We start from the raw sequence: 57,251 nt of genomic DNA on the forward strand, positions 1-57,251 counted from the left end.
TGTCGATCTGCTCGTTCTGGGTGCGCGCCACGTCGCCGCCCTGGGCGAGCAGGGATTGCTGAAACTGGGAGAGCGTGGAGAGGGTGTCCTGGCGCAGGGCACTGTTGACACGGTTGAGCTCGTCGCGCAGGGAACGGTCCAGGCGGTCGCTGGACTGCTGGATGAGCGGCATGATGACCCCAGCAACGGGCTCCTGCTCGGTGGGGGACTCCTGGGAGGCGATGCGGCGCCACAGGAGAACCAGAACAATCAGGATCAGGGCCAGCAGGCCAGTCAGCAGAGCTTCAACAAGGGTCATGGCTGGGATTCTCTCAGCCTTGAGGTAGAGAAGGCGTCAGCGTGTGGCAGGAGGGGTTTGGCTGTGCACGGGAAAGCGCCGAGCCCTGCCACCGTTTAATGAGCCCCGAGTCAAGACCAGGGCCGTCGACAGACCACCGGTCTGTGCCATCGAAGGCCTTCGGACGAGGGCCCGCTTACTTGACCAGAACCTCTGGATTCAATGCCGTGGGCGGCGTACCACCCGTGAGCACGGCAATCAGGTTGTCCACGGCGAGGTTGCTCATGGCTCGGCGCGTGGCCACGGTGGCGCTGGCAATGTGAGGCGTCAGTACGACGTTGGTGCATTCCAGCAGCGCCGGATGAACCACCGGCTCGCCTTCGAAGACGTCCAGGCCCGCAGCAGCAATGGTGCCGGCCTGGAGGGCGTGTGCGAGCGCGGCGTCATCCACCACCCCACCGCGCGCAATGTTGGTGAGTGTGGCCGTGGGCTTCATCATCGCCAGCTCGCGCTCACCGATGAGGTGGTGCGCAGACGGGCTGTAGGGCACCACGATGACCAGGTGGTCGGCACGCTGGAGCAACTCGTCCTTCTCCACCCATTGCGCCCCCAGCGGCGCTTCCTGGTCGGCCGGCAGCCGGCTGCGGTTGTGATAGATCACCGGCATGCCAAAACCCAGGTGCCCCCGGCGCGCAATGGCCGCGCCAATACGCCCCATGCCCAGCACCCCCAAGGTGGCGCCATGCACATCCGCCCCGGCAAACATGGTGACGGACCAGTGCTTCCATTCCCCCCGGCGCAGGAAATGCTCGCTCTCGGTGATGCGGCGGGCCGTGGCCATCATCAGCGCAAAGCCGAAGTCGGCCGTGGTCTCGGTCAGCACGTCCGGTGCATTGCTCACCAGCACACCCCGGGCCGTGCAGGCCGGCACGTCAATGTTGTTGTAGCCCACGGCCATGGTGCAGACCGCACGCAGGTCCGGGCAGGCCTCCAGCAGCGTGGTGTCCACCTTGCTGCTGCCACTGATGTAGACACCGGCCTTGCCCTGCAGCCGGCGGATCAGCTCGTCCTGCGGCCAGGGCTGATCCGTGTCGTTGGTCTCGACATCAAAATGTGGGCGCAGCCGGTCGACGATGTCGCTAAAGGTCTTGCAGGCCACCAGCACCTTGGGTTTGCTCATCTCAGAATCTCCTCGGAACGGTCACTGACTGCCCCAGGACGGGCTGAGCACACGGGGGTGGTCGGCGATCGTCGGGCACGGGAACGCAACACATGTTCGGCCCATTCTCAACCAGGCCGGCACGACCATCCGGCGCCGGGGGCGCGCTCATTCGAGGAAGCGCACAAAGCCGCCGATCGGCTCCCGTTCGGTGACCAGGGTGTTTTCCACCGCTTCGGGGTCCGCATATCCCAGGGCCATGCCGCAAACCAGCATCTGCTGCGGTGCCAGCTGGAGTTCTTCGCCAATCAGACGATGAAACTGGGTGAAGGCCGCCTGCGGACAGGTGTGCAGGCCATGTGCCCGCGCCGCCACCATGACGTTCTGGATGAACATGCCGTAATCCAGCCAACTGCCCTGTTGCATGACGCGGTCGATGGTGAACATCAGGCCCACAGGCGCATCGAAGAAGCTGTAGTTGCGGCCATGCTGTTCATGCATGCGCAGCTTGTCACCCTTGGTGATCCCCAGCAGGCCGTACAGGTCCCACCCCACCTTGCGCCGGCGGTCGATGTAGGGCGAAACCCATTCGCGCGGGTAGTAGGCGTACTCCTCGGTATGAGTGGCGAGTTCCTCCGGGTCGTCGTAGGCCGCATGCAGGCGCTGAACCAGACGGTCCTTGGCCTCGCCCGTCAGCACATGGACCTGCCAGGGCTGGGTGTTGGTGCCAGAGGGCGCACGCGCCGCCACTTGGAGAATGCGCTCGATGGTCTCGCGCGGCACCGGTGTGGGCAGGAACGCGCGCATGGAGTGGCGCGTCTGGAGGGCGGTTTCCACGGCCGCCGTCTGCTCCGGGGTTGGCGTGTGGAAGGGATGGGGCAGGCCTGCTTGGCTCATGAGGTCTCCAATGGCCGCAAGGCCTGTTGATAGGACGGCGGCAGGTCCGCGACCGGGCGGCGCGAGGCGCGATCCACATAGACATGCACGAAGTGGCCGGCGGCCGCACACAGGTCCTCGCCTGCAGCGAACAGGCCAATCTCGTAACGCACGCTGGAGCGGCCCCGGCGGCCCACCCGCAGACCGGCTTCGATCTGTTGGGGAAACGCCAACGACGCAAAGAAGTTGCAATGCGTCTCCACCACCAGGCCAATGACCTCGCCGTGGTGGAGGTCCAGTGCGCCCTGGTCGATCAGGTAGCGGTTCACCGCCGTGTCGAACAGGCTGTAATAGACGACGTTGTTGAGGTGGCCGTAGACGTCGTTGTCCATCCAGCGTGTGGGCACGGGGATGAAGCGGAAAAAGGCGCTGCGCGGCTCGGGGGCGGGACGGTCGATGCTCATGCGACGGACGCTGGCGAGAGTTCAGGCGATGGCGCAACTATGCCTTGCACGCAACATCTGTGCAGTCCCCCCCGCGACCCGCCTACCGAGGGGGGCCATCCACCTTCCTGTCGTCGGGCCGGAGCGGCAGGCAGGGATGAAGCTCGGGATTCCACGCGACCGTGTTGTTCTTGCGCTCCGCGGGGATGACATCCAGGACCAGCAACGACACCGGATGCCGTCCCGGGTTGGCGCCCCGATGCCAGACGTCGCGCTGCTCCACGATCATGTTCCCCCGGGCAAAGGACTTGCGGGAACCCGACGCGTCCTCGACCTCAATGCTGCCGTCTTCCACAAACCCGTAGCGCGGTGACTCGTGAAGGTGCCAAGGCAACCGGGCGCCACCTTCGATTTGGTAGCGATAGACCATGACACGCAGCGGGCCGGCCGGCATGGTGATCGGTTGGCCTTGATAGTCCGTGGTGGTGCGCAGCACCTGCCGCTCGCTCGGCCTGGCATCCAGGCGTCCGCTCGGTGGCGCGTTCTGTGCGGACGGTGCCGGTGCGGGCTCGACATGCTCGATCAGGAGAAGGCGTGCCGGGCGGCCATCACTGGCCGCATCAGCCGTCCAGACCCCGTGGGGCCCGTCAACAATCCAATCTCCTTGCCGGAACATGCGGGGGCCCGAGGCGTCGGTTTGGTTCACACGAACCTGGCCGGACTGCACCAACGCATAACGTTGAAGCAGCCCGTCGGGGCGCCGCAAAGTGGCGCCGGCCGGGAGCGTCACTTCAGAAGTGACCATCGCCGGATGAGGGGGCATCTGGAGGGCCTGCCCGTCCAGCGTGGCGGCGAAGTTGGCCAGGATATCCACCCGTACCGCGTTCCCGGTCGGCGGCGCACTGGCCTGGGCTGCCGGTGCGGATACTTCCATGGGCGTGTCCCAGGCGTGGGCGTGGGCATGGCATGCGTCCATCGTGGGAAGGATTGGCATTCGAACGTCTTTCGGGATTGAGTTGCCCTGAGTGGAACGAAGTGCGCGCCTAATTCCTTCCCCCATTCCACATAGCCCAGGAGGTGGCCGCCGTCGTGAGGGTGCGCTGCTGGATGTCCACCGTCACCGCCAAATCTTCCCCATAACCGCCCGCCATGCTCAACGCTGCAGGAATGCGGCGGGCCGCCAACGCGTCAAGGACCATGCGGTCGCGCCGGTCCAACGCCTCGGCACTGAGTTTCAGGCGGCCCAGCCGGTCGCCCTCATGGGCGTCGGCACCCGCCAGATAGAAGACCAGCCCCGGGGGGTGGTCGGCCATGCGAAGCCAAACCTGGTGAAGCGCGTCTTCCAGCGCTTCGAGGTAGACCTGGTCACCACAGGCGTCAGGCAGCCCGATGTCCAGATCGCTGGCTTCCTTGCGGAATGGAAAATTCTTCTCACCGTGCAGCGAGAGCGTGAAAACGCTGGGGTCGTCCGCAAAGATGCTGGCCGTGCCATTGCCCTGGTGCACGTCCAGATCGATCACCAGGACGCGCAAGGCGGCCGGGACGGCGTGGGTGGATTGGGCGGATTGCGCACGATGATGCTCCGCCTGCATCAGCCGCGCCGCGACCGCCACATCATTGAAGACACAGAAGCCACTGCCCTTGTCCGCATAGGCGTGGTGCGTGCCGCCCGCGAGGCTGGCGGCCACGCCCTCTTTCAGTGCGGCGCGTGCGGCGTCGATGGTCGCCCCCACCGAGAACAGGGAGCGGCGCGGCAGACCTTCCGCCCACGGGAAGCCGATTTCGCGTTGCGCCGCCGCGCTAAGCGTGCCGTGCAGGACGGCATCCACATAGTCCGGCGTGTGCGCCAGCAGCAGTTGCTCTCGCGAAGCCGGCGACGCTACGCGCAGGCGGACCGCACCAGGGTCCGCCTCCATACGCGCACGTAGCATCTGGTATTTGCTTTGCGGAAAGCGGTGGCCCGGCGGCAAGGCCAGGGTGAGATGGTCGTAATGGAACGCGAGCATGGCCCCACACCATACCGCCTGAATCTCATCAGGGAAGCGCTGCTTCATGCCCGTCGCGCTGACGGGCTTGCCGCGCATGCGGCGTTCATCAGTGCAGCCGCTGTACGGCGCACGACCCAGCCCGAGACGTCCAGGTGGCGGCCCATGCTGCCCCGCAACACGCGCATGCAACTGTCCGGTTTTCGGACGCCGTCCGGTTCGCGCAGACGGCCTGGAAGCCCGATGAATACTGGGCATGTGCTCATGCGCAGAAGTTTTGTGCATCGCAGCAAAAAGTGCTTGCAATCCGGTTGAGCGTCCCTATACTTCATTTCATGTTGCAGCGCACCATGGCCTCCAGGCCCCTGCAACCCCGGCTCTCAGCCTGCCGAGTTTTTCGAGGCTGACACTGCTTCAATCCGTACATTCAAGGAGATTCCGCATGCTGACTGCTGAACAAGTGCTGGCCGCCCAAAAGAGCAACCTCAACGCCCTCTTCGGGCTGACCGGCAAGGTCTTCGAAAGCTGGGAAAAGCTGGCGGAACTGAACATCCAGACCGCCAAGACCGCCCTCAGCGAAGCCGCTGAGACCACCCAGGCGGCCCTGTCCGTCAAGGACGCCCAGGAATTCCTGGCCCTGCAAGCCGCGCTGCTGCAACCGTCGGCCGAAAAGGCCGTCGCCTACAGCCGTCATGTGTATGACATCGCCACGGCCACCGGCACCGAATTCACCAAGCTGGCAGAAGCCCAAGTGGCCGACGCGCAAGACAAGTTTGGCTCGGCCGTCGAGAACGTGACCAAGAACGCGCCAGCTGGCACAGAAAATGCTGTAGCTTTGGTGAAGTCTGCTGTGGCGGCTGCCAACAACGCGTATGAAAGCGTTCAAAAGGCCGTCAAGCAAGCCAGCGAAATTGTCGAGAACAACGTCAACACCGTGACCAACACGGCGTTGAAGACCGGCCAAGCCAGCGCCCGCGCACCGAAGCGCGCCGTGGCTTGAGGTCAGTAACCTTTGTCTCCTCGGTACCCAAGGAAGCTAGGCTTCCCAAGTGCCCTTCAAGCCCAGCGAATGCTGGGCTTTTTTTTGCCTGTCAGCGCCTGCTGTCAGGTGGCTGCCGATCAGGTGGCTGCGGTGGCCGATGAAGTCGATGGAGAGGACGCCGCACTGAGGCCCTCGACCGCATCACGCACCACCTCATGCACGATGTGCTCGCGCAATGCCTCACGATCGTGCAGCGGGTAGCGCTGCAGCCCCACCACCAGAGACAGGAAGCCCATGGTCTTGGCGGCGAGCAGGTCGCATTGCAGACGGATCGCGGCCTCATCCGGCTCGGCGCCGTCCGGCGCGCAGGCCGCCACACGTTCACGGATCAGCCGCAGCAGCCGGTTGTACACCGGCCGTTGTGATTCACCGATCTCCGCCAGCGAGCCGGTGCTCTGCGACATATAGATCATGCGGAACTGCTCCGGGTGGCTTTCCCAGAATTCCAGCGACTGACGCACATGGGCTTCCAGCACCTTGCGGGGGCCCCGTTGCTCGCTGGAGGCATCCAGCAGCTTTTCGGTCAGCGCCTCGAAGATTTCGATCCACAAGCCGTCCAGCAATGCCTGCTTGTTGGCGAAGTAGCTGTAGATGGCCATGGTGGAAATGCCCAGCTCATTGGCCAGACGGCGCATGCTCAGCGCCTCCACCCCTTCTTCGCGGTAGATCTTGCGCGCGCGTTCCATCATTTCGCGCTTGAGTGCGGCCATTTCGACAGGGCCGCGCCGCAGACGTGTGGGCGTCCGCTCTGCTTGATTGTTCGTTTCCAGAATTATTCTCCCTTGATCGCGGAAATTGTCACAATCCTTATTGTCGCTGTACGTTAACCCAGTAGTTGGCCTTTGTTAAATCCTCACGAACCCTCGGTGTGATGGCCTTTTGAGCCCTATCAAACACTTGCGTACGCGTACGACAATTAGGGCAAACGACATGCCCGAGTCATGCATGTCGACCTCCACCCCGCTTTACTGGAGACCGCCGTGTCCATGCTCGATCGCTTGTCCGTAGGGGCCAAGCTTGGCGTTGCTTTCGCCATCGTCCTCCTGATTACCGCCATCCTGGGCGTGGTGGCCGTTGTCCAACTGTCACGGGTGAATGACACCGCCAGTGCCATGGCGGACAACTGGATGCCCTCCGCCCGTGAAGCGCAAAACATCAACCAGGCCGTCACCCGCTTTCGTACGCGTGAATACCGCTTGATGTTGGCTGAGGGCGACGCCCGTACGACAGACGCCGCCAAGATCGACCAATCCCGGCAAACGGTGAACCAGCATCTGGACCTGTACGAAAAGCTGGTGAGCTCCCCCGAAGAAGCAGCCCTGTTCAAACAGGTGCGCGGCTACTGGACCGACTACCTGGCTGCCAGCGAACACTTCCTCACCGCCGTGAAGGCCCATGACGACGTCAAGGCCAAACGCATGCTGGCCGTGGACGGTCTGCCCAAATATGAGGCCCTGGGCAAGGCGCTGGATGACCTGGTGGAACTCAACACCAAGGGCGCCGCGGCCGCCAATGAACTGGGCGATCGCATCTACGCCAACAGCCGCTGGGTGGTGGGCGGCCTGACCGTGGTGGCGGTGCTGCTGGGCGCCCTGCTGGCCACCGTCATCAGCCGGATGATCACTCGCCCGCTGAGCGAATCGGTGCGCCTGGCCGAGTCGGTGGCCAACGGTGACCTGACCGGCCATCTGGTCGTGAAGGGCCGCGATGAAGTGGCCCAGTTGCAGACCGCGCTGATGAAGATGGTGGGCCAGTTGAAGTCGGTCGTGAGCCAGGTCCGTGACGGCGTTCAGTCCGTCTCCAGCGCCTCGGCGCAGATCGCTACCGGCAATCTCGACCTGTCGGCACGGACCGAACAGACCGCCTCCAACCTGGAAGAAACCGCTTCCAGCATGGAAGAACTGACGGGCACCGTGTCCCAGTCTGCCGACACCGCCCGCCAGGCCAACCAGTTGGCCAACAGCGCCGCCGAAGCGGCCACCCGCGGCGGCCGTGTGGTGAGCCAGGTGGTGGAGCGCATGCGCGCCATCAGCGAATCCTCCAAGCGCATCAACGACATCATCGGCACGATCGACGGCATTGCCTTCCAGACCAACATCCTGGCGCTGAACGCCGCCGTGGAGGCGGCCCGTGCCGGCGAGCAGGGCCGCGGTTTTGCGGTCGTGGCCAGCGAAGTTCGTTCATTGGCGCAACGCAGTGCCGAAGCCGCCAAGGAAATCAAGACGCTGATCAACCGCTCGGTGGAAACCGTGAACGCCGGTTCGGCCGATGTGACCGAGGCCGGCCAGGCGATGGGCGACATCGTCACCGGCGTGGGCCGTGTCACCGACCTGATGGGCGAGATCTCCGCCGCCGCCATCGAGCAGCGTGACGGCATTGGCCAGGTGAACCAGGCCGTGGCCAACCTGGACCAGATGACGCAGCAGAATGCCGCGCTGGTGGAGGAGTCCAGCGCCGCGGCCACCTCGCTGCGCGAGCAGGCTGCCCGCCTGGAAGAAGTGGTCAGCATCTTCAAGGTGGCCTGACCGCCGACACAACCCGGCATACTTGCGGGCCATGGCCACCCGCACCCCCATCTTTTTCTCGACCGCCGAAGACTTCCGTGCCTGGCTGGACCAGCATGCAGCCACCGCCACCGACGTGGTGGTGGGCTTCTACAAGCGCGGCAGCGGCCTGCCCAGCATCGACTGGCCGGAGTCGGTCGATGAGGCGCTGTGCCATGGCTGGATCGATGGGGTGCGGACCCGCATCGACGACAAGTCCTACAAGATCCGGTTTTCGCCGCGCAAGGCCAACTCCATCTGGAGCGCCGTCAACATCGTGCGGGCGGAGGTGCTGATCAAGGAGGGGCGGATGCGGGCGTCCGGCGTGGCGGCGTTCGAGCGGCGCAGCGACGAGCGCTCACGCGTCTATTCCCACGAGCAGGACGAGATCGAACTGACACCGGCGCAAGAGGTGGCCTTTCGTCATCATCCAGCCGCCTGGGAATTCTTCCGCGCGCAGGCGCCCAGCTACCAGCGCAGGTGCATCTGGAATGTGCTGAGCGCGAAGAAGGCGGACACACAGACCACGCGGCTCAACAAGCTCATTGACGCGTCCGCCAAAGGTGAGCGGCTGGCCTGAGCCACCGGCGCGCAGCGCGCTTGACTGGCTCAGCGCGTCTTCGCGGCGATCGCCCGCTTGATCTGCGGCAACATGGCCAGCGCCGCCTCGCGCCCGACCTGGATGGCACGGCGCCGAACGGTGAAGTCGGAACCGCTGAACCCGTCCAGCCGCGGCCGCAACACGATGTCGGCCTCCTTCAATTCGTACTGGCTGATGGACCGCCCCATGATGGAGAAGGTCTGCATCAGCATGCGCATGGCATCGCCGGGCACCTTCGGGTCGGGCGGCTCGCTGATGTCCACGGCAATGACCAGGTCCGCGCCCATCTGCTTGGCGAAGCGCACCGGCACCGGTGCCACCAGGCCACCATCCACATACTCCCGCGTGCCGATCTTGACCGGCTGGAACACCGCCGGCACAGCGCTGGAGGCGCGCACGGCCACCCCCACATCGCCCTGACGGAACAGGATGGGGGTGCCGTCGCCCAGGTCCGTGGCCACGATGCCCAGCGGCACCGGCAGCTGTTCAATGCCCCGGTTGCCGGTCTTCTCGCGGATGAAGCGCGCCAGCGCCTCACCACGGATCAGGCCTCGGATGGGGAAGGTCCAATCGGTGATGGCGCCCTCGTCCATGGATTCGGCGAGCGTCGCCAGCTCCTTGCCATTGCGCCCGGACGCATAAAGCGCCCCCACCAGGCTGCCGGCGGAGGTGCCCGCCACCAGATCCACCTTGATGCCCTGCTCTTCCAGCACCTGGATGACACCGACGTGGGCAAAACCACGCGCCGCTCCACCGCCCAGCGCCAGGCCGATGCGCGGGGGCTTGGGCGGTGGCTTGGGCGTGATGGGGGCCGGCAGCTCGGTCTCCACGGGCGCCTGGACCACGGGGGCCGGCGTCGGGGAGGGGGCGGGCGCGGGTGTCATCACCGTGCAGGCGGACAGGACACAAGCGCTGAACGCAGCGAAGAGGCTCAGCCCACGGCGGCGGCCGGGCTGGAAAGAAACTGGGGACATGGCGGCGGATTCTAGGGAAAGTCTGCGCCCCATCTCGCGGGACTTCTGCAGCTTGCGTAGGGAATCTGTGTGAGGGGTCGGCGGGATTGAATATGCTGTGCGGCGATGGATATCGAGGGAGACCACATGAACAAGACCGTCGGACGCCCCTGGGGGCGTTGGGCCCTCCGCACCCTGGCGGGCATCGTGGTGGCGCTGCTGCTGGCGGTGCTCGCGGCCTGGCTGCTGGTGCGCGGCAGTCGCCCCCAGCTGGACGGTGACATCCGCCTGCCCGACCTGAGCCAGCCGCTGGACATCAGCCGCGACGAGCGCGGCACCGTCACGCTTGCTGGCCAGGACCGCCTGGACATCGCCCGAGGGCTGGGCTATGTGCACGCCCAGGAGCGCTTCTTCGAAATGGACCTGACGCGCCGCTCCGCCGCCGGAGAGCTCTCCGCGCTGTTCGGGGAAAAGGCCCTCGATCGGGATCGCCAGCGCCGCGTCCATCGCCTGCGCGCCCGCCTGACCGAGCGCTTCCCCACCCTGCCACCACAGGACCGTGCACTGCTGCAGGCGTATGCGGACGGTGTCAACGCCGGGCTGCATGCGTTGCCGATGCGGGGCTGGCAATACCTGCTGCTGCGCGCAGCGCCCCAGGACTGGACCCCCGTGGACTCCCTGCTGGTGATCAGCGAGATGTATTTCATGCTTCAGTCCGGCAGTTTCGAAGCCGGGCTGGAACGTGCGCTGGTGCGGGAGAAGGCTGGCGACACCGTCTACCACTGGCTCTATCCGCGTGGTGGCCGCTGGGATGCGCCGCTGGACGGCAGCAGCGTGCCGCCCGCACCCATGCCCACGCCCGCCGAGATCGATCTGCGCGTGGGCCGCGCCAAAGGCACCACGGATCTCGCCACCGGGGGGCAGGTCGTGCTGGCGGACCCCCGCCACACGCCCTGGGTGTCCCCGCTGGACACCTGGATCGACAGCCGCCTGGCCGCCCTGGACGCCCCACCCGTCATTGGCAGCAACAACTGGGCGGTGTCCGGCCAGCGCAGCAGCCACGGCGGGGCCATCCTCGCCGACGACATGCACCTGGGGCTGGGCGTGCCCAGCATCTGGTTCCGCGCGCAATTCCAGATCGGCACTGGCCCCACGGGCCTGCGCGCCGCTGGCGTCACCCTGCCGGGCTTGCCGGCCCTGGTTGTCGGCAGCAACGGCCATGTGGCCTGGGGCTTCACCAATGCCTACGGCCAATGGTTCGACTGGGTGGAAGTTCCCGCCGATGCCCGGCTGGTGACGCGTGAAGAGACCTTGCTCGTCCACAACGGCGCTTCGCAGACCTTCAAGGTGGAGGAGCTGGAAGGCGCGCCGGTGGTGTCCAGGGATGGGCAGCGCCGCTTCGCGCTGCACTGGATCGCGCAGGAAGGCGAGGCTTACAACCTGGCCCTGGATGAGATGCTGCAGGCCCGCCAGGTGAGCGATGCGCTGGCCGTGGCCCAGCGCGCCGGCATGCCCCACCAGAACCTGGTGACGGCGGACAAGGAGGGCCAGATCGGCTGGACCATCGCCGGCCGCCTGTGGTCGCAGCCGGGCCTGGAGAAGAGCCAGGGCCGCCTGATGGATCTGGCGGCACTGCGCCACAGCTGGCTGGCGCCGGCGCAGTCCCCGCAGATCGTGTCACCTGCGCAAGACCAGTTGTGGACGGCCAACAGCCGCCAGTTGGGCGGCGCCCAGGCAGAGTTGATCGGCGATGGAGGCTTCGACCTGGGCGCCCGTGCCCGCCAGATCCGCGAGCGCCTGAGCGAGACACACAAGCATGATGAAGCCAGCATCGGCGCCATCCACCTGGACAACGAAGCGCGCTTCATGAAGACCTGGGCGGACCGGCTGCAGGGGTTGCTGAAGGCGCATCCGGAACAGGCCGGCCTGGCCCGCTTGTTGGCGGGCTGGAACGGCACGGCGGACGCGGATCAGGTGGCCTACCGGCTGGTGCGCACCACACGGCTCAACACGCTCAACCTGCTATGGGAGGCCTGGACACGCCCGTTCCTGGGCGACCGTCAGGACGATGCGAAGCAGCGCATCCGCTGGCGCAACCAGTTTGAATATGCGGCGGTCCAGGCACTGGATGAGAAGCCTGCCCACCTGCTGCCGGTCGGGCAGACCGATTGGGACGCCCTGCTGCTGGCGCAACTGAACGAAGCGGTCAAGGAGATGACGGCCAGCGGTCCACTGGGGCAGGCCACCTGGGGCCAGCAAAACGCCAGCCACATCCAGCATGTGCTGGCCAAGGCCATCCCTGCGCTCTCACGCTGGCTGGACATGCCGACCCTTCCGCAAGGCGGCGACAGCAACCTGCCCCATGTGGCGGGGCCGGCCTTTGGGCAGTCAGAGCGGCTGGTGGTGTCACCCGGCCGCGAGGAGCAGGCCTGGCTCTCCATGCCGGGCGGCCAGAGCGGGCACCCCATGTCGCCGTACTACGGTGCCGGGCATGAGGACTGGGTCCAGGCCCGAAGGACGCCGCTGCTGGCGGGGGCTGAGCAGCATCGTCTGACCGCCGTGGCGAAGTGAAGCGAGGGGCGCGGCGGTGAACACCCAGCTTCCCTAGCCTGCAGTCACATTGAACACCTGCCGCAAATACGCCAGGAAGGTCTGATCCTCACACATCGTCTTGCCAGGGCTGTCCGACAGCTTGGCGACCGGCTGACCATTCACATGGGTCAGCTTCACCACGATGTTGAGGGTCTGCAGCCCCATGTCGTTGCTCAGCTTGGTGCCAATGCCAAACCCCAGCTGCGTGCGGTCCGCAAAGTGGCGGTACAGCGAGATCGCCTTGGGCATGTCCAGCGCGTCCGAGAACACCAGGCGTTTGGTATGCGGGTCGATACGCAGCTTCTCGTAGTGCGCCAGCGCCTTCTCGCCCCACACCACCGGATCGCCCGAGTCGTGCCGCAGGCCATCGAAGAGCTTGCCGAAGTAGAGATCGAAATCCGCCAGGAAGGCATCCATGCTGATCACATCGGTCAGCGCAATGCCCAGGTCGCCTCGGTACTCCTGCACCCAGTCTTCCAGCGCGGCCTTCTGATGGTCCCGCAGGCGCACGCCCGTGGCCTGGTAGGTCTGCAGGTATTCGTGCGCCATGGTGCCGATGGGCACGAGGTCCAGCTCCTGGGCCAGCAGCACGTTGGACGTGCCGCGGAACTGCGTCGGCAACTCGGCCTTCAAGGTCGCCAGCACCTCGCGGTGCCACGGCCCGGAGAAGCGCCGGCGCAGGCCGAAGTCAAAGAACTGGAAGGGATGGCGGCGAGCAGGTTCGTCCCGCTCGAAGGCACGCAGCAGCTCAATCTTCTCCTGCAACCGACGACGGCCTTCCACCAGCGCCGCAGCGTTGTCGAAGCGGCGGAAGTACAACTCGTTGACCATCGCCAGCACGAAGATCTCGAAACCCATCACATGCACCTGCGGGCCGCGGATCACGATGTCCAGACGCTCGCCGTCGGTATGGATGCTGACGAAGTCCCGCTGGAAACGGAAGATGCGCAGGAAGTCGATGAAGTCCGGCTTGATGAAGCGCAAGGTCCGCAGGTAGGCCAATTCGTCCGCGGTGAAGCTCAGCGAGCACAGATGGTCCAGCTCCCGGGAGAGGTCCTCCGCCAACGAGGCCAGCGGGTACTGCGGTGTATTGCGGCAGGCAAACCGGTATTCGGCCTGGGCCGTGGCGTGCCGATGCAGCATGGCCTGCCACATCGTGAACTTGTAGAGATCGGTTTCGAGCAGGCTTCGGATCACTGGGGCCGTCATGCGGTCATCTCCATGGCCAGGCGCGACACGCCGGGCGGATGGCATCAATAAGGTGGCGCCACTGTACCCGTGATGCTCCATGCTCGCTGGCGCCAGCAGGCATGACCGATACTGCCCCGGATGCGCCCACTGCCTGCCTCCCCTTCCGCCCCCGCGACGCCGCGAAGCATGGCCGCCATGGTGGTGACCATTGCCCTGGCGATGCTCGGATGGATCGCACCGGCCAGGCCCGCGCTGGCCCAGATCCCGATTGCCATCGACCCGGTGCCCGACATGGCCGCTGCGCGACGCACCGTGTATGGCGGCGCGACCTGGCGCGGCCCACAACTCACCGAATTCTTCGGCGGTGGCTCACGCGTCTCCATCCAGGCCGCCGTGACCGAGGTCTACCGCCAGCGTTATGCGGACCAGGGCACCGAGAAGCTGATGCTGGTCTACCAGCTCACGCCCGGGCCGCGTGACCAGTTCCGCTGCGGCGGGTGTGTGCCGGCCTTGGGTGCAGCCCTCTTTGCGGCCGATGCACAGGGCCGCTGGCAGCTGCGCGCACGTGGCCTTTTGCTGATGCCTGGCGCCCCAGGCTCCGGCGATGAAGACCTGCAGATGCTGCAGGTGGCCGACGACCGCTGGGCCCTGCGCAGCCGCCGCCTCGATGTGGTCGCCGGCCTGGAAAGCCGCAGTGAACGCCTGGTGGTGGAACAAGGCGATCAACTGGTGCTGGCCCTGGACGAAGGCTTCAAGGACAAACCAGGCCCGGCCGCCTGCGGTGCCGGTGCCGCGCCTCAGGCCACTGGCGTGAGCGTGCTCAGCCCTGGTGCCGGCCCGCGCGTGGAAGTGGTGCTGCGCTTCAACGAAGGCCGCTGCCCCGGGCCGGAACCGCGTGTCGTGCGGCAGCGCATGACGCTGCGGGACGGCCGGTTCCAGCTCGACGACACGCAGGCGGCGCCCGATGCCGCGCCGCCCTATCTCGGCCCGGACCTGAGCGCGCGCTGAACCGCCCGCTTCACGTCGGCCCTTGAAGGCTGCCCGGTGAATCAGGCCTGCTGAACACCGGTCACGACAGCTTGTAGGTCTGCAGATGGATGCTGGTCTCGGTGGCCCCAATGCCCTTGATCAACCGCACCCGCTCCAGGATGTCGGCCAATTCATTCAGCGTGTCCGCCCGCAACTCCGCCAGCAGGTCCCACCGGCCATTGGTGTCGAACATGCCGGCCACCCCGGGTTCGCCCAGCAGGATGCCCACCACCTCCCGCGTCCGATTGCCCTCCACCGCGATGCTCATCCAGGCGGTGATCTGCTTGGGCGCCACATCCGCCCGCAGGCGCACGGTGTAGCCGACGATCTGCCCGCTGGCCTCCAGCTTGGCCAGACGGTTGGTCACCGTCCCGCGTGAAACCTTGAGCTTGTGCGCCAACGTGGCGATGCTGTCTCTAGCGTTTTGCCGGAGCAGGGCGAGAAGTTGCTGGTCCAGGGTGTCCATGGTGTGCGGTGCTGCAAAACGGTAGTCAACTCTGACGAAATGCGCAATCCATTGGCATTCTTGATCAAGTTTCTGGCTTCCCGCTGACAGCATCCCTCTTCAAGATCGGGTCATTGCCACCCCTCGCGCCCGCCTATGACCCGCCTGCTCACCCCCAAGGACGTCGCCCGGATCGTCCACCACCACGGCCTTGCCAGCACCCTGGACCAACTGGCTCATGCCATCGCCGAGGATTACGCCCGATGGGCCGCCTTCGACAAGAGCGCGCGGGTCGCTCACCACTCGGCCGAGGGCGTGATTGAGCTGATGCCCATCACCGACAGCCAGCTCTACAGCTTCAAGTACGTCAATGGTCACCCCAAAAACCACCAGGTGGGCCTGCCCACCGTCATGGCTTTCGGCGTGCTCGCGGATGTGGACACCGGCACCCCCACCCTGCTGTCCGAACTGACCCTCAGCACCGCGCTGCGCACCGCCGCCACATCAGCCCTGGCCGCCCGCCATCTGGCCCGGCCCGATGCCCGCGTGATGGCCCTGATCGGCAACGGCGCCCAGAGCGAGTTCCAGGCGCTGGCGTTCCACCACCTCCTGGGCATCACGGAGATTCGGGTGTTCGACATCGACCCGGCCGCGACCGACAAGCTGGCGCGCCACCTGGGCACCGTGCCTGGCCTGCAGTTGGTGCGATGTGCCAGCACGGCCGAAGCCGTGCGTGGCGCGGATATCGTCACCACCGTCACGGCGGACAAACGCAACGCCACCATCATCACGCCGGACATGCTGGAGCCCGGCATGCACATCAATGGCGTGGGGGGGGACTGCCCAGGCAAGACCGAACTGCACGCCGAGGTGCTGGCCCGTGGCCGTGTGGTGGTGGAGTTCGAACCCCAAACCCGCGTGGAGGGCGATTTGCAGCAGATGCCGGCAGACTTCCCGGTGACCGAGCTGCATCAGGTGCTGAGCGGTGCAGCCGCCGGCCGCCAGTCCAAGGACGAGATCACCGTGTTCGATTCCGTTGGTTTTGCGCTGGAAGACTTTTCCACGCTTCGCTGGCTGAACGAGCAGTCGCAGGCACTGGGCATCGGGCAGCCGCTGTCCCTGATCCCCGCGCTGACAGACCCGCGCGACCTGTTCGGTCAGTTGACCCCGGAACGCTGCAGCACACCGGAGGTCGCAGCAGCAGCGCCCATCCCGGCCACCCGTCAGGCTGGGAAGCCGGTAATAGTCTGACATAACGTGAATTGCTAGCCGGCCACCCCCCTACCCGCCCGTTGCCAGACGTCAGGGCGCCGACAGAAGATATCGGGCTTCGCTTCGGACCGGCCGAGGCTTTCCCGCATATCCATGTCGTCCAACGTTCGTGGTGCGCCCTCGACGGACAAGGGCCACTGGCTCCAGTTTTCCGTCACCTCGGTCATCGCCATCCTGCTGATGTGCATGGTCAACCTGCACTTCGGCCTGGTCGAGCAGACCCGTCAGGCGCAAGGTCTGGGCCAGACGCTGCTGGAAGGCATGGCGCCCATGTCCGATGCGGCCCGGCCCTTTGCCATGCGCTCGGCGCTGGAGCACTACCACACGCTCGAAGACCTGGCCCTGTGCCAAGGTGACGCCTGCCGCCACGCCTTCGGCGATCCAGTCACTCGGCTGCCGTGCGCCGAGGGGGGTGATTGGGGCCTGTGCGTGGAGGTCAATTCGCTCCAGGACCCTTCTGTGTCGCTGCAGATGCAGTTGGACCCCAGCGGGGTCTATGAGGATGTGGGTCGGGATGTCGGCATCCTCGTCGCCGCCCAGATGCTGGGCATGGTGGTCTGGCTGCTGAGTTCACGCCGCCAGCGGCAGCTGTTGCGGGACACTGAACAGCGCCTGCGTCGCGCAGCCACGACCGATCCGCTCACCGGGCTGCTCAACCGCAGTGCCTTTGATGAGGTCATTGACCAGGCGCTGCTGCGCACCCCGCGTGACGGCTGGATCCTTTATCTGGACCTGGACGGCTTCAAGGGCATCAACGACCAGCACGGCCATCCCATCGGGGATGCCGTGATCGTGGCCATCGGTGGGCGCCTGCGCAACGCCTTCAAGGCCGACGGCCAGGTGGCGCGGCTGGGGGGTGATGAGTTCGGCATCCTGGTCACCGGCTCGCCGTTGCGGCCGGTCGAAGCCATCTTCAAGTCACTGTTCGATGCCCTGGAAGCCCCGGTGGCCGCGCATCGGCTCTCGCTCAAGGTGGGCGGCAGCGTGGGCGCCGCGCGGTTGGGCCCAGACGTGGGCTCGGCGGCCGAAGCACAGCGCCGGGCGGACATCGCCATGTACGAGGCCAAGCGCCAGGGGCGCCATCAGGCGGCCGTCTTTGATGCCAGCCAGGATGTCGCCCGCCAGCGCGACTACCGCCTGCGTCTGGACCTGCGCAGCGCCCTGGCCCGCGATGAACTGCACGTGGCCTATCAGCCCTTGGTCAACGCCAATGGCCAGTTGCATGCGCTGGAGGCACTGGCGCGCTGGAACCACCCCACCCTGGGGCCCATAGGCCCCGATGTGTTCATCCCGCTGGCCGAAGCCTCCGGCCTGATCGGTGCGTTGGGCCAGGCGGTGGTGCGCCACGCCTGCAACGATCTGGTTGCCTTGCGCCGGCAAGGCGTGATGGTGCCCCGCATCGCCATCAACATCTCCGCCCAGCAACTGGCCGACGCCCGGCTGACGCAGGACCTGCTGGAGCATCTGGGCGCCGCCGGCCTGAGCCCGGCCGACCTGGAGCTGGAGATCACCGAAACCACCATCATGGACCCCGACAGCCGGGCGCCCGCCCAGCTGGAGCGGCTGGCGGCCGAAGGCTTCGACCTGGCCATCGATGACTTCGGGACGGGCTACTCCTCCTTCTCCCGCCTGCAGACCCTGCCGGCGCGCACCCTGAAGCTGGACCGCACCTTCATCCGCGCGCTGGACACCCCCCACGGCCAACTGCTCGCGCGCACCATGCTCGACCTGGGCCGCCAACTCGGCATGATCTGCGTGGCCGAGGGCGTGGAAACCCATGCGCAAGCTGACTGGCTGCTGAGCCACCAATGCGAGGTGCTGCAGGGCTACCTGTTCGGGCGGCCCATGCCGGCTGAAGGGCTGGTGCAGTGGGCGCTCGACCGTCGGGCGCCTTCAGTCGCCGCGTAAGATGGCCGCCGGTTCCGGCCCGCACTGGCGGGCCGCATGAACCGACTTCTCATCTTTGCCAGCACCCATGGACTTTGCGCCCCTCATCAAGGAGATCGGCCGCGGCACACGCGGCGCCCGTGACCTCACCCGTGAACAGGCGCATGCGCTGTTCGGTGGTTTGCTGGACGGCACCGTGCCCGACCTGGAGCGCGGCGCCATCCTCATCGCCATGCGCATCAAGGGCGAGAGCCTGGAGGAACTGCTGGGCTTCGAAGCCGCCATGCAGGAACGTACCGCCCGGCTGCAGGTGCCCGAGGGCCCGCGCCTGGTGCTGCTCCCTGCCTTCAACGGCGCCCGCAAGCAGGCCAACCTGATGCCGCTGGTGGCGCTGCTGCTGGCCCGTGCCGGCATCCCGGTGCTCATCCATGGCCGCCACGACTTCGACAGCCGCATCAGCCCCTTCGAGCTGCTGGACGCCCTCGGCCTGCCCGCCGCCGGCGGCGTGGCGCAAGCCCAGGCCCAGTTGCTCGAGCGCCACCTGGCCGTGCTGCCCCTGGCTTTGCTCAATCCCGGCATCGACGCACTGATGGCTCTGCGCCCGCGCATGGGTGTGCGCAACAGCAGCCACAGCGTGGCCAAGCTGCTGGACCCGGCACCAGGCCGCAGCGTGCGGGTGGTGGCCGTGACCCATCCGGAATATGTGGACAGCATGGGCGCCGCGCTCCCGCTGCTGAGCTTGCAGGGCAGCCGTGCGCTGCTCATGCGCGCCAGCGAAGGTGAGGCTTATCTGCACCTGCGCCGAAAGGCACACCTGCAAGGCTTCGTGGATGGGCAAGCCTGGGATCTCCAACCCTCGCCCAACGAGGACCTGGAGGTGCCGCTGTCCACCGCCTGCGAGCCCGCTGAGAACGCGGCGCTGATCCGCGCCATGCTGGCCGGAGAGACCGCCATCCCCGAGCGCATCGGGGCTCAGGTGGCCGCACTGGAACGTCTCGCGCGCGGCTGACTCGCTGCGCCTGCCCTTTGCAGAATTGTTCATATGCTTATTCAAGAATAAGCAATCTACGATTTTGTAGTTCCCATATATATAAAGCATTCATAGAGTGCTAACTCCCGGCCAGCCCTGGGCCAGCCGCCGTGTCAGCCGACGCAGCGGCCTGTCGTCCAGGCCGGCGCTGACATCGCTGCCATGTACGCCTATACCGATTTCGACCGCCAGTTCGTCCACGCCCGTGCGGCGCAGTTCCGCGACCAGCTCGAACGCCATCTGGCGGGTCAACTGCCGGACGACGACTTCCGTGCGCTGCGCCTGCAAAACGGCTGGTATATCCAGCGTCATGCCCCCATGCTGCGCGTGGCCGTGCCCTATGGTGTGCTGGACAGCCGGCAACTGCGCCAGCTGGCTCGCATCGCCCGCGAGCACGACCGGGGCTACGGCCACTTCACCACCCGCCAGAACCTGCAGTTCAACTGGATTCCGCTGCCCCAGTCGGCCGATGTGATGGATCTGCTGGCCGATGTGGACATGCATGGCATCCAGACCAGCGGCAACTGCATCCGCAACATCACCGCCGATGTGACCGCCGGCGTGGCCGCCGATGAACTGGTGGATCCGCGCCCCTATGCCGAGGTGCTGCGCCAGTGGAGCACCCTGCACCCGGAATTCGCCTTCCTGCCGCGCAAGTTCAAGATCGCCATCTCCGGAGCCACCGAGGACCGGGCCGCCATCGGCTGGCATGACATCGGCCTGCAGCTGCGCAAGAACGACGCAGGCGCGGTGGGCTTCCAGGTGCTGGTGGGCGGCGGCATGGGCCGCACGCCCGTGATCGGCCAGGAGATCAACGCCTTCGTGCCGTGGCAGGACATCCTGGTCTATATCGAGGCCATCGTCCGCGTCTACAACCGCTTCGGCCGCCGGGACAACATGTACAAGGCGCGCATCAAGATCCTGGTCAAGGCGGAAGGCCAGGCCTTCTTCGACGCCGTCAACACCGAATACCAGCACATCCTGGGCGACGACAGCGGCAGCCACGAGCAGATCATCCCCGAGGCCGAACTGGCCCGCGTGGCGGCCAGTTTCGTGGAGCCTGCGGGCGTGACACCGGCACCGGCCATCGACATCTTCGACGGTGCGGACCCGGCCTACCGCCGCTGGCTGGAGCGCAACGTGCTGGCGCACCGCGTCAGCGGCTACCGCGCGGTCACGCTCTCGCTCAAGCGTGTGGGCCTGCCCCCCGGCGACATCACCGACGCCCAGATGGACGGCGCCGCCGACCTCTCCGACCGTTTCAGCCACGGTGAGCTGCGTGTCAGCCACGACCAGAACCTGCTGTTGCCGTGGGTGCGCGAAGCCGACCTGCCGGCGCTGTATGCCGCTGCCAAGGCGCTGGGTTTTGCCACGCCCAACATCGGCCTGCTGACCGACATGATCACCTGCCCGGGTGGCGATTTCTGCGCCCTGGCCAATGCCCGCTCCATCCCGCTGGCCGGCGAGATCACCGAGCGCTTCCAGGATCTGGACGAGCTCTGGGACATCGGCGACATCGACCTGCACATCAGTGGCTGCATCAACAGCTGCGGCCATCACCACAGCGGCCACATCGGCGTGCTGGGCGTGGACAAGGACGGGACCGAGTGGTACCAGATCACGCTGGGCGGATCGGATGGCTCGACGCTGTCGGGCAAGGCCGTGGCCGGCAAGGTGATCGGCCCCTCCTTTGCGGCTGACGAGGCCGCCGATGCGGTGGAAGCCGTGATCGCCACCTATCGCCGCGAGCGCCAGGCTGGCGAGCGCTTCATCGCCACCGTGCGCCGTATCGGCCTGGACGCCTTCAAGCAGGCCACCAACGCCATCCGCCGCACCACCGCCGCCGCTCACTGACCGCCGCCAACGCCATGAAGTTCGTTTCCAAAGCCCAAGACCCCTGGCACCTGTGCGCTGGCGAGGACGGCCCGCAGCCGCACCCCGCCGCCGCCGACCACAAGCTGCTGACGCTGGAGCAGTGGCACGCGGTGCGCGACACCTGGCCCGCCGGCCTGGCTACGGGCGTGCAGTTGCCCAATGATGCGGACGTGTCCGAACTGGCCGCCGACCTGCCCCGCCTGTCCTTGATCGTGGTGCAGTTCCCGAAATGGGTGGACGGCCGCGCCTACACGCAAGCCCGCCTGCTGCGCGTGCGGCACCGCTTCACCGGCGAGATCCGCGCCACGGGTGAAGTGCTGGTGGACATGATGCCGCTGCTGCAACGCTGCGGCGTGGATGCCGTGCAGATGCGGGGCGACCAGAACCAGGCAGCCGCCGAACGCGCGCTCGGTTTCTTCCCCGGCCACTACCAGGGTGACGTGACTGAACATCGCCCGGTGTTTGCGCGCACCGGAGCCTGATCCATGAGCGACGCCTCCGCGCTGCCCACCTCCTTGGCCTCGACCCTGACTGCACCGGCCGGTCCGGCGCAGGCCAATGGTGGGGCCATCGGGCTGTATGCCCGCGCCACACCGGGCTTTGAGGACCGGCTGGCCCGCACGGTCGAGGTGCTGCGCCAGGTGGCGGCGGACTTCGGCCCGGCCGCGGTGCAGTCCACCTCGCTGGGCGTGGAGGACATGATCATCACGGATCTGATCGCCCGGCATCACCTGCCCATCGCGCTGTCCACGCTGGACACCGGCAAGCTGCATGAAGAAACGCTGGGCCTGATCCCGGCCATCGAGCAGCGTTACGGCCTGAAGGTCGAGGTGTTCAGCCCGGTGCAGGAGCAGGTGCTGCACTTCGTGCGCAGCCACGGTGACGACGCCATGTACCGCAGCATCGAGCTGCGCAAGGCCTGCTGCGGCGTGCGCAAGCTGGAGCCGCTGGCACGCATGCTGGCCGGCAAGCAGGCCTGGATCACCGGCCTGCGCCGTGAGCAGAGCAACAACCGCGCGGACGTGCCCTTCCGTGAACCCGACGGCCAGGGCCGCACCAAGGTCAATCCGCTGGCCGAATGGAGCTGGGCCGATGTCTGGCATTACGTGCAACAGCATGTGGTGCCCTACAACCCCCTGCACGACCATTTCATGCCCAGCATCGGCTGCGCGCCCTGCACCCGCGCCATCTCGGTGGGCGAGGACTTCCGCGCCGGCCGCTGGTGGTGGGAATCCGACGACGCCAAGGAATGCGGGCTGCACAAGTCCCATGGCGCCGCGGAGCCCTCCGCCGCTTCTTCTTCCCTCCCCCGCACCGGAGCCCCGGCATGAACGCCCCCGTGAACCTGGAACAACTGCTGCCGCTGGCGGACCACCGCCATCTGGACCACCTTGAAGAAGAAGCCATCTTCATCCTGCGTGAAGTGGCCGCCGCCTTCGAGCGCCCGGCGCTGCTGTTCTCCGGCGGCAAGGACTCCTGCGTGGTCCTGCGCCTGGCAGAAAAGGCCTTCAAGCAGCGCTTGAATCCGGCGCACGAGGCGCAGCGGCCCGGCCAGGGACCCAGCCAGGAATTCAAGGGCAAGCTGCCCTTCCCCCTCGTGCATGTGGACACCGGCCACAATTTTCCCGAAGTGATCGAGTTCCGCGACCGCCGTGTGGCCGAAATGGACGAACGCCTGGTGGTGGGCCATCTGGAGGACTCCATCAAGAAGGGCACGATCCGCCTCTCGCACCCGCTGGAGTCGCGCAACGGCCACCAGACCGTGACGCTGCTGGAGACCATCGAGGAGCACCGCTTCGATGTGCTGATCGGCGGTGCTCGCCGTGATGAAGAAAAGGCCCGTGCCAAGGAGCGCATCTTCAGCCACCGCGACAGCTTCGGCCAATGGCAGCCGAAGGAACAGCGCCCGGAGCTGTGGAACCTGTTCAACACCCGCATCCGCCCGGGTGAACATTTCCGCGCCTTCCCCATCAGCAACTGGACCGAGCTGGATGTGTGGCTCTACATCGCCCGCGAAAACATCCCGCTGCCGTCGCTCTACTACGCGCATGAACGCCAGGTCATTCGCCGCAAGGGCCTGCTGGTGCCGGTGACCGAGGTGACCCCACCGGAGGCCGGTGAGCAGATCGAGACCGCGCAGGTGCGTTTCCGCACCGTGGGCGACATGACTTGCACCTGCCCGGTGGAAAGCCCGGCGGCCAATGCCACCGACATCGTGGCCGAGACGCTGACGGTCACCGTGAGCGAGCGCGGGGCCACCCGCATGGACGACCGCACCTCGGACGCCTCGATGGAGCGCCGCAAGAAGGAAGGCTACTTCTGATGACTGCGACCCCTGGCTCACTCCGTTCACTGCCGGCAGACGATTCCATGACCACCGCCCACAAGATCCATCAGTCGGACCTCGACACCACCCACCGCGCGCTGCGATTCCTGACCGCCGGCAGCGTGGACGATGGCAAGAGCACACTGATCGGCCGCCTGCTGTTTGACAGCCGTGCCATCCTGGCCGACCAGCTGGACACCTTGTCCAAGCGCGCCGCCGGCCAGCCGATCGACCTGAGCCTGCTGACCGACGGGCTGGAGGCTGAACGCGAGCAGGGCATCACCATCGATGTGGCCTACCGCTACTTCGCCACCAAGCAGCGCAAGTTCATCATTGCCGACGCACCGGGCCATGAGCAGTACACCCGCAACATGGTCACCGCCGCCGCCGGCAGCGATGCCGCCGTGGTGCTGGTGGACGTGACCAAGCTGGACCTGTCGGTGGATGACGTGCCGCTGCTGCCGCAGACCCGCCGCCACAGCCTGCTGGCCCACCTGTTGCGCCTGCCCAGCATCGTGTTCGCCATCAACAAGATCGACGCGGCCGAGCAGCCGGGCGAGGCCTTCCGCAAGGTCAGCGCGGCGCTGACGCGCTTCGCCGAAGCCGCCGGCATCCGCGTGACGGCCATCGTGCCGGTCTCCGCCCTGCGCGGCGACAACGTGACCCAGCCGCTGGAAGCCGACTGGTATGACGGCCCCTCGCTGCTGCAGGTGCTGGAAGGCCTGCCGACCGTGCAGGAGACCGTCGAGGCGCAGCTGATGCTGCCGGTGCAATACGTGGCGCGCGAAGGCGAAGGCACCGGCAACCAGCCTCGCACCCTGTGGGGCCGCATTGCCCAGGGCCAGGTGCTGCCGGGCGACACGGTGCAGATCCTGCCCAGTGGCCAGACCGCCATCGTGGCCGAACTGCGCCGTGCCGGCGAAACTGTGCAGGCCTGCGTGGCCGGCGAGTCGGCCGGCGTGGTGCTGGACCGCCAGCTCGATGTCTCCCGCGGTGACTGGATCGTGGCGCCGGGTGCGGCCCAGCCCACCCGCAGCTTCCAGGCGACGCTGGCGTGGCTGGACACCGAAGCCGCCGTGGTGGGCCGCAAGTACTGGGTGCGCCATGGCAATCGCTGGGTGCAGGCCCGCATCAGCGCCATCGACCATCGCCTGGACGTGCAGACGCTGGCCGAAACCGAGGCGCATGAACTCAAGGTCAACGAGATCGGCCACGTCACGGTGGAGCTGCAGTCGGAGCTGCCGCTGCAGCCCTACGCTGACAACCGTGTGGGGGGCGCGCTGATCGTGGTGGACCCGACCAGCAACAGCACCAGCGGTGCCTTGCTGGTGCGGTAATTCGAGGACGTTTATGGGCAAGGTGATTTTTGTCAGTGCGGGGCCAGGGGCCGCCGACCTCATCACGCTGCGGGGCGCACGGGCGCTGGCGCAGGCGGAGGTGGTGCTGTTCGACGCCCTGACCGACCCTGCCCTGCGCGATCTGGCCCCCCAGGCCCAGTGGCTGGATGTGGGCAAGCGAGGTTTTTGCCACTCCACCAAGCAGACCGCCATCAATGCGGCCCTGGTCCGCGAGGCCGGGCGCCATGCGGTGGTGGTGCGCCTCAAGGGGGGCGACGCCAGCGTTTTCGGGCGCCTGGAGGAAGAACTGCAGGCGTTGGCCGCGGCCGGACTCACCTGGGAGATCGTCCCGGGCGTGACCGCCGCCATTGCCGCCGCCGCCCAGACCAGCCGGCCGCTGACCCGCCGGGGCCAGGGCCGTAGCGTCAGCCTGACGACCGCCATGACCCAGGACGGTGAGCTACAGGCCAGCAAGACCGCCGATACCGAGGTGTTCTACATGGCTGGCCGCCAGTTGGCCGCACTCGCCCGCCGGCTGTTGCAGGCCGGCTGGCCGGCCGAAACACCGGTGAGCGTGGTGTCACGTGCCGGGTGTGCCGACGCGCTGGCCAGCGAACACCAGGTGGGTAGCCTGGCGGCGGCCGCCATGCTGCACCGGGGCCGTCCGACGGTCGTGGTGGTGGGTGCCGGGGCTGCGCCGGTGGCCGAAAACACGGCGGAATGCGGCCAAGGAACGACGCAATTCCCCGGTATTGACCCATCCGACTCCCTGGCACAAACCCTGAACGTTTAAAATCTGCCGTTTTCCGTCAGAGCGAGCCCGATTGCCGTGCCGGCCGCACTGATGCCCACAGGCCCCTTCCATCCGACCTTTCGGTTTCCTGGACGGGGCCCCGCCACTCTAAGAGCCGCTCCATGACCCACGTTGTCACCGAAGCCTGCATCCGCTGCAAATACACCGACTGCGTCGATGTCTGCCCTGTCGACTGCTTCCGCGAAGGCCCCAATTTCCTGGCCATCGACCCCGACGAGTGCATTGACTGCGCGGTCTGCATCCCGGAGTGCCCGGTCAACGCCATCATGCCGGAGGAAGATGTTCCGGGCGATCAGCAGATCATGATCAAGATCAATGCCGATCTGGCCAAGAAGTGGCCCAGCATCACCAAGCGTAAGTCCTCCCTCCCGGACGCCGAGGAGTGGAAGGACAAGACCGGCAAGCTTGATCAGCTGATCCGCTGACCCACACCCCCGGATGCGGGCCCGACGTTGACCTCGTGTTGGCGTGACGGGGGCCTGGTGCTGGCCTCCTCCAGGCCGGCACTCACTCTCTCTCAAGAATGGAAAAGCAAGTGACTGAAGCGACCTCGGCCCCGCACGCGGGCGTGATCGAAACCGACGCCGTCATCGTGGGCGCGGGCCCGGTAGGCCTGTTCCAGGTGTTCGAGCTGGGCCTGCTGGAAATCAAGGCCCACATCATCGACTCGCTGGCCTACCCCGGTGGTCAGTGCATCGAGCTCTACCCGGACAAGCCGATCTACGACATCCCGGCACTGCCGGTGGTGACTGGCAAGGAACTGACGGACAACCTGATGAAGCAGATCGAGCCGTTTGGCGCGACCTTCCATCTGGGCCAGGAAGTCACCACGGTCGAGAAGCAGGAAGACGGACGCTTCTTCGTGGCGACCAGCAAGGGCACGCAGTTCCTGACCAAGACCATCTTCATCGCCGGGGGCGTGGGCTCGTTCCAGCCGCGGACCCTGAAGGTCGAGGGCATCGACAAGTACGAAGGCTCGCAGGTGCACTACCGCGTGCGCAACCCTTCGCAGTTCGCCGGCAAGAATCTGCTGATCGTGGGCGGCGGTGACTCGGCACTGGACTGGGCGCTGAACTTCTGCGCTGGCAATGCTGACGGCAACCCGCACAAGGCGGAGAGCGTCATCCTGGTGCACCGCCGTGACGGCTTCCGTGCCGCACCGGCTTCGGTGGCCAAGATGCGTGAGCTGTGCGATGCCTACGAGATGCAGTTCATCGTGGGCCAGGTCAGCGACATCGACGAAGGTGACGACATGCTCAAGGGCGTGAAGGTCACCGGCGGCGACGGCGTCACCCGTGTGGTGCCGGCCGATCAGGTGCTGGTGTTCTTCGGCCTGTCGCCCAAGCTCGGCCCGATCGCCGAGTGGGGTCTGGCGCTGGAGAAGAAGCAGATCCAGGTGGACACCGAGAAGTTCCAGACCAACGTGCCTGGCATCTTTGCGGTGGGCGACATCAACACCTACCCGGGCAAGAAGAAGCTGATCCTCTCCGGCTTCCACGAAGCCGCCCTGGCCGCCTTTGGCGCGATGCCCATCATCAACCCGGAAAAGCGCGTCCACCTGCAATACACGACCACCAGCCCGAAGCTGCACAAGGTGCTGGGCGTGGAAACGCCGAACTTCGACTGAGCGTTCCTGCTGCAGGACACAAGAAGCCCGCCTGGCGTTTTGCCGGCGGGCTTTTTTACGGGTGGGGCGCGAACATTGGCATGCGCGCCAGGATCCAGGACAGCAGTTCGTCGCCGGCCGCGCCCAGTGGCCTGCCGGCCTTCACCAGCACGCGCGCCTGTGTGCTGCGCAACAGGGGGTGGTCGATGGGCACGACGGTGAGCTCACCGGCATCCAGTTCCCGGCGCGCGGCGAACTCGCCGATGAGCGTTGCGAAGCGCCCCTCGGCCACGATGCGCTTGAGCGCCGTCAAGGAGTTGGTCACCAGCGTCGGACGGATCTCGACGTTTTCGGCAAAGGCGATCATCTCGGTGGCCTTGCCAATGCCGAAGGCCGAGGGCATCAACGCCAAGGGGTGTTCCAGCAGGTCCTGCACGCGAGCCGGACCGCCCCGCAGCGCCAGCGGGTGCCGAGGATGGACCAGCAGCACCACCGGCTGCGGTGAACTGGCGCGCCACGCCACCTGCTCATGGGGCGGTGGGTTGAACGCCAGACCGATGTGGGCACGCGCCTGGGCGATGCTGTCCACCAGGTCCTCGATCGACAGCATGTCGATCGCCACCTCCAGCTTCGGGTAGCGGGCGCAGAACTCGGCCAGCACCTCCTTGACCAGCACGTCCACATAGCCTTCGCTGATCGCCAGCCGGACCTGCCCCCGCTGCAGGCCCTTCATCGCCTGCAGACGTTCATGGAGCTGCTCCTGGTGTGAGCGATAGCTCCGCCAGAACTCCAGCAGATGCGCGGCCGCTTCGGTGGGTTTGACGCCGCGCGCCTCACGCTCAAACAGTTGTGTATCCAGCTCCTCTTCGAGCAGCCGGATCTGGCGGGTGATCACCGACGGGGCGGTGTTGAGGCTTTCTGCCGCGCCACGGATCGATCCCTGCGCATAGACCTCCCGGAAGTAGCGCAGCCGTTGCTGGTTGATCTCTCGGTTCAACTGTTCACCCCCCTGTGTTGCCTACTGAGCAACGATGTGTGAGTTTAGTTGCTCTTGTTGATAGGCGAGCGCAGCGCGACCATCTCGACAACGAAAACGCCTGTACGGAGCCCCGTAGATGAACCCCTCCACTTCACGCCGCTGCTTTCTCAACACCAGCGCCCTCGGCCTGGGTGCCCTGGCCAGCCTGAGCCTGTCCGGCACCGCAGGGGCGGCATGGGCAGCCGCCAGCCCGGCACCTGCCGCGTTCGGTCCGCTGCGCCAGATCCAGGCGGGCCTGCTGAACGTCGGTTATGCCGAGCTGGGCCCGGCCAACGGGCCGGTGGTGGTGCTGTTGCACGGCTGGCCCTACGACATCCATAGCTTCATCGAGGTGGCGCCGCAGTTGGCCCGGGCGGGCTACCGCGTCATCGTGCCGCACTTGCGCGGGCATGGCAGTACGCGCTTCCTCTCCAGCGACACCTTCCGCAATGGCCAGCAGTCCGCCGTGGCAATGGACATCGTGGCGCTGCTGGATGCGTTGAACATCCCCAAGGCGGTCTTCGCCGGCTTTGACTGGGGCGCACGCACCGCCGATGTCATTGCCGCGCTGTGGCCGGAGCGCTGCGAAGCGCTGGTGTCGGTCAGCGGTTACCTCATTGGCAACCGTGACGCCATCAAGAACACTGCGCTGTCGCCGGAGGCGGAGTACGCCTGGTGGTACCAGTTCTATTTCGCGACCGAGCATGGTCGCGCCGGTTACGAGAAGAACCGCCATGACTTCGCCCGGCTGATCTGGCGCACCGCCTCCCCCCGGTGGAACTTCGACGAGGCCACGTTTCAGCGCAGCGCCGCCTCGTTGGACAACCCCGACCATGTGGACATCGTCATCCACAACTACCGCTGGCGGCAGAGCCTGGCAGACGGGGAGCGCGCCTACGATGCGTTGGAGCAGCGCCTGGCGGCCGGCCCGCAGATCACCGTGCCGACGCTGGTGCTGGAGGGTGACGCCAATGGCGCCCCCCACGCCAGCAGCGACGCGCCGTTCCGCAGCAAGTTCAGCGGCAAGTACGGTTACCGCGTCATCACCGGCGGCATCGGCCACAACCTGCCGCAGGAGGCGCCGGGCGCCTTCGCTCAAGCGGTGCTCGACGTGGTTCGCCTCTGAGTTTTTTTCAAACGCCCTCCCTCACCTCCGGCGCGCTCGACAGGCCCCGCATCGGGCGGCAATATCGACGCGCCAGACACCTCGCTCGACCCCATGATCAAGATCAGCATGCCCCACCTCGTCCGCGTTGGCGCCGTGGCGGCCCTGGCGGCCTTCGCCTATGCCGCCCTGCACCCGGCCTCGGCCGGCGGCCAATGGCTGGCCGAAGCGGCAGTCGCACCTGCAGTGCAGCCGCCGCTTCCCTCGCTGGCGGGCGCGACCGCCTGGATCAATTCGCCGCCGCTCACGGCGAAGGCGCTGCAAGGCAAGGTCGTGCTGGTCGATTTCTGGACCTACTCCTGCATCAACTGCCTGCGCACGCTGCCCTATGTGAAGGCCTGGGCACAGAAGTACGGCGAGCACGGCCTGGTCGTGATCGGCGCCCACACACCCGAGTTCGATTTCGAACGGTCAGTGAGCAACGTGCAGCGGGCGGTCAAGGATCTGCAGATCCGCTACCCGGTCGCCGTTGATAGCCAACAGACACTATGGAATGCCTTCGGCACCCAGGCCTGGCCCACCTTCTACTTCGTGGATGCCACGGGCCGTATCCGCTATCGCCAGCTCGGCGAAGGCCGGTATGACCAGGCAGAACGGATGATCCAGGAGCTTCTGCGCGAGGCGGGTCAACGCCAGGTGCCGGATGATCTGGTGGTGCCCCAGGCGACGGGCACGCAGGCGGCCGTCGGGCCACGGCCGCCTGCGTCCGACGAGACCTATCTCGGCTGGGCGCGCGGCGATGGTTTCGTCGCTGCTGCGGGCGAGCTGCGCGACGGCGGACCGCGCAGCTACACAGCGGCCCCGCAGCTGCGTCTGAACCAATGGACGCTCGCCGGCCGCTGGCGGGTGGATACCCAGCAACTGTCGCTGGCGCAGCCCGGCGGCAGCATCAGCTATCGCTTCCGCGCCCGCGATCTGCACTTGGTGCTGGGCCCTGGCCCGGACGGCCGGCCGGTGCGCTTCAGGATCCGGCTGGATGGCCAGCCGCCCGGGGCCGACCATGGCAGCGACGTATTGACCGACGGGAGCGGCACCGTGGAGACCTACCGGCTCTATCAGTTGGTGCGGCAAGCTGCGGATGGTCGGGAGCGCTTGTTCGAGATCGAGTTCCTGGATGCTGATGTCCAGGCGCATGCATTCACGTTCGGTTAGGCAACTGACGCATGACGCCGCCAGGCCCCATCAGGGCGCGGACGGCGGCGCAGCGTCCACCGGTTCCTGGAAGGCGAGCGCCGCCACACTCGCCTGGGGCAGCGCCTGCAGCAACGATGGCGGCACCAGGATCTTGGTGCGGCGGTAGCCAGCACCGACCACCACGCAGGCTCGTTCCATGACCGCAGCGTCAATCAGAATGGGCATGTCCGCAGGCAGGCCGAAGGCGGTGACGCCGCCAAACTCCATGCCGGTCAACTCGGACGCTATTTCACGTTTGGCAAACGACAGGCGGCGAGCATCCAGCGCCGCCTTGACAGCGCCATTGATGTCAAGGCGCCGCGACCCCAGCGTGACGACTGCCGCATAACGATCCACACCCTCCTTCGTAAAACGAAGGATGAGCGTGTTGGCACAGTCCTCCAGGCTGAAGCCAAAGCGCGCGCTGAACTGCGCCGTGTCCGAATGCTCGTCGGCCACCGGGAACACCAGGCAGCCATCGGCCGGCAACGCGCGAGCGACAAAGTCCGGGAGGTGCGCCGGCCACTGCTCAGCAGGGACAGGATCAAAGTGATGGCGCTTGGCGAGTTCGGCGAAAGACACAGAGGTTCCCAAGGTATGGGCGCCAAACCGGGAATCGGATGGCTCGCTGGATTCTGCACGATGACCGGCCTGGATACGCTAAGCGCGCTGGTGCGCTGGTGAGCTGGTGAGCTGGTGAGCTGGTGAGCTGGTGAGCTGGTGAGCTGGGTGCGGCGTACACGCCTGTCAGCCACGGCGCCACCGCTGACTCTGACAGAATCTCCACGAGAGGCTCCATCGAGCAAGGAAGCGCACCATGTCAGGCGAATCGACCCAGAACTGGTTCAACCAAGGCGGGGCTGCGTACGCCCGTTATCGGCCGGAGTACCCGCCGGAACTTGCCGCCTTCCTGGCTTCCGTGGCACCCACCAGGGCCCTGGCGGTGGACGTGGGATGCGGCACCGGCCAGCTCACCGTGCAATTGGCGGAGCACTTCGAACAGACCATCGGCCTGGACCCCAGCGCCGACCAGCTCGCCAACGCCACGCCGCATGCCCGCGTGGTGTATCGCTGCTGCCCGGCCGAGCAACTCGACGTGAAGGCCGGCCAGGCCAGCCTGATCACAGCGGCGCAGGCCGCGCATTGGTTCGACCTGCCCAGGTTCTACGCGGAAGTCCGTCGCGTGGCGGCACCGGACGCGGTGGTGTCGCTGCTGAGCTATGGTGTGCTCGTCCTCGACGGCGATCTGAACGAGCTGTTCCAGCGCTTCTATTCACAGGACGTCGGCCGCTTCTGGCCGCCCGAGCGCCGGCTGGTGGACACGGGCTACGCGAGCATCGACTTCCCCTTCGATGAGCGCCAGGCGCCGCCAATGACCATCCGCAAGGACTGGAACCTGGAGGAACTGCTGGGCTACATCTCCACCTGGTCGGCCGTTCGCAGTGCCCTGGAGAAAGGCCAGGAGGCGTTGCTCCACCGCTTCGCCGCCGAGCTGACCGAGCGATGGGGCGACCCGGCCCGCACCCGCGAGATGCGCTGGCCCATCAACATGCGGCTTGGCACGGTGCAGGCCGCTCAAGGGACCTCTGCATAACGCCAGCGAGCCGCGATAGCCCCTGCTTCGGGCTGGGGAGCAAGGCGCCAACCGCAGCCATGGCGAGCGCTATCGCGAGGCGTTGTGCGAGCTGGCCCAGGACGGCATCAGCCGCTTGCGGCTTTCCGTGAAGTCCCACCAGGCACGCGCCGGGCCACCGTTCATGAAGTCGATGGCCGACATGAAGACATCCAGGGTGCACGGGTCGTGGCGCACACCCGTCACCTCACAAAGCTGCTGGAACAGCACCAGCGCGTTGGCCCCCACCAGCTGCGCGGGCGAGTCGATGCCCAGCCGCTGAAAATCCTTGGCGGTGGCCGGACCGACGTTGGGCAGATCCGTCAGCCAGCGCACCCGTTCTCGATCTACTTTGTCGGGACTCATCGACACCTCACAGCGGAAGCCACCAGCGCCATTGCTGGCGCCATGGCGTATGTTGCCACTGGGCGGCACGCCGCAGCCGCCCGCCTACGCGGGAGGCATGCCCCGTCACCTGCAGGGACTGCCGGAATGCGTGGACGGTGCCCGCACCGCCACGCTCTCGCATCAGTGACGCAAAGGTCTCCAACACCGTCAGCACCGGCTGCATCCAGGCATCCGGCGACCACTCATGGCGGCGGGCCAGTTGATGCGCCAGCCGGTCACCATCACCGGCCTCCGCCAGCGTCACCAGTTGCCACAGCCGGATGTCTTCCTGATAGGGCGCGCGGGGCAGTGCGGCGCGCACCACGTCGGCCAGATGCTGCCATTGCCCCTTGGACGCCAGCGCCGCGCACAGGTTGCCCAGGGCCCAGACCGGCGCACGCGGCTGGTCCCGCCAGTCCCGCATCCAATGGACCACGGCGCCTTCCTTCTCCAGGCTGAGCAGCGCGTAGCTGACCACACCCCAGAGCTGCGGATCACTGCGCAAGGTCGCGTCGTGGCGGCTGACGAAGTACTGCAGGGCCAGCGGCATCTTCTGATCCGCCAGCCACTCGATCAACGCGCGCATCAACACCGGCTTGGGGCCCTGCGCCAGCAGCCGCCTGACCTTGAACAGGGTGCGCCAGTAACCGCGCGATCGATATTCGTGAGCCAGCCAGTGCACCGCCAGCCCGGGCGGGCCGTCGCCGCGCTCGATGGCGGCCAGTTGCCGCGCGCGGAGTTCCTCACCCCAACCGCCGGAGACCATTTCGTCACAGGCGTCCCGTGAATAGCTCATGTCCTGCGAATCCGCCAAGGCGCTCAGGCGGTCCAGCCACTGCAGCGCCCGCGCAAGGTTGCCGGCCCGGCGGGCCGCCGCCACGCCCATGAGGGCGTGGGCGGGTTCCTGCGCGTGGGGCCAGACCTGCTGCAGCGCCCATTCGGCATCGTCGTGCGACTGGGTTTGCGCCGCAGCCAGGCAGAGCTGCCTCACGGCGAAGTTGTAGGCGGGCTCCAGCTCCACGGCCCGTCGCAGTGGGGGCAGGGCCTCTTCGAAGCGCTTGAGCTTCACCAGCGCGTGGCCCACATAAGCCTGACTGAGGGCCCGGTGCGGGGCCAGACGCTGGAACGCCAGCGCGGATTCCAGATAGGCCTCGTTGAGGTTCTCGGTGTCCTGCCAGTCGGCCAGGTCTCGCCAGAGCTGCTCCAGATGTGGCGCCTCGGCCACCAGCCCGCGCAAACGCTGGATGGCCTCCTGGCGGTCGCCACGCTGCCAGGCGCAGCGCGCATGCCAGGCGCGCAGGGAGACCGGCGGGGCATCGGGCCAGGGCAAGGCCGCCACCAGCGATTCGATCTCCGCAAAGCGCCCCAGCCGGGAGAGCCGCTCGAACCGGGCCTGCCAGGCCGACTCCAGCCTGGGGTCCAGTTCAATGGCCCGTTGTGCATCCACCAGCGCCTGCTCGTCATCACGGCCATGCTCGGCCTGCACGGCCCAGGCCCAGGCATCGCCCGGGCGGCTTTGCACCACCTCGGCCACCAGGGCATCGAAGTCATGCAGCCGCTCACCACGCTCACAGGCGCGGCGGGCCACACCCCAGATCCAGTCCGGACGCGGATTGAGCAGCAGCGAGCGACGAGCCTCGGCCAGGGCCTCGTCGTTGCGCATCTGTGCGTCGTAAATCCAGCCCAGCAGGCCGATCAGGTCGTCGTCATCGTGGCTGTGCTGCAGGCCGCGCTGGATGACACGTTCGGCCTCCGCGTAGTTGCGCTGGTGCTCCACCAGCAGGTGGGCCTGCAGCCGAACGGCCTGGTTCCAGCCCGGCGACATGGCCAGCGCCTGGGCGTTGACCTGCAAGGCCTCGGCGCGGTCACCCAGCATCCGCAGGGCCTCGGCCAGTTCCAGACGCAGGCGCGGCAGTAGCGGGAAGCGGCTGACCGCCTCGGACAGCAGCCGGTGCGCGCGGCGGCCCCGGCCCATTTCCACCCACTGGCGCGCCAGCGCCACCCAGACCTCCCAGCCGTCGGGCCGCTGACGCAAGGCGCGGAACAGGAAGCGGGCCAGGCGGGGGGCCGGCCAGCCGCGCCAGGCCACGGCTTGGAACGACAACCAGCCATCTCCCAGCACCACCTGACGCTGCAACTCGGCGGCCACGGCATCGGTGGCGGCCAGGCAGCGGGCAGTGTCCGGGGCTGCGCCAATCAACTGGCGCATGGCGAATTCATGGTCCGCGTCCAGGCGCAGGGCCTGGCGGAAGGCGGGCGCCGCCGCGTCATAACCATCCCGGCGCAGCAGCACGTAGCCCAGCGAGGCATGGGACTCAGCGCGCTCCGGTGCGGCTTCGCACGCAGCCTGGATCTCGGCCAGTGCCTCGTCATGGCGGCCCTGGCGGCTGGCCTGCACCGCGATCTCGCGGCGCAACCAGCCGTCATGGGGATGGTGCTCCCGCATCTGGTTCAGCACCGCGCGGACCTCATCCGCCTGGTCGGGCATCCATTCATAGAGCAGCCGGTGCAGGCCATAGTGCGCGGGGTGGCGCGCGGCCAGTTCACGCAGCCAGGCCTGCGCAGCCGCCTTGCCCTCACGGCGGGACAACAGCGTGAGCCGCAGGCGGTGATGGGACAGCACAAACGGCTCCAGCTCGCCGGCTTCCTGCGCGCAGGCCAGGGCCTCGTCAAACTGGCCACGGGCTTGCGCCAGCAGCGCGCGCACCCGCAGCACGCTCGCTTGCTTGGTGGGCTGGGTCGCGGCCTGCAACAAGGCTTCGGCTTCATCCAGCCGCTGGCGGCGCAGGCGCTCCTCGGCGGCAAACAGGCGCAGCGGTGCGTCGTCGGGCCGGCGCGCCAGGCCAGCCTGCAGCACGGCCTCGGCCTCCTCGCCACGCTCCAGCAGGTCCAGCATTTCATGCAGGGTCATCAGCGGCGCGCTGGAGCGGTCTCCCCACACCCGTTCACGTTCACGCAGGAAGTCCAGCCCGACCTCGGTCTGGCCCAGCACCCGGCACGCACGCATGTAGGAGCGAGCGGCGGACTCGTCGGTGGGCATCAGGCAGGCGCTCCAGCGATAGGCCTGCAGGGCGGCTTGCCGGTCGCCATGGTTCCATTCGAAGGTGGCCCACTGCCACCACAGGCGGCCCTGGGCGGGTGCACGCCGCAGCGCTCGGCGCAGGCTGTGCCAGGCGCGGGGCATGCGGCGGCTGTCCAGGGACAGCAGGTCCGCCAGGCGCGAGAGCAGCAAGGGGTCCGGCAACGGGCCCGCCGCCACGCTTTCCAGATAACGCTCGCAGGCCTGCTGGCCCGCCAGTTCCTGCAACGAGCCCGCCTTGCTGAGCTTGAGGTTCACGTCGTCGGGGAACATGGCCAGCAGGGCATCGGTGGCTTCCTGCAGGGCCGGGTCGTTGCCGTCGTAGCCGGCCAGCTGCCGGTAGGCGCGCCAGTAGAGGCGGCTGTCCGGGGCCCGCTGGCGCAGCTCGGCCACGGCACGCACCGCCTCATCGCGGTCATGGCGGTCCAGGGCGGCCTGCATCCGGTGCAGCACGTCCCAGTCTTCCGCTTCGGGCAGGGTGAGACCTTCGATCCGGTGCAGCTCCTGCGGCGGCAGGATCAGCAAGGCCCGCGGCCCGTGAATGGCCTGGCCCTTGAAGAAGGCATCCGCCTCGAACTCCGCATGGTGCGGCATGAAGGGGTCACGAATGAGCAGCGAATTGCGCATCCGGTCGTAGCCGACCACGGCCTGCAGGTGGCCACCAGCCGTGAACTGCGTCATCAGCGCAAACGGGATGCCGGCATCCAGCAGCGCGCAGGCCGTGGGCCAGTCCAGCCGGAACTCCCGGGCATGGAAACCGCGGCCCTGTGCCCAAAGGCGCTCGTTGACGTCGGTAGTGCCGTCGTAGCAGATGGCCTGGGCGACCTCCAGGTGCTCGGCGGCCCAACCCCAGTACTGCGACAGCGAGGTCAGCGTGGCGGGTGCGCAGGTGGCCCAGTGCTGGCGCACAAATGGCAGGCGCAGCAGCACACGGTCAGCCCCTTCAGGCGGATGTTCAAGACGGACCGCCAGATCGGCGTAGAAGCCTTTGCCCGGTACCAGGGCCGCCTGCACGCGCGCTTCTTCCTGGCGGCCCAGCGCCAGCAGCGCATCCGCACGGCGGGCTGCCAGGCGGCCGGCCGCCAGCTTGTCCAGGCGCGGCATCAGGCTTTCGGCCTGCGCCAACACCGCAAGCACCTGCTCATGTTGGCCTCGCTCCACATGCAGGTCGGCCAGTTGCACGGCCAGCGGGCCGCATTCACAGCCGGCCAGGGTGGTGGCCAACAGCGCCACCGCCTCGTCCTGCCGTTGCTGCAGCGTGAGCAGATGGGCCTTGTGCTGGGTGGCTGCGCGGTAGCCCGGGCACAGGGCCAGCGCCTGGTCGCAAGCGGCCAGCGCGTCCTGGTAGCGGTCCTGCCGCACCAGGACGTAGGAACGTTCGACATGGAGCCAGGGGTCGCCGGGCCGATCCTGCAGGGCCTGGTCGCTCAGACGCATGGCTTCATTGAAGTCCCGCAGATCGGACAGCCACAAGGCGTGCAGCGACAGCGCATCCGCGCGGGCTTCCTGCTCAGCCGGTGAAGCATCGGCCGGCAGTGCCTGCGTGGGCAACGGCCAGCGGCGGGCCGCACGCCAGTAGGCAAACGGACCCTGGTGGCTCAGCACCTGCCGCAGCTGCACCACCCGCGCACCGGGGTGATCCGGAAACCGGCGGCCGATCCGCAGCGCCAGCGCGTCGCCCTGGCGCTCGGCGCCAAGATAGCGCAATGCGCGCACGGCACGCATGCCGGCCGCCACATCGCCTTGCTGGTAAGCCGTCAGCCATTGATCAAGCTCGCCGTTGAGCTGCAGGTACAGCCCTCGGTCGAGTTGACCGTCAATGCGGGACCAATCGGATCCCTGGCGCGTGTTGGCGCCACCCTCCCTGTTTTTCATGCAGGAATCGTAAACGAGCGTCAAGGGGATGGGTCATGGGGGACGACCCGGCCGTTTGCGCACGATTGCGCACGATTGGGCACGACCGGGCACGACCGGACGAATTGGGGGGCCGCTGAGCGTCCCGGCGCCACCACGCATCGCCCCCGGGTGTGGGGTGTCTAAGGACACCTGGGGGGTCTCGCTCCTAGACTCAACGGTTTTAACCCGTCCGGTTCATGTCATGAGATTCAAACTCGCGGGCGCCGCACTGGCGCTGATGATGGCCTTCCCTGCTGTACAGGCGCAGGGCCCCACACCGGCGCTCGGGCCGGTGACCGAGCCCTTGTGGCTGCGGCAGTCCAGCATTTCGCCGGACGGGAAACAGATCGCCTTCACCTTCCAGGGCAGCCTGTTCCTGGTGCCCTCCTCGGGCGGAACAGCCCGGCTGCTGGTCTCCAACGGGCGCCACAACGCCGCACCCGTGTGGTCGCCGGACGGCAAGCTGCTGGCCTATGCGGCCAACGTCTATGGCAATGACGACGTTTTTGTGGTGTCAGCCGAAGGTGGCCCGTCGCGCCGGCTGACCTTCAACTCCGCGCCGGAGACCCCGTTCGCCTTCACGGCGGACGGCAAGTCGGTGCTGTTCTCCGCCCAGCGGCAGGATTCACGCACCAACATGGGTTTCCCCTCCCCGGCCCTGGGGGAGGCCTACCAGGTGGCGATCGACGGCGGTCGCCGCCCGGAGCAGCTGTTCAGCGAGCCCGCGCTGGCGGGACAGTACAACAAGGCTGGCACCCAGCTGGTCTATGAAGACTGGAAGGGTTATGAGAATGCCTTCCGCAAGCACCACATCTCCCCCGTGGCGCGGGACATCTGGTTGTGGGATGCCAAGACTGGCCAGCACCGCAAGCTGACCAGCAGCGGGGGCGAGAACCGCGATCCGGTCTGGTCGGCCGACGAGAAGTCGGTCTACTACCTGAGCGAGCAGAGCGGCTCCTTCAATGTCTGGAAGATGCCTCTGGACAATCCGGCGGCCGCCCGCCAGATCACCCGTTTCAGCAAGAACCCGGTGCGGTTCCTCTCCGTGGCAGCTGACGGCACCTTGTCGTATGGCTATGACGGTGAGCTCTACACCCAGGCCGGGGACGACGCGCAGCCGCGCAAGGTGGGGGTGAGCATCAACGCTGATGCGCTGGTGCCCAGCGTGGAGAACGTCAAGGTCTCCGACGGCGCGACCGACCTGGCCGTGAGCCCGGACGGCAGCGAAGTGGCGGTGGTGGTGCGCGGCCAGGTCTTTGTGACGTCGGCTGAATTCGGCAACACCCGCCGCATCACCGATGGCCCTGGTCAGAAGCGCTCGGTGAGCTTCAGCCCGGACGGCCGCAAGCTGCTGTATGCGTGCGAGCAGGCCGGCCAATGGAGCCTGTGCGAGACCACGCTCGTGGGCGACAAGAAGGCGGTGCCCAGCTTCTTCAACGCCCCGCGTGTGGAGACCAAGGTGCTGCTGAAGGATGGCCACCAGAACTTCCAGCCGCGCTATTCGCCGGACGGCAAGCAGGTGGCCTATCTGCAAGACCGCGCGGCGCTGCACGTGCTGGACATCGCCTCTGGGAAAACGCGGGTGGTGATGGCGGCCGAGCAGACCTACTCCTACGAGGACGGCGACCAGTGGTTTGACTGGGCGCCGGACGGCAAGAGCCTGCTGGTGCAGTTTGTGGACCGCAACCGCTGGGGCCAGGAGGTGGGCGTGGTGCCGGCGGACGGCTCCGGCAAGCTGACCAACCTGACCCACAGTGGCTATGACGACCTCCATCCGCTGTTTGCCCGCCAGGGCCAGATGATGGTGTGGCTGTCCGACCGCCAGGGCCTGCACGGCAGTGGCGGCGGTGCGCGCACCGATGCCGACGTGTTTGGCATGTTCCTCACCCGTGCCGCCTTCGACCGCTACAACCTGGACAAGGCTGAGTTCGCGCAGCTGAAGAAGCGCGAGGAGGAGGAAAAGAAGGAAGCCGAGAAAAAGGAAGAGAAGAAGGCGGAGGACAAGTCCGGCGCCAAGGGTGACGGCAAGGCTGATGGCAAGACGGCCGAGGACAAGCAAGAACCCGCCAAGCCGGTCGTGATCGAGGCCGAGGGGCTGGACGACCGTGTGGCACGGCTCACCACCGCCTCGGGCGATATTCGCGATTTCGCCGTCACGCCGGACGGCGAGCAATTGTTCTACGTGCTCAAGACGGGCGACAGCTACGAGCTGTGGCAAAGCCGCCTGCGCGAAAAGGAAAGCCGCCGCGTGGGCAGCCTGCCGGGCGGACGCAGCGAATCCGTGGCCCTGTGGCTGGATGCCAAGGGCGCCAACGGCTTCGTGATGGCCGGCGGCCGCGTGCAGAAGTTCAAGGTGCCCGAGGGCGACGGCAAGGGTGATGTCCGGCCCGAACCGGTGAACTTCACGGCGGAGCTGCGTATTGACCGTGGCGCCGAGCGCGCCCAGATGTTCGACCACGCCTGGCGCCAGACGAAGGAAAAGCTCTACGTGACCGACATGGGCGGCGTGGACTGGGACTACTACCGCAAGGTCTATGAGCGCCAACTGCCCTATGTGGCGGACGGTACCGACTTCGCCGAGCTGCTCAGCGAGATGCTGGGCGAGCTGAACGTCTCCCACACGGGCAGCGGGTATCGCCCGCCGCCCTCGGGTGACGCGACGGCGTCGCTGGGCCTGTTCTACGACCAGGCCTGGTCAGGCGCAGGCGTAAAGGTGATCGAGGTGATTGAAGGCGGGCCGCTGGACACGGCGGACAACAAGCTGAAGGCCGGCATGGTCATCGAGGCCATCGACAGCCAGACCATTGCGGCTGGCGCCGAGTTCGACTCCATGTTGAACCTGAAGGCAGGCAAGCAGGTCGTGCTGTCGGTGCTGGACCCGGCCTCCGGCAAGCGTTTCGAGCAGGTGCTCAAGGCCATCAGCATCGGCGCGGAGCGCGAACTGCTCTACAAGCGCTGGGTGCGCCGCGAGCGTGCGCTGGTGGACAAGCTCTCCGGCGGCCGCCTGGGTTATGTGCATGTGCGCGGCATGAATGACGCCAGCTACCGCCAGACCTATGCGGATGCGCTGGGCCGTGCCAGCGGCAAGGAGGCCCTGATCGTGGACACCCGCTTCAATGGCGGTGGCAACCTGCACGACGAATTGGCCACGCTGCTGTCTGGCAAGAAGTACCTGGAGTTCCTGCCGCGCGGGCAAAGCCTCGGCTGGGAGCCCACGGCCAAGTGGGTCAAGCCTTCAGCGGTGCTGATCAGCGAGAGCAACTACTCGGACGCCCACCTCTTCCCGTGGACCTATAAGCACCTGGGCATCGGCAAGCTCATCGGCATGCCGGTGGCGGGCACCGGGACGGCGGTGTGGTGGGAAACGATGCAGGACGGTGCGACCTACTTCGGCATTCCGCAGGTGGGGTTCCGGGCGCAGAACGGCGACTTCATGGAACGCGCGCTGATCACGCCGGACCTGGTGGTGCCCAACGACAAGGCGAAGCTGGACAAGGGAGAAGACCAGCAGTTGGAGGCCGCAGTCAAGTCGCTGCTGGCCAAGTAAGGCAGGCGCGCCGAGCCCTGGCGGGCTCGGTGGCGAAGGCGGCGAAGGCGCCTAAGTCAGAGAAAGGGGTCGGCGAGAGCCGGCCCCGTTTTCATGGCGCCGTGAGCGCGCCGTCTGACGCTGTGGCTTGCGCCGTGGGCCAGCCTGGTGCTCAGGCCGGCTTGTTCTTCAGCTTGCCCTTGGGAGCGACCGACGTGGTCGGCGCGACAGGGCGGTCGGAGACCGAAGACGATTCCTTGGAAGAACCGCTGTCCTTCTTCGGCTTCTTGCTGGATTTATCGTTGCGTTGTACGCCTTTGGGCATGTTGTGGTTTCCTTCTCAAACAGGGGTGATTCGGCGGTTACGGTTCGGCTGACCGCAGCGAATGGTGAGCACTCTACTACCACTGCGGCCGGGGAAACGGCGGACGGCGGTGACAGCGGCGTGGTGACGACACTGGCGGGCGGGGGTCCATGGCCTGGAAGGGGGTGGTGTGGGCCACCGGGTTGTTGGCGCAACACCTATTGAACACGGAACCAGCGCTGTTCGATGCAGTAGAGTTCTGCACCCTGGCGGCCGATGCGCCTTGAGACCAACAACGGCGAGCCGCACGCGGCAGGCCAACAAGGGAGTTCATTTTGCGAGGAAAGAGTGAGGCGGGCGCGAAAGTCGTCCCGCAATGGGCATCCGTGGCCGGCGTTTGCGCAGCGCTGACGCTGATCCCGGCGATGGCCTGGGCCGGCGAATGCAAGATGCAACCGACGGCGATCCCGGTGCGTGTGGTCCATGCAAGGCCCGTCGCGTTGCTGAGAGTCAATGGTCAGGACGTGCCGATGATGGTGGGCAGCGGCGTTGAGCACAGCATGCTCTTGCCCGCAGCCGCCAAGGCACTGAATCTGCCGGAAGGGCCGGTTCCTTTCGGAACTCACCTCAGCAGCGACAAGGGCGCCATCGACGTCCATGCGACAAAGGTCGACCGCTTGACCCTGGGCGACCTCGAACTCAGACAGGTGTCTTTCCTCGTTGCCGACTTCAACCCGGGCCTTGGCATCCAGGGCATTTTGGGGCGCAACATCCTCGCAGCCGGGGATACCGAATACGACCTGGCTCGCGGTGTGGTGCGGCTGGTCTTCCCGCAGGGCGATTGCGAGAAGGTCAACCTGGCTTATTGGGCCGGTGATGCACCGGTCATCACCGCACCGATGGCGTCTTCGCTGAGCGACAGCGACACGTCGATCCGCGTGCCGGTCACCATCAACAACGTCAAGACCGTGGCGTTCCTGAACACCGGTTCGCAGGCCTCGGCGCTGCTCCTGAGCACGGCCCGCAAGGCTGGTATTCCAGAGGATCGCCTTCAAACGCTGGGGACTGACAAGGAAGCCTCCACCTGGGTGACCGATATCGACAGCTTCCAACTCGGCGGTGAACGCATCACTGACCAGCGGCTGGCGGTGGACGACCTCGATGCCGGGGGCGACTTCGGCATGTGGCTGGGGATGGATTACCTCATGGCACACCGCGTCTATGTCTCGTACCTGCAGCGAAAGATCTTCGCGACCTGGAATGGCGGTGCGGTCTTTGCCAAACAGGCCGGCGCTGCCGAGAACCGCTTCGATCCTCGGTTTGCGACGGCGGCCCCACCGCCGCTGCAGGAGGACGTCGAAGTGCTGGCCCGTCGCGGTGAACTGGCACTTCAGTTTGGCGAATACACCGACGGCCTCGCGTACATGGACCGTGCCATCGCGCTCAAGCCGGATGTCGCGCGCCAGTTCCTGACGCGCGGGCGCATTCAGCAATCGATGGGGAATCGCTCAGCCGCGCTCAAGGATGCGAACGAGGCGCTTGGCCTTGACCCCAGGTTGCACGACGCCCGCTTTTTGCGGGCCGGGCTGTACACATGGATGAATGAGCGCGACCTCGCACTTGCAGATCTGACCCTGCTGGACAGCACCTTGCCGCGCGACGCCGACCACCGTTTCAGGATGGCCATGATGTATGACCGCCTGAACAACGTGACCGAGGCACTCAAGCAGTGGGACTGGTGGATCAGCAGTCACTCACGTGACGTCAGGCTGGGCAGCGCGTTCAACGCGCGCTGTTTCCTCCGGACCGCCCGCCACATTGAACTGAGCCTTGCATTGCAGGACTGCAAGCACGCCGTCGAGAAGGACAGCCAGTCATCCGCCTTCCATGATTCGCTGGGCTGGACCTACCTGCGCCTGGGCGACCTTCCGCACGCGAAGGCGTCCTTCGATATGGCGATTCAACTGAAGTCCTCGCAGGCCTGGTCGCTGTATGGGCGCAGCCTGGCGTGGCTGAAGTTGGGCGACGCCGACCGGGCGCGTCAGGATCTGGAGGCAGCGCGCAAAGTCCAGCCGGAGATCGAGAAGGCGATACGGGAGGCCGGGCTGCCGGTTCATGACAGCGCGTTATAGGCGTCGCCAGATATCGAGTCGCCCACCTCGACGCAGTTTGCAAGGAATTGATATGGATTGGTCGAGCTTGGCGCTGCATGCGCCTTGCCGGAAGGGTCGCCACTGCATAGCCGGGACAGTCGCGGCATAGAATGATGCAGCCCGGTGCACTGCGCCGGGATCGCTAGGGGTGCTGGCAGGGGAGACCCAGCCGGCTGAGAAAGTCCCTTTGAACCTGATCGGCAGCTTCGGCTGCCAGGCTGTGGAGAGATCCATGGCCCGAGTTAATCCTCGCGCAGGGAAGCAAGCCTACCGACCTCCGGGTCTCTCGCGTCTTCGGGCCCTCCGGCCCGTCCAGCCTCTGCACCGGCGCTCAACGGTGCAAGCATGACGCGCACGGTCTGCCCACCTGCCATCGCATTCGGTCTACACGATGGCATCTTCATTCTTCCCGTTCTCCCCGGCAGCCTTCGCTCGCCGCCCGACAACACTTGCTGCCGCCTTGCTCGCCGCAGGTGTGGGCGCCAACGCCTGGGCGCAAACCGCCTCGGACACCACAAGCCCGGCCCGCACAGCCGGCGCCAATACTGCGGCGTCCAGCAGCGCCACGACCAACACCAGTGCCGGCGCCAACAGCAACAGCAGCAGCAGCAACACCACCACCGGCACCCCACTCCCCATCGTCACCGTACGCGGCAGCAACGCCCAATCCGCCTTGACGGTCGGCGGGTTTGGCGAAACGCCCGTGGCCAAGCTCCCGCTGCAGGCCAGTGTCATCACCAGTGACCAACTGGCCGACCGTGGACTCAGCACCCTCGCCGGCCTGACCTCCATCGACGCCAGCGTCGGCGACAGCTACAACTCCGAAGGCTACGTCTCCTACCTGAAGATCCGCGGCTACGACCTGGACAACCGCTTCAACTACCGCCGCGACGGCCTGCCCATCAACGCGGAAACCGCCCTGCCCCTGAGCAACAAGAGCAGCATTGAAGTACTGAAGGGCACCAGCGGCATCCAGGCCGGTACCAGCGCCCCCGGCGGCCTGGTGAACCTGGTGGTGAAGCGCCCGACCGTGGAACTCACCAGCGTGACGCTGGGCGTCAGCGGCAGTGGCACGGTGGAAGGCGCGCTGGACTGGAGCCATCGCTTCTCCGACGCTTATGGCCACAACAGCGCCTTCGGCCTGCGCGTGAACCTGGCTGCCGCCCATCTGGACCCCGAACTTCACGACGCCAAGGGCAAGCGCTGGCTCATGGCCGTGGCCGGCGACTGGCGCGTGAGCCCGGACACGCTGGTGGAGGCAGAAGTGGAACTCAACCGCCAAAGCCAGCCCTCCCAGGCCGGTTTCAGCCTGCTGGGCACCACACTCCCGGACGCCCACAGCATCGACCCGCGCACCAACCTCAACAACCAGGCCTGGAGCCAGCCGGTAGTTTTTGAGGGGCGCACAGCCTCGCTGCGCGTGCAGCATCAGCTCAACGCAGACTGGAAGTTGCAGGCGCACGGCGCCGTTCAGCGCCTGGTCACCGATGACCGGCTGGCCTACCCGTTCGGCTGTACCGCCAGCGACGGCACCTACTGGGCCAGCAGCTATTGCCCCGACGGCACCTTCGACCAGTACGACTTCCGCAGCGACAACGAGCACCGCAACAGCAGCGCGCTGGATCTCTCCGCCCAAGGCAAGCTGCGCCTGGCCGACATGAGCCACGAGCTGTCCACCGGTGTGCTCTTCAGCCGCTTCTACAGCCGCCTGCAAGGCCAGGCCTACAACTGGGCCGGCACGGGCGACATCACCGGCTCGCTGCCCACCGTGGCGGACCCCACGCTCAGCGGCGCCAACACCGATCGCGATGAGCGCAGCACCGAGTTCTATCTCCGCGATGCCGTCCAGTTGAGCCCGCGCTGGCAAGGCTGGCTGGGCGTGCGCCACACCCGCCTGCGTCGGGACAGCTTCCAGGTCAATGTGGAGGCCGGGGAGGAGGCACGAACCAACTACCGTCAGTCCGTCACCACGCCATGGCTGGGCCTGAGCTACGCCATCGACCCCGAACTGATGGCCTACGCCAGTTGGGGAGAAGGCGTGGAGTCGGACGTGGTGCCCAACCGCGCGGAATATGTGAACCAGGGTCAGGCGCTGCCAGCCATGCGCAGCCGCCAATGGGAGATCGGCCTGAAGGCGGGCAACCGGTCGGTGGACTGGTCAGTCAACTATTTCGATGTCACCAAGCCCACCTGGAGCGATGTCGCCGTGGACACGGCCGGCAATCTGCAGCGGCGCCTGGACGGCACGCAGGACCATCGCGGGTTTGAAGGGCAGGCCGACTTCAAGTGGAGCAGCGGCGGCCTGCAGGCCAGCGCGATGAAGCTGCATGCGCGGCGCCACGGCAGCACCGACACCAGCCTCGACGGGCTGAAGCCGGTGAACGTGCCGGAGACCACGGCCAAACTGCTGGCGCGGCAGCGCGTCGGGTTGCCGGGCCTGGAGCTGCAGGCCGGCCTGGTCTATGAAGGGCGGCGCATGGTGCTGCCGGACAACAGCCTGAGCATCCCGAGCTGGACGCGGGTGGATCTGGGTGCCCGTTATGAACAGGCGCTGGGCCGCCAGACGCTGGTGTGGCGCGTGGGCGTGGACAACGTCACGAACCGCAGGGCATGGCGTGAATCTCCCTATCAGTACGAGCACGTTTACCTCTATCCGCTCGCTGTTCGCACCTGGCGTGCGTCTGTGGAATGGCTCTTGTGAGCGCCTGAATTTTCTGTGTATACTCTTGGTCTCCTTTCCCCGATAGCTCAGTTGGTAGAGCGCCGGACTGTTAATCCGTAGGTCCCTGGTTCGAGCCCAGGTCGGGGAGCCAAGAGATAAAAAACGCGAAGGTCTTCGGACCTTCGTTGTGTTTCAAGTTTTGAATCAAGCCAATGCCCGACCGAAGGCAACGGCACAAGAATCAGGTCGATAGGATCTGAAAAGACTTTTCCTCGATAGCTCAGTCGGTAGAGCGCCGGACTGTTAATCCGTAGGTCCCTGGTTCGAGCCCAGGTCGAGGAGCCAAAATTGAAGCCCCATTCGCGAAAGCGAATGGGGCTTTTTCTTTGGGGCCGCGATTGATGGTCGGTACGGCGAGCCGCAAAGGTGTTCGCCTGCCCTAGCCGCCCGCCCTGTTCGCTCCTCAGTCAGCTCCGGCTCGTTTTGGGCTCCTCTGGGCATTCCCCTAGCGGTATAAGCGATGGTCAGCGCCTACGATACCCAACACTAACAGCCAGCATGCGCTGCTGCCTCGCGGCCTTCGGACCGACTGCGGCACCGATTGGCGCATCGAGAATTCCAAAGGGAGAAGCCGAATTGCACGCCGCACTATTGAGCAAAGGTCTGCTACCGAGAGAGCTACCCCCTCTGTTTTCTTCCGCGACATTGGCGGGCTTGGTCGGCCAGCCTGGGCTACCCCCTGACTTCTCTTCCGCAGCAGCGGTATGGACTCAGCCGCTTCAACATAACCTGTCCCGACCGGGTGGCTTGCGCCGCAAGCTATCGATCCCGAATCCAGTGAACTATTTCAGGCTGGCGCGCACGTTTGACGCCAATAGCGCTGCACTCTCCGCACATTGGAGCCACTCGTCCTACTCGCAGACGAAGCCAGATGTCGCATGCGGCGGCCCGCGAGCTATTGCAGGCACGCCAGCAGATCGCGCCGCCACCCGCACGAAGGCCAGGGTTGGCGCTAGATACCTACTCCGGACGGATATTGCCCAATTCTACCCTTCGATATACAGCCACTCGATACCTTGGGCCTTGTATACAAAGTCAACAGCCAAAACAATAATGAGGGACATGAGCTACTTTGGCAATGTCCTTGATCGAGAAGTGCAAGCTGGCCAGCACGGGCAAACTAAAGGCGTGCCAATTGGGCCAGACACCTCGCTAGGAATAGCAGAGCTACTGCTGGCGCCAATTGACTCAAGACTTCACACCACTTGCAATGTTCTTGGTGGGACAAGATTTATCGACGATATTGAGTTGACGTTCCGGCGCCTCTCAGATGCGGATACAGCATTGGCGACCCTTGAGTCCTTGCTAAGCGACTTCGAGCTGCAACTCAATCCAATCAAGACCAAGATTTGCGAACTGCCTGATGAAATTGAATCAGATTTCGTTACCAACCTCAGATCCTACCTTCCAGCCTCTGGCACGAATTCGCGAGCTCAATGGGTAGATTACTTCAATCGCGCGTTCGTCGCCGCTCGGAACAAACCTAAAGACGGCGTCCTAAGGTACGCAGTTTCAGCCCTGCAAAGTGTGCAGATTGGCCCCAACGTATGGGAGATTGCACAACAGCTTCTCTGGCAATGCGTTACTGCCGATCCGGGCTGCCTACGCTTCGTCGCTGATGTCCTATTGGGCAATAGGATTACGTCAGGGCACATTATCGACGTATCCATGGGTTCGACCGCGATTAATTCGCTGATTGAATCCAGCGCACCAATTGGGCACGGCAGCGAGGTGGTTTGGAGCCTTTGGGTGAGCATGCTGCTCAATCTACAGATCGAAACGCGAAACCAAGATCTTATTGCGGCGATGGACGATGCAATTGTTGCGGTCGCCGCCATGATCGCGAAGGAACAGGCCGCACTTCCCCCTTCATTCGACTCGACACTTTGGCGCTCCTGGCTAGTGACGGACGCGTTCAAGGACGAATATTGGCTCTTTGCCTACGAATGCACCAAGCGCGGCTGGTTTGCTGCAGAAGTGACTACTGCCGGACTGAATACCAATGCGAATATCGCATTCCTGTTGTCTTGCGCTGTGTCGTTCGTCGATTTGGATGCCCTCCTCTTTTACACCCCGTCTCGAATGCCTATATCGGGCGGCAGCGGCGGCGGCGGAGGTGGCTACTAACCAGAGCAATCCGTAGGAACTCGCATCGTGGAAAGGGTCGAGGCAACAAACTGCATATTGCAATGCATGTGATCCCTACATGAGGGAAAAGCGAAATACCACTCTCCTGCAGGTCGGCAACTACCGGGACGCAATCAATCTCTGCGAGGTCGCCAAGGCCGACAAGAGGACAACACGAGCTGTCGTTCGAAGGTATGCGGCTCTGAAAGGTCTGCGACCTCGCAAGACGCGACTTTCGGCCGCCGATCTTGCAAACGGCTATGCCATCCTCAATGAGGGGCTCTGCCAACTGCCTACCTTGATGAAGGCCTAGTGTTAAAGGAGCGGGAGGGCCAGGAAGCACGCGCAGAACGAGTGACCAACGTCACCTCTGACTTCGCTCCGCTCCAATGACAATGCGGTCATAGCCATACAGGATGAACCGATGCCCGCGTTTTCGGAACTCTGGAAGAATCATCCCAACATCAAGGGGGATGCGCCGCTGTTGGACAAGAAGGTCTACGAAAACCAGTGCGCGATCAATATGTCCGCCTCGCTAATGCGCTCGGGCATCGACATGAAGACCTTCGCGGGCACTCGATCCTGGGAAAAGGACAAGCCCAAGTATGCGATCAGGGCAGAGGAATTGGCTGGCTGGCTCGACAAGAACGCAGTTCTGTTGCCGGGTAAGGTCCAGAAGTTCGCCGGAAACGATGTCGCAAGCTCTTTTGACCAGCTCAAGGGCAAGCATGGCGTCATTTTCATCAAGGACTACTATGGGCCGGGCAATTCTGGCGACCACATCGACCTTTTCAACAGCAACCGGATGACGGACACCTCCTCTTGGTTCCGCATCGCCACAGGCTTCTCGATCCAGGGGCTGTGGAGTGATTACAAGAAGGCCAAAGCCATCTGGTTCTGGCAAATGCCATGAAAATCATCCTTCTGAGGGTCCTAGGGCTGGTCACCGGCGCTGCCGTTTTCGCTATCGCCTCGTATGGACTGGTAGAGCTATTCGCCTCTTGGTATGGCCCTAGGTACATCAGGTCTGATGACGACATCGGGCAAGCCTACATGTGGTCCTTGGGCTTCATGCTGGTGTGTCTGATTGCGGGAGCGATTGTGGGTTTCCGAGTCGCAAGGAAATGGACCGTGCGCGTTTGAGCATGGCTGTCGGGTGCCGGAACGGTCGAACAGCTTCTGTATGTCGAGTTTCGATCGGGCGAACCCTCCCTAGAAGCTTGATTTGTATCTAATTTTTCCCATCGACGGCTCAGCTTATGGGAGTAAGGGTTCGAGCACAGTTCGTTTCGACCTGCTGCAGAGGGTTGGCCGCTGGGAAAACCGTTCAAGATCTTGGGCTTACCGCCGTCCATGGTGCTCGTCACCTCGGACTGTTAATCCGTAGGTCCCTGGTTCGAGCCCAGGTCGAGGAGCCAAATCTGAAGCCCCGTCATCGAAAGATGTCGGGGCTTTTTCTTGGCGGTCGCTCAGCTGTGGGGACCTGGCAGCCGGTGATTGACGGGCAGCCATTTCACCTCTCATCGTTGGAGTATGACTGAAGTGAATCGCCGCCAAAGCGCTGCCAAAATACATTAGGCGCTTTCCCAATCGGCGTTCCCCGCATTGGAAAGAAGATGACCGACGTCGAGGGGAAAGAAGTGAAAATAGAAAAGGAGCGCGATCTTCATGCCGTGGGCAAGTCATACGGCGTCATCAAGCTCTTGGCCGACAAACCTCACTGGTCTGATGATGGTCACTAAGCAATGGATTGCTGCACTCGCGTTGGCGAGCGTCAGTGGCGTTTCCATGTCTGCCACGTCGCCGGACTTTGCCATCATCAAGGTGACCAACAAGGGGCAGCTCATCCTCATCTCGGCCGCGAAGCTGGACCCGAGACACGTCGTTCAATTGCAGTTCCCGGATCCAAAACATGGCACCCAATGCTGCCAGCAGCTCAAAGCATCGCAATTCAAGCTTAGCGAAGAGGACATCGTCGCCAGCAACGAACTGACCGATAGCGAAGCTTTCACCTACGAGTCCCGCGCCCCTTCGAATTGGCCAAAAGGCCCATTCATCGGGATGGCGGCGGTGGGAGATTTCAAGCACGTGCGGAGTCAAGACTATCTGATTGAGGGGCGTGCACCGGACGGTTCGCCCATGAAAGCAACAGTCTGCACAAGCTCAGAGGGAGTTCACCTTCACGCCACGCAAGGGGATCGGCTTCAAACCCATTTGTATCTGTGGTTGGGTTATGACATCGCTGACCCGACATGCAAACTACCGGTGACGGAATGAAGGACGATGTGGTCCTTCGGCTTCATGCTGGTTTGTCTGGTCGCGGGAGCGGTGATCGGTTTCCTGGCCGCAAGGAAATGGACCGCCCGCTTCTAAGCCGGGCAGGTCCCCTGTTGGAAGGGTCGAACCACACTGACCCTTGTAAAAACTGTTCAAGATCTTCGGCTTACCGCCCGGCATAGAGCACCTCACCCTCCGACTGTTAGTCCGCAGACCCCTGGCTCGAGCCCAGGTCGAGGAGCCAAATCAAGCCTCACATGCGAAAGCCTGTGAGGCTTCTTCTTTTTGGCTACCCCACGGAGATCCAGCTCAGCGCATGGCAGGCCGCAAATCAGAGGATTTCGGATGGCGCTGCGCCGAGCGATCCGCATGATCACCGGACGCCCGCTCAACCTCGACCGGTGAGACAGCCAGGACGCTGTCCACGACGCCGCCGAGGCCCAATTTCCACCACGGCAGCCAGAGCCAGCATTGAGTCCACCATGCGCGTCCACCCGTCAGAGGAGTCCATGGCCTTTCGTGCGCAACACACGATGATCACGTACTGGCAGAAAGTGGTCGGCATGGCCACCGGCCTGAGCGTCATCGTCGGCGTGGCGATGTCCGTCAGCCACCTGGCCGCCTTGGTCAAAGACAGTAAACGCGCCAACGCAAGCACCCGGCTCCAGGCGCTTCAGCAGATCCACAGCATCCTCAAGGAGGATGAGGCCATCCGTATAAGAGCGAGGCATTTTTTGCGCAGGGGCGTCCCCGATATCGAACCGCACGTCGTCGACCTGATCCGGGAAGCCGGCTCCGGGGAGGATTTCTACTTCAGTGCCACGATGAAGGACTACGCGGCCGTCCATTACCACTATGAGCAGCTCGGGGCGCTGGTCAAGCTGGGGTACATCGAGTTCCCGCTGGTCTTCGAAGTGATCCCGTTTCCCGACGCCTACATGAAGGCCGTGCAGCCCATCCGTGATGCGTTGGCAGAGAACTGGCGGGGCATCGGGCAGCGCCCCATGACCGGCTTTGGCTCAGACATTGATTATCTGAAGGACTGCTTCGAACACAGTCGATCCCATCGGGATGCGCCAGCCGAATGTCCAGGCCAGCAAGACTGAGCGGCAAAGTCGGGCTAGGGATGGCGCCCACCTCACCCAGGTAGACTTCACCGGCCGCCCCGGTCGGGGCACCCCAATGAAACCCCATTCGCGAAAGCGACGGGGTTTTCTTCTTTTTTACGCTGCGGTCCTCCCGCGTTCCCGAGGTCTCATGTCCACCCTGCCCGCCTGCCCCAAATGCCAGTCCGCCTACACCTATGAAGACGGCGCGCAGCTGGTCTGCCCGGAATGCGGCCATGAGTGGTCCGCCGTGGCGGGCGCGGAGATTGCGTTGGGCGAAGAGATCCGCGTCATCCGCGACGCCGTGGGCAACGTGCTGCAGGACGGGGACACAGTGACGGTGATCAAGGACCTGAAGATCAAAGGCTCATCGCTGGTGGTGAAGGTCGGGACCAAGGTGAAGAACATTCGCCTGGCCGATGGGGATCACGACATCGACTGCAAGATCGACGGGATCGGGGCGATGGGGTTGAAGTCGGAGTTTGTGAAGAAGGTCTGAGCCCATGGCGGAACACTCGAAGCCGGGCTACCCTGCCGGACGCACTGTCGCTGGACGGTGAGCCGCTTAGGGGTGCCCTCCCAAGGAAAAATGCAGCTCCGATCCCTTCAAAACAAGCTACTGGACAAGCCACCCTGGAAGATCGCCATCCCGATGGCCGCGTTGACATTGGTCGCGCTGGCGTGGTGGCTTTGGCCCGAGGAGCGGCAGGCCGCCGTGCTGACGCCCCCATCCACGTCAAGAGGCCTTGCTTCGCCCGCACCATCGAGCGGGGCAAACCCATGGGCGCTGGCCGCAGAAGCATCCCGCCAGGCCAATGCCGCAGCCCCCCCCCTCTGGCCAACGCTTCTGTGGCGCCCCATTCATGGATGATGACGGCCTCGCTGAAGAGGCACGCACAAAACGTTTGGAGCAACACAACCACGCCCATATCCGTCAGCAGGCTCAGCAACTACGGACCGCGCCAGACGAATTGGGGCAGTTGACCGGCGCGGTGCTGGTAAACGACTACGCCGCCATCGTCCAGTTGGCCCAGGGCACAACGAATCCTCTGGTCTACGGGCTGGCCCTGCGGGCATGCCCCAGGAGCCAACTTCCCGCATGCGATCACTTGAGCGCGCAGCGGTGGATCCAGTTGGATCCGTCCAACGCCACCGCCTGGTGGGCGTTGGCAGCAGCGGCCAAAGACCGTGCGTCTGCCATTCAGGCGCTCCAGGGCGCAGCGGCGGCTACCCACGTCATCCCGCTCAAGAATCAGTTGCTCAAGCGTGCAGCCATGTTGATGGATAGCGGCCCGGAGCAGTTGCTGCCAATAGCCGTGACGACGATAGGCATTGATTCTGCAGACAGGTTCGACGCCGCCGCCGGCTTGTGGACGGCCTGCGGCAAAACAGCCCCGACCGACCCCGCCCTTGGCGCCGCCTGCCAGGGCTTTGCGTTGGATGCGGTCAGGATGGAGCCGTCGGCATTGGGAAAATTGGGCGCCACGGTCCACGCCGAGCGCATGGGTGCGAAACCAGAGCAACTACCGCGCACCAGGGGCGAGCTCAAGGCAATTGTCGAAGCCATTAACGAGTGGCGGACACCCGGCTTCTCTGCCAGCAACGGCGACCTTCCTTGCGAGATGGCACGAACGATGATGGCCTTTGACCTCGCGTCAGCGGACGAGGGCGATGTGGCCGTGTTTGAGAGAAGACAACAAGGCCAAACCGCCAATCCGAAGCGCTGAGCCCTTCAATGCGTGGCGCGGCTCTTGCGCCATTCCACGTAGCTGCCCAACTCGGGTAGCGGCAGGAAGCCCTCTTCTTCAGGGTTCTCGGGCATTTCACAGACCTCGACCAGATCCACATCGGTGGCGGCCGATTTCTCGCCAAGCGCGGTGTCCAGGATCAACAGCAGACCGTTGGCGAAATCTTGTTCCTGATCGTCATTGAATCCCAGCACGGCGATCCGCAGGCCCAGAACCTCCGGCGCATCCGGGTCCACCATCGGCTCAAACCAGATGTTCTTGGGCTCAAGCTCCACACCTTCATAACGGATACCAAAGTCGAACCCCATGGGCGGCTTCAAGGGCACGAAGGTCCACCCCGGCACGTCCGGCGCGACGGAGACCAGCGCGTCCACCAGGGGGAACAACTCCCAGTCGCCTTGCGCGGTGATGACGAACTCGCGGTCGTTCTCGCCCGGCACGGAGACCTCGAACCACAGGCCAGCGTTCACTGCCTGCAGCCGCGCCAGCAGTACATCCCAGAATTCATCATCCGGGGACTGCAGCGTGTCCAGGTCGGACTGATGGGAGAGCAGCCAGCTCCAGAAGGCATTGATCTGCTTCGGGTCGAGGTCGTCATTCATGGGTAAAAGGCTCCAGTTCGCGCGATTATCAGCGTGCGGCCGCTATCGGCCAGCGCTTCGATGGGCACGGCAACGCCGCATAGCCATGCACCATGAAGTCATTGCCTCCCGCGTTTGAGTCCCTGACGTTTTCATGTGGTTCGCCGAATGCGGCAACACAAATAGTAGACAGAATATGGCGACCCCTGCGCATCGCACCACAGCCCCGACATTTATGCAGAAGAACCGCATCCGCGCGATCTCGTTCGATCTGGACGACACGCTCTGGCCCTTTCGCCCTTGTCTGATCCGCGCCGAAGCGGCGCTTCTGAGCTGGCTGCGCACCCATGCGCCCGGCACCCGGGAACTGCTGGCCGAACCTGCCGCGTTGATGACCTATCGGGCAAAAGCCCACGCCGATTTCCCGGCCCTGCGCACCGATCTCAGCGCGTTGCGCCTGGCCTCCATCCGTACGCTTCTCGAAGCCGGTCAGGAAGACCCCACCCTGGCGCAACAAGCGTTCGACGTGTTCTTTGAACAACGTCAACGGGTGGAGCTCTACCCCGAGGTGCTGGAAGCGTTGACCCAACTCAGCCAGCGGCTGCCTCTGGTGGCGCTGTCGAACGGGAATGCCTGCGTCCACAAGGCTGGGATCGGACAGTTCTTCAAGGGTGCCCTGAGCGCCGCCACACTAGGGATTGCCAAACCCCAGGCCGAGGCGTTTCATGCGGCAGCGGCACTGGCGGGTGTGCAACCGGCCGAACTGCTGCATGTGGGCGATGACTGGCACCTGGACGTGATCGGGGCCGTAGGGGCCGGTGCGCAAGCGGCCTGGGTGGTGCGCGAGGAAGAAGCTGTCACGGCCGATGAGCAAGCCGGCACACTGCACACAAAAGTGGGCGATCTGGCCCATCTCTGCGAGGTGCTCGCCCACGAACGTGGGTGAGCTGTACCCAGCTTCAGTGGCCTTGATTGTTGTCGCCGTGAACTAATATCTTTTCGTCGCTGCCCTCCATGGCGGTGGATGGGAGGGCTGCATGGGCTATGAGGCACAGGCACTGTGCGAACTGGGCTTGCAACGCGAGCACGTGAAAGCCCTGCTGGAGTCCCACGAGATCCTGCTGCGTGGCGCCATCAGGCGGCGTTTTGTGCTCACGTCGATCTTGAATCCGCGCGTCAAGGATGATGTCCTGGCCTTCGAGTCGGCCGACGGCGACACCGTGACCCTGCACCTCGGCAGCGACGTCTCCGAGAAATGGCTGCGCAAGATCCAGACGCTGCCGCCTTCACTGGCAGAAAAACTCGGCATCGGCCCGGACCGGCCCGCGGCCGTTTTCGGCACGGTACCGGATGAGGCGCTGGCGCAGGCGCTCAGCAACGGGACGGAAACCCGCAACTTGCAGGCGGCCACTGTATTGATCGCCGTGGTGAAGACACCGGCCGATCTGGCCGCTGCGGTGCAGATGCACAGCACCATGCCTTGCCGTGGACTTTGGATCATCCATCGCAAAGGACCCAAGGCCGCCCTGCCGGAAGCACAGATCCGGGCCACCCTGCGCGATCTCGCCTACCGAGACCACAAGATCGCCGGCGTGTCGTCGCAGTGGACGGCTACCCGTTACGCCAGGGCGGAGGCCTCTGCCTGAGCATCGAGTTAGCGCGCCGGCCAATGCCACGCCGGTGTGTCTTCCAGCCCTTGGCCCAGCAGCGTAGTCTCGCCCAGCGCCTTTTCCAGCTGCCAGCAGCGGGCGCCTTCGTGGGCCTCGATGGCTGAGATCAGCCGGCGCGCATGCGACACCACGATGAGCTGACATTGTTCACTCGCCTTGACGATCAACCGACCCAACGCGGGTAGCAGGTCCGGGTGCAGGCTGGTTTCGGGTTCGTTCAAGGCCATGAATTCGGGCGGCCGCGGGCTGAGCAAGGCCGCCAGAAGCATGAGATACCGCAACGTGCCATCACTCAGTTCTGCAGCCTCCAACGGACGCAGCAGGCCCGGTTGACGCATGGCGAGCCGGAAGCCACCCGCGTCCTCCCGGATCTGGACCTGCGCGCCAGGAAACGCGTCCTGCAGGCTCTCCTCCAGAAGCGCACTGTCCCCGATCTCCTCGATCGTTTGCCAGGCTGCCGCCAGGTCGGCGCCGTCGCTGGCCAGCACCGGTGTGAAGGTGCCAACGCGGGAGCGGCGCGCTGGCGCCTCGGCATCGGTCCGCAGGCTGTCATAGAACCGCCAGCCCCGGATGCGTTCCCGCAGGTTGATCATCTCCGGTGCACCTGCCGGGTCGGCGTACTGCGACAGCATGCTGTCGAAAGGCGTCAGCATGGTCCCGACCTGCTGCCAGGAGCGCCCTTCCCGCACTTGCAGCAGCCCATTGCGGCGCTCCACCAGTGCGGAGGCTGGCCGGTACACCGCCCCGGCCCACACGGCCTCCCGCTTGACGTGAGGATCACCCAGGAACATGGACGTCGAGCTGGGGTCCTGCGGCGGCAGCCCCAGCTCCAGGGAATAGCCGAACTCGTCTCCTGCAATGCCGAGCTTCAGATTGATGGGCTCGTTCCGGACGGTTCCCATGATCGGCACGTCACCGGTGCGCATGCCCCGGGTGATGTCCTCCGGCCCCGCCCACAGCGTGGAGGCCAGCCCGCCCTCCAGCGCCAGCGCGGGCACCACACGGTTTTGCGCCGCATCGGCCAGCAGCCGCAATGAACGATAAAGACTGGATTTGCCGCTGCCGTTGGCCCCGGTGATCAGCGTCAGCTGGTCCAGTGGCAGGCGCAGTTTGCGCAGGGAGCGGTAGTTGTCAACGGCGAGAGCGCGAAGCATGGGCGAGACGAGTCCGTTCTAAGTTGCACGGTCCGGTTCAACTCGCGGGGCATGCGTCAAAAAAAGCCGCCAGTTCGCCGGATGCGACGACTGTACCGGCGCGACACCCCGGACAAAAAAAGGCCCAGGGCCGCCATGCGGGCCTGGGCCGCTCATGAAGGGACCCACAACAGGCAATGCCCGTTGTCGGCCGCTTCACACGATCAGAAGTCCTTGCGAGCCGTCACCGTGAACACCCGGCCACGCACGTCATACAGGCTGGGGTTGTAG

The 57,251-nt window shown here is 65.5% G+C and carries 49 protein-coding genes, 2 tRNA genes and 1 riboswitch (2 of these 52 running past the window's edge); of the genes, 33 read left to right on the forward strand and 18 right to left on the reverse strand.

The annotated features are described in order from the left end of the window. From BMY53_RS04180 to BMY53_RS04205, 6 genes are all read right to left on the reverse strand, one after another. Positions 1-298: the beginning of a DNA recombination protein RmuC gene (locus tag BMY53_RS04180; protein ID WP_092943995.1), read on the reverse strand. Its footprint begins 1,130 nt before the window's first position; only the first 298 of its 1,428 coding nucleotides appear in the window; it begins with the start codon at positions 296-298; its stop codon lies off the left edge, out of view. A gap of 175 nt (positions 299-473) precedes the next feature. After that, positions 474-1,457, reverse strand: coding sequence for a 2-hydroxyacid dehydrogenase (locus tag BMY53_RS04185; protein ID WP_092943997.1), 984 nt, complete (start codon positions 1,455-1,457; stop codon positions 474-476). Between the two features lie 147 nt (positions 1,458-1,604). After that, a complete protein-coding gene (locus BMY53_RS04190; protein ID WP_092943999.1) occupies positions 1,605-2,333 on the reverse strand; it encodes a nitroreductase in 729 nt (242 codons plus the stop codon). Beyond that, entirely contained in the window at positions 2,330-2,776 is a 447-nt protein-coding gene (locus BMY53_RS04195) for an acyl-CoA thioesterase (protein ID WP_092944001.1), read from the reverse strand. Before BMY53_RS04195 ends, BMY53_RS04190 begins: the two co-directional genes overlap by 4 nt. An 82-nt stretch (positions 2,777-2,858) precedes the next feature. Then, on the reverse strand, positions 2,859-3,689 hold the full coding sequence (locus BMY53_RS04200; protein WP_177200708.1) for a cupin domain-containing protein: 831 nt from the start codon (positions 3,687-3,689) through the stop codon (positions 2,859-2,861). 109 nt (positions 3,690-3,798) lie between these two features. After that, complete coding sequence (locus tag BMY53_RS04205) at positions 3,799-4,761, reverse strand: histone deacetylase family protein (protein WP_092945087.1); 963 nt, start codon at positions 4,759-4,761, stop codon at positions 3,799-3,801. Between the two features lie 421 nt (positions 4,762-5,182). Between BMY53_RS04205 and BMY53_RS04210 the strand changes: the two genes are divergently transcribed. After that, a complete protein-coding gene (locus BMY53_RS04210) occupies positions 5,183-5,740 on the forward strand; it encodes a phasin family protein (protein WP_092944005.1) in 558 nt (185 codons plus the stop codon). A 119-nt stretch (positions 5,741-5,859) separates the two neighbouring features. On the opposite strand, the gene BMY53_RS04215 is transcribed toward BMY53_RS04210, so the two are convergent. Then, the gene (locus tag BMY53_RS04215) at positions 5,860-6,492 is read right to left on the reverse strand and encodes a TetR/AcrR family transcriptional regulator (protein WP_092944007.1); all 633 of its coding nucleotides are present in this window, start codon (positions 6,490-6,492) and stop codon (positions 5,860-5,862) included. 276 nt (positions 6,493-6,768) lie between these two features. Here BMY53_RS04215 and BMY53_RS26670 point away from each other — a divergent pair, with 276 nt between their 5' ends. Together BMY53_RS26670 and BMY53_RS04225 are read left to right on the forward strand one after the other, a co-directional pair. After that, on the forward strand, positions 6,769-8,307 hold the full coding sequence (locus tag BMY53_RS26670) for a methyl-accepting chemotaxis protein (RefSeq protein ID WP_310732102.1): 1,539 nt from the start codon (positions 6,769-6,771) through the stop codon (positions 8,305-8,307). Between the two features lie 31 nt (positions 8,308-8,338). Then, positions 8,339-8,905 (forward strand): YdeI/OmpD-associated family protein, encoded by a 567-nt coding sequence (locus BMY53_RS04225; RefSeq protein ID WP_092944011.1) that lies wholly within the window; start codon positions 8,339-8,341, stop codon positions 8,903-8,905. Positions 8,906-8,934: 29 nt separating this feature from the next. On the opposite strand, the gene BMY53_RS04230 is transcribed toward BMY53_RS04225, so the two are convergent. Next, positions 8,935-9,933 carry a patatin-like phospholipase family protein gene (locus tag BMY53_RS04230; RefSeq protein WP_404947853.1) on the reverse strand — a complete coding sequence of 333 codons (999 nt, stop codon included), beginning with the start codon at positions 9,931-9,933 and terminating at the stop codon, positions 8,935-8,937. A gap of 93 nt (positions 9,934-10,026) precedes the next feature. On the opposite strand from BMY53_RS04230, the gene BMY53_RS04235 reads away from it, so the two are divergent. Then, complete coding sequence (locus tag BMY53_RS04235; RefSeq protein WP_177200710.1) at positions 10,027-12,450, forward strand: penicillin acylase family protein; 2,424 nt, start codon at positions 10,027-10,029, stop codon at positions 12,448-12,450. Between the two features lie 33 nt (positions 12,451-12,483). Here BMY53_RS04235 and pncB read toward each other — a convergent pair whose 3' ends face one another. Next, on the reverse strand, positions 12,484-13,680 hold the full coding sequence (gene pncB, locus BMY53_RS04240; RefSeq protein WP_092944017.1) for a nicotinate phosphoribosyltransferase: 1,197 nt from the start codon (positions 13,678-13,680) through the stop codon (positions 12,484-12,486). 177 nt (positions 13,681-13,857) lie between these two features. Between pncB and BMY53_RS04245 the strand changes: the two genes are divergently transcribed. Beyond that, entirely contained in the window at positions 13,858-14,670 is an 813-nt protein-coding gene (locus tag BMY53_RS04245; RefSeq protein ID WP_143073918.1) for a hypothetical protein, read from the forward strand. A 61-nt stretch (positions 14,671-14,731) separates the two neighbouring features. Here BMY53_RS04245 and BMY53_RS04250 read toward each other — a convergent pair whose 3' ends face one another. Further along, the gene (locus BMY53_RS04250; protein WP_092945096.1) at positions 14,732-15,157 is read right to left on the reverse strand and encodes an Lrp/AsnC family transcriptional regulator; all 426 of its coding nucleotides are present in this window, start codon (positions 15,155-15,157) and stop codon (positions 14,732-14,734) included. Between the two features lie 135 nt (positions 15,158-15,292). Here BMY53_RS04250 and BMY53_RS04255 point away from each other — a divergent pair, with 135 nt between their 5' ends. The 11 genes from BMY53_RS04255 (at position 15,293) to BMY53_RS04305 (ending at position 27,304) form a co-directional block, all read left to right on the forward strand. Then, on the forward strand, positions 15,293-16,387 hold the full coding sequence (locus tag BMY53_RS04255; RefSeq protein ID WP_092944021.1) for an ornithine cyclodeaminase: 1,095 nt from the start codon (positions 15,293-15,295) through the stop codon (positions 16,385-16,387). Positions 16,388-16,501: 114 nt separating this feature from the next. Then, positions 16,502-18,316 (forward strand): putative bifunctional diguanylate cyclase/phosphodiesterase, encoded by a 1,815-nt coding sequence (locus BMY53_RS04260; protein WP_092944023.1) that lies wholly within the window; start codon positions 16,502-16,504, stop codon positions 18,314-18,316. Between the two features lie 67 nt (positions 18,317-18,383). Beyond that, positions 18,384-19,304, forward strand: coding sequence for a DNA-binding protein YbiB (gene ybiB / locus BMY53_RS04265; RefSeq protein WP_092944025.1), 921 nt, complete (start codon positions 18,384-18,386; stop codon positions 19,302-19,304). A gap of 183 nt (positions 19,305-19,487) precedes the next feature. Next, positions 19,488-21,179, forward strand: a complete 1,692-nt coding sequence (locus BMY53_RS04270; RefSeq protein WP_092944027.1) for a nitrite/sulfite reductase — start codon at positions 19,488-19,490, stop codon at positions 21,177-21,179. Positions 21,180-21,193: 14 nt separating this feature from the next. Continuing rightward, positions 21,194-21,682 carry a DUF934 domain-containing protein gene (locus BMY53_RS04275; protein ID WP_092944029.1) on the forward strand — a complete coding sequence of 163 codons (489 nt, stop codon included), beginning with the start codon at positions 21,194-21,196 and terminating at the stop codon, positions 21,680-21,682. Between the two features lie 3 nt (positions 21,683-21,685). Then, the gene (locus tag BMY53_RS04280; protein ID WP_092944031.1) at positions 21,686-22,531 is read left to right on the forward strand and encodes a phosphoadenylyl-sulfate reductase; all 846 of its coding nucleotides are present in this window, start codon (positions 21,686-21,688) and stop codon (positions 22,529-22,531) included. Then, positions 22,528-23,523 (forward strand): sulfate adenylyltransferase subunit CysD, encoded by a 996-nt coding sequence (cysD, locus tag BMY53_RS04285; RefSeq protein ID WP_092944033.1) that lies wholly within the window; start codon positions 22,528-22,530, stop codon positions 23,521-23,523. The genes BMY53_RS04280 and cysD overlap by 4 nt, the downstream gene beginning before the upstream one ends. Next, a complete protein-coding gene (locus BMY53_RS04290) occupies positions 23,523-24,863 on the forward strand; it encodes a sulfate adenylyltransferase subunit 1 (RefSeq protein WP_092944035.1) in 1,341 nt (446 codons plus the stop codon). The genes cysD and BMY53_RS04290 overlap by 1 nt, the downstream gene beginning before the upstream one ends. Positions 24,864-24,876: 13 nt before the next feature. Then, entirely contained in the window at positions 24,877-25,656 is a 780-nt protein-coding gene (gene cobA / locus BMY53_RS04295) for a uroporphyrinogen-III C-methyltransferase (protein WP_092944037.1), read from the forward strand. A 122-nt stretch (positions 25,657-25,778) separates the two neighbouring features. Beyond that, on the forward strand, positions 25,779-26,102 hold the full coding sequence (gene fdxA / locus BMY53_RS04300; protein WP_092944039.1) for a ferredoxin FdxA: 324 nt from the start codon (positions 25,779-25,781) through the stop codon (positions 26,100-26,102). 110 nt (positions 26,103-26,212) lie between these two features. After that, positions 26,213-27,304 (forward strand): NAD(P)/FAD-dependent oxidoreductase, encoded by a 1,092-nt coding sequence (locus tag BMY53_RS04305; protein ID WP_404947854.1) that lies wholly within the window; start codon positions 26,213-26,215, stop codon positions 27,302-27,304. A gap of 55 nt (positions 27,305-27,359) precedes the next feature. On the opposite strand, the gene BMY53_RS04310 is transcribed toward BMY53_RS04305, so the two are convergent. Next, on the reverse strand, positions 27,360-28,280 hold the full coding sequence (locus BMY53_RS04310) for a LysR family transcriptional regulator (protein WP_092944043.1): 921 nt from the start codon (positions 28,278-28,280) through the stop codon (positions 27,360-27,362). Positions 28,281-28,398: 118 nt separating this feature from the next. Between BMY53_RS04310 and BMY53_RS04315 the strand changes: the two genes are divergently transcribed. Together BMY53_RS04315 and BMY53_RS04320 are read left to right on the forward strand one after the other, a co-directional pair. Further along, positions 28,399-29,427, forward strand: a complete 1,029-nt coding sequence (locus tag BMY53_RS04315) for an alpha/beta fold hydrolase (RefSeq protein ID WP_092944045.1) — start codon at positions 28,399-28,401, stop codon at positions 29,425-29,427. Positions 29,428-29,535: 108 nt separating this feature from the next. Beyond that, entirely contained in the window at positions 29,536-30,618 is a 1,083-nt protein-coding gene (locus BMY53_RS04320; protein WP_255370028.1) for a redoxin family protein, read from the forward strand. Positions 30,619-30,648: 30 nt separating this feature from the next. On the opposite strand, the gene BMY53_RS04325 is transcribed toward BMY53_RS04320, so the two are convergent. Beyond that, positions 30,649-31,221: a YbaK/EbsC family protein gene (locus tag BMY53_RS04325; protein WP_092944048.1), complete on the reverse strand. Its 573-nt coding sequence runs from the start codon at positions 31,219-31,221 to the stop codon at positions 30,649-30,651. A 235-nt stretch (positions 31,222-31,456) separates the two neighbouring features. Between BMY53_RS04325 and BMY53_RS04330 the strand changes: the two genes are divergently transcribed. Beyond that, positions 31,457-32,233, forward strand: a complete 777-nt coding sequence (locus tag BMY53_RS04330; protein WP_092944050.1) for a class I SAM-dependent methyltransferase — start codon at positions 31,457-31,459, stop codon at positions 32,231-32,233. Positions 32,234-32,302: 69 nt separating this feature from the next. Here the strand turns inward: BMY53_RS04330 and BMY53_RS04335 are convergent, their stop codons facing one another. Together BMY53_RS04335 and BMY53_RS04340 are read right to left on the reverse strand one after the other, a co-directional pair. Next, a complete protein-coding gene (locus BMY53_RS04335) occupies positions 32,303-32,617 on the reverse strand; it encodes a helix-hairpin-helix domain-containing protein (protein WP_092944052.1) in 315 nt (104 codons plus the stop codon). A gap of 7 nt (positions 32,618-32,624) precedes the next feature. Beyond that, positions 32,625-37,592 (reverse strand): C39 family peptidase, encoded by a 4,968-nt coding sequence (locus tag BMY53_RS04340; RefSeq protein WP_092944054.1) that lies wholly within the window; start codon positions 37,590-37,592, stop codon positions 32,625-32,627. A 223-nt stretch (positions 37,593-37,815) separates the two neighbouring features. Here BMY53_RS04340 and BMY53_RS04345 point away from each other — a divergent pair, with 223 nt between their 5' ends. Then, positions 37,816-41,160: a S41 family peptidase gene (locus tag BMY53_RS04345; RefSeq protein WP_177200711.1), complete on the forward strand. Its 3,345-nt coding sequence runs from the start codon at positions 37,816-37,818 to the stop codon at positions 41,158-41,160. A 151-nt stretch (positions 41,161-41,311) separates the two neighbouring features. Here BMY53_RS04345 and BMY53_RS25850 read toward each other — a convergent pair whose 3' ends face one another. Beyond that, positions 41,312-41,464, reverse strand: coding sequence for a hypothetical protein (locus tag BMY53_RS25850; protein WP_177200712.1), 153 nt, complete (start codon positions 41,462-41,464; stop codon positions 41,312-41,314). Between the two features lie 314 nt (positions 41,465-41,778). Between BMY53_RS25850 and BMY53_RS04350 the strand changes: the two genes are divergently transcribed. The 11 genes from BMY53_RS04350 to BMY53_RS04410 all read left to right on the forward strand — a co-directional run bounded on the left by BMY53_RS04350 (position 41,779) and on the right by BMY53_RS04410 (position 53,555). Then, a complete protein-coding gene (locus tag BMY53_RS04350) occupies positions 41,779-43,575 on the forward strand; it encodes an aspartyl protease family protein (RefSeq protein ID WP_143073919.1) in 1,797 nt (598 codons plus the stop codon). A gap of 155 nt (positions 43,576-43,730) precedes the next feature. Continuing rightward, positions 43,731-43,873: riboswitch (TPP riboswitch) on the forward strand. A gap of 114 nt (positions 43,874-43,987) precedes the next feature. Further along, positions 43,988-46,297, forward strand: coding sequence for a TonB-dependent siderophore receptor (locus BMY53_RS04355; RefSeq protein ID WP_143073920.1), 2,310 nt, complete (start codon positions 43,988-43,990; stop codon positions 46,295-46,297). Positions 46,298-46,333: 36 nt separating this feature from the next. Further along, a tRNA-Asn gene (locus BMY53_RS04360) sits at positions 46,334-46,409 on the forward strand. 118 nt (positions 46,410-46,527) lie between these two features. After that, positions 46,528-46,603: transfer RNA gene (locus BMY53_RS04365), tRNA-Asn, on the forward strand. A 213-nt stretch (positions 46,604-46,816) separates the two neighbouring features. After that, positions 46,817-48,445 (forward strand): RNA-directed DNA polymerase, encoded by a 1,629-nt coding sequence (locus BMY53_RS04370; protein WP_092944062.1) that lies wholly within the window; start codon positions 46,817-46,819, stop codon positions 48,443-48,445. Between the two features lie 424 nt (positions 48,446-48,869). Further along, a complete protein-coding gene (locus tag BMY53_RS04375) occupies positions 48,870-49,358 on the forward strand; it encodes a type VI secretion system amidase effector protein Tae4 (RefSeq protein WP_092944064.1) in 489 nt (162 codons plus the stop codon). Positions 49,359-50,061: 703 nt separating this feature from the next. Next, positions 50,062-50,187: a hypothetical protein gene (locus tag BMY53_RS26290; protein WP_255370029.1), complete on the forward strand. Its 126-nt coding sequence runs from the start codon at positions 50,062-50,064 to the stop codon at positions 50,185-50,187. Continuing rightward, positions 50,174-50,722 carry a hypothetical protein gene (locus BMY53_RS04390; protein ID WP_092944068.1) on the forward strand — a complete coding sequence of 183 codons (549 nt, stop codon included), beginning with the start codon at positions 50,174-50,176 and terminating at the stop codon, positions 50,720-50,722. Before BMY53_RS26290 ends, BMY53_RS04390 begins: the two co-directional genes overlap by 14 nt. 509 nt (positions 50,723-51,231) lie before the next feature. After that, entirely contained in the window at positions 51,232-51,828 is a 597-nt protein-coding gene (locus BMY53_RS04395; protein ID WP_143073922.1) for a hypothetical protein, read from the forward strand. Between the two features lie 151 nt (positions 51,829-51,979). Next, positions 51,980-52,327 (forward strand): zinc ribbon domain-containing protein YjdM, encoded by a 348-nt coding sequence (locus tag BMY53_RS04400; protein ID WP_092944072.1) that lies wholly within the window; start codon positions 51,980-51,982, stop codon positions 52,325-52,327. A 364-nt stretch (positions 52,328-52,691) separates the two neighbouring features. Next, positions 52,692-53,555: a hypothetical protein gene (locus tag BMY53_RS04410; protein ID WP_092944076.1), complete on the forward strand. Its 864-nt coding sequence runs from the start codon at positions 52,692-52,694 to the stop codon at positions 53,553-53,555. Between the two features lie 5 nt (positions 53,556-53,560). On the opposite strand, the gene BMY53_RS04415 is transcribed toward BMY53_RS04410, so the two are convergent. After that, complete coding sequence (locus BMY53_RS04415; RefSeq protein ID WP_092944078.1) at positions 53,561-54,178, reverse strand: hypothetical protein; 618 nt, start codon at positions 54,176-54,178, stop codon at positions 53,561-53,563. Positions 54,179-54,311: 133 nt separating this feature from the next. On the opposite strand from BMY53_RS04415, the gene BMY53_RS04420 reads away from it, so the two are divergent. Further along, positions 54,312-55,103 carry an HAD family hydrolase gene (locus BMY53_RS04420; protein WP_255370030.1) on the forward strand — a complete coding sequence of 264 codons (792 nt, stop codon included), beginning with the start codon at positions 54,312-54,314 and terminating at the stop codon, positions 55,101-55,103. A 91-nt stretch (positions 55,104-55,194) separates the two neighbouring features. Then, positions 55,195-55,803: a hypothetical protein gene (locus tag BMY53_RS04425; protein ID WP_092944082.1), complete on the forward strand. Its 609-nt coding sequence runs from the start codon at positions 55,195-55,197 to the stop codon at positions 55,801-55,803. Between the two features lie 8 nt (positions 55,804-55,811). On the opposite strand, the gene BMY53_RS04430 is transcribed toward BMY53_RS04425, so the two are convergent. Together BMY53_RS04430 and BMY53_RS04435 are read right to left on the reverse strand one after the other, a co-directional pair. Further along, complete coding sequence (locus tag BMY53_RS04430) at positions 55,812-56,981, reverse strand: AAA family ATPase (protein ID WP_092944084.1); 1,170 nt, start codon at positions 56,979-56,981, stop codon at positions 55,812-55,814. A gap of 203 nt (positions 56,982-57,184) precedes the next feature. Then, positions 57,185-57,251: the final stretch of a TonB-dependent receptor gene (locus BMY53_RS04435; RefSeq protein WP_092944086.1), read on the reverse strand. It continues 2,633 nt past the right edge of the window; only the last 67 of its 2,700 coding nucleotides appear in the window; its start codon lies beyond the right edge, outside the window; the stop codon is at positions 57,185-57,187.

Origin of the sequence: Roseateles sp. YR242 (assembly GCF_900109745.1) — a bacterium.
Taxonomy (GTDB): Bacteria; Pseudomonadota; Gammaproteobacteria; order Burkholderiales; family Burkholderiaceae_C; genus Roseateles.

What these genes read in the sequence shown, in the direction of transcription:
- BMY53_RS04185 (WP_092943997.1), bottom strand. Translation starts at nt 1,457, where the DNA reads ATGAGCAAACCCAAGGTGCTGGTGGCCTGCAAGACCTTTAGCGACATC.
- BMY53_RS04190 (WP_092943999.1), bottom strand. Translation starts at nt 2,333, where the DNA reads ATGAGCCAAGCAGGCCTGCCCCATCCCTTCCACACGCCAACCCCGGAG.
- BMY53_RS04195 (WP_092944001.1), bottom strand. Translation starts at nt 2,776, where the DNA reads ATGAGCATCGACCGTCCCGCCCCCGAGCCGCGCAGCGCCTTTTTCCGC.
- BMY53_RS04200 (WP_177200708.1), bottom strand. Translation starts at nt 3,689, where the DNA reads ATGGAAGTATCCGCACCGGCAGCCCAGGCCAGTGCGCCGCCGACCGGG.
- BMY53_RS04205 (WP_092945087.1), bottom strand. Translation starts at nt 4,761, where the DNA reads ATGCTCGCGTTCCATTACGACCATCTCACCCTGGCCTTGCCGCCGGGC.
- BMY53_RS04210 (WP_092944005.1), top strand. Translation starts at nt 5,183, where the DNA reads ATGCTGACTGCTGAACAAGTGCTGGCCGCCCAAAAGAGCAACCTCAAC.
- BMY53_RS04215 (WP_092944007.1), bottom strand. Translation starts at nt 6,492, where the DNA reads ATGGCCGCACTCAAGCGCGAAATGATGGAACGCGCGCGCAAGATCTAC.
- BMY53_RS26670 (WP_310732102.1), top strand. Translation starts at nt 6,769, where the DNA reads ATGCTCGATCGCTTGTCCGTAGGGGCCAAGCTTGGCGTTGCTTTCGCC.
- BMY53_RS04225 (WP_092944011.1), top strand. Translation starts at nt 8,339, where the DNA reads ATGGCCACCCGCACCCCCATCTTTTTCTCGACCGCCGAAGACTTCCGT.
- BMY53_RS04230 (WP_404947853.1), bottom strand. Translation starts at nt 9,933, where the DNA reads ATGGGGCGCAGACTTTCCCTAGAATCCGCCGCCATGTCCCCAGTTTCT.
- BMY53_RS04235 (WP_177200710.1), top strand. Translation starts at nt 10,027, where the DNA reads ATGAACAAGACCGTCGGACGCCCCTGGGGGCGTTGGGCCCTCCGCACC.
- pncB (WP_092944017.1), bottom strand. Translation starts at nt 13,680, where the DNA reads ATGACGGCCCCAGTGATCCGAAGCCTGCTCGAAACCGATCTCTACAAG.
- BMY53_RS04245 (WP_143073918.1), top strand. Translation starts at nt 13,858, where the DNA reads ATGGTGGTGACCATTGCCCTGGCGATGCTCGGATGGATCGCACCGGCC.
- BMY53_RS04250 (WP_092945096.1), bottom strand. Translation starts at nt 15,157, where the DNA reads ATGGACACCCTGGACCAGCAACTTCTCGCCCTGCTCCGGCAAAACGCT.
- BMY53_RS04255 (WP_092944021.1), top strand. Translation starts at nt 15,293, where the DNA reads ATGACCCGCCTGCTCACCCCCAAGGACGTCGCCCGGATCGTCCACCAC.
- BMY53_RS04260 (WP_092944023.1), top strand. Translation starts at nt 16,502, where the DNA reads ATGTCGTCCAACGTTCGTGGTGCGCCCTCGACGGACAAGGGCCACTGG.
- ybiB (WP_092944025.1), top strand. Translation starts at nt 18,384, where the DNA reads ATGGACTTTGCGCCCCTCATCAAGGAGATCGGCCGCGGCACACGCGGC.
- BMY53_RS04270 (WP_092944027.1), top strand. Translation starts at nt 19,488, where the DNA reads ATGTACGCCTATACCGATTTCGACCGCCAGTTCGTCCACGCCCGTGCG.
- BMY53_RS04275 (WP_092944029.1), top strand. Translation starts at nt 21,194, where the DNA reads ATGAAGTTCGTTTCCAAAGCCCAAGACCCCTGGCACCTGTGCGCTGGC.
- BMY53_RS04280 (WP_092944031.1), top strand. Translation starts at nt 21,686, where the DNA reads ATGAGCGACGCCTCCGCGCTGCCCACCTCCTTGGCCTCGACCCTGACT.
- cysD (WP_092944033.1), top strand. Translation starts at nt 22,528, where the DNA reads ATGAACGCCCCCGTGAACCTGGAACAACTGCTGCCGCTGGCGGACCAC.
- BMY53_RS04290 (WP_092944035.1), top strand. Translation starts at nt 23,523, where the DNA reads ATGACTGCGACCCCTGGCTCACTCCGTTCACTGCCGGCAGACGATTCC.
- cobA (WP_092944037.1), top strand. Translation starts at nt 24,877, where the DNA reads ATGGGCAAGGTGATTTTTGTCAGTGCGGGGCCAGGGGCCGCCGACCTC.
- fdxA (WP_092944039.1), top strand. Translation starts at nt 25,779, where the DNA reads ATGACCCACGTTGTCACCGAAGCCTGCATCCGCTGCAAATACACCGAC.
- BMY53_RS04315 (WP_092944045.1), top strand. Translation starts at nt 28,399, where the DNA reads ATGAACCCCTCCACTTCACGCCGCTGCTTTCTCAACACCAGCGCCCTC.
- BMY53_RS04320 (WP_255370028.1), top strand. Translation starts at nt 29,536, where the DNA reads ATGCCCCACCTCGTCCGCGTTGGCGCCGTGGCGGCCCTGGCGGCCTTC.
- BMY53_RS04330 (WP_092944050.1), top strand. Translation starts at nt 31,457, where the DNA reads ATGTCAGGCGAATCGACCCAGAACTGGTTCAACCAAGGCGGGGCTGCG.
- BMY53_RS04335 (WP_092944052.1), bottom strand. Translation starts at nt 32,617, where the DNA reads ATGAGTCCCGACAAAGTAGATCGAGAACGGGTGCGCTGGCTGACGGAT.
- BMY53_RS04340 (WP_092944054.1), bottom strand. Translation starts at nt 37,592, where the DNA reads ATGAAAAACAGGGAGGGTGGCGCCAACACGCGCCAGGGATCCGATTGG.
- BMY53_RS04345 (WP_177200711.1), top strand. Translation starts at nt 37,816, where the DNA reads ATGAGATTCAAACTCGCGGGCGCCGCACTGGCGCTGATGATGGCCTTC.
- BMY53_RS25850 (WP_177200712.1), bottom strand. Translation starts at nt 41,464, where the DNA reads ATGCCCAAAGGCGTACAACGCAACGATAAATCCAGCAAGAAGCCGAAG.
- BMY53_RS04355 (WP_143073920.1), top strand. Translation starts at nt 43,988, where the DNA reads ATGGCATCTTCATTCTTCCCGTTCTCCCCGGCAGCCTTCGCTCGCCGC.
- BMY53_RS04370 (WP_092944062.1), top strand. Translation starts at nt 46,817, where the DNA reads ATGCGCTGCTGCCTCGCGGCCTTCGGACCGACTGCGGCACCGATTGGC.
- BMY53_RS04375 (WP_092944064.1), top strand. Translation starts at nt 48,870, where the DNA reads ATGCCCGCGTTTTCGGAACTCTGGAAGAATCATCCCAACATCAAGGGG.
- BMY53_RS26290 (WP_255370029.1), top strand. Translation starts at nt 50,062, where the DNA reads ATGACCGACGTCGAGGGGAAAGAAGTGAAAATAGAAAAGGAGCGCGAT.
- BMY53_RS04390 (WP_092944068.1), top strand. Translation starts at nt 50,174, where the DNA reads ATGATGGTCACTAAGCAATGGATTGCTGCACTCGCGTTGGCGAGCGTC.
- BMY53_RS04395 (WP_143073922.1), top strand. Translation starts at nt 51,232, where the DNA reads ATGGCCTTTCGTGCGCAACACACGATGATCACGTACTGGCAGAAAGTG.
- BMY53_RS04400 (WP_092944072.1), top strand. Translation starts at nt 51,980, where the DNA reads ATGTCCACCCTGCCCGCCTGCCCCAAATGCCAGTCCGCCTACACCTAT.
- BMY53_RS04410 (WP_092944076.1), top strand. Translation starts at nt 52,692, where the DNA reads ATGGATGATGACGGCCTCGCTGAAGAGGCACGCACAAAACGTTTGGAG.
- BMY53_RS04415 (WP_092944078.1), bottom strand. Translation starts at nt 54,178, where the DNA reads ATGAATGACGACCTCGACCCGAAGCAGATCAATGCCTTCTGGAGCTGG.
- BMY53_RS04420 (WP_255370030.1), top strand. Translation starts at nt 54,312, where the DNA reads ATGTGGTTCGCCGAATGCGGCAACACAAATAGTAGACAGAATATGGCG.
- BMY53_RS04425 (WP_092944082.1), top strand. Translation starts at nt 55,195, where the DNA reads ATGGGCTATGAGGCACAGGCACTGTGCGAACTGGGCTTGCAACGCGAG.
- BMY53_RS04430 (WP_092944084.1), bottom strand. Translation starts at nt 56,981, where the DNA reads ATGCTTCGCGCTCTCGCCGTTGACAACTACCGCTCCCTGCGCAAACTG.